Raw genomic sequence first — 53,562 nt, forward strand, 5'->3', positions numbered from 1 at the left:
CATGGCCTCCGCTGCGTTCCTGGTGTGACAATTCCTCACGAATTGAGAGGCGAGAAAATGACCATGGAACGAAACAGATTCCCTCGTGAAGATACCTTTTTTGCCGACATAGGCAATATTGCCGCAGGCGTTTTCATCGGTGCCCTGGCCGCAATGTTTGCCTATGAGGGTGTGTCGGCTCTTCGCGCTGAGTACGCGCTGAATCAGCTTGCGCAGCAGGCACAGCAGGCCATGCGTGCTGATCGTGAACGTGTGAGAGTCGAGCAGGAAAACAGGGCTGTGCAGCAGCAGCAACAGCAGGCCCGGGCCCAGGCATTGCAGGATGCCCGCGATTTTGCCCAGACCCTGCAACGGGACCGCGAACAGCGCCGCGTGAATGCTTGGGCCGACTACTACCATCCGTCGCCGCCTTGCTTGGTCGATTCGGCCACCATGGCCTGTGCGAACGCGTACATGGCCGCCCGTAAACGCTTTGATGCACAGTACAAAGATCGGTGACCATCTTCGGTTACGCGCGTGTCTCCACGACTGAACAGAACACTGCTGCGCAGCTTGCCGCGTTCAAGCGTGCGGGCGTTGAAATAATCGTTGAGGAAAAACGCTCGGCCATAAAAGACCGACCACAGCTTGACGCGTTGCTATTGAAAATGCAGCGCGGCGATACGCTGACGGTCTACAAACTAGACCGGCTTGCGCGCTCCGTTGCGCATTTCGTCAAGGTCTTTGATCTGCTGCGCTCCAAGGGCTGCGGCTTCCGCTCGCTCACTGAATCCATCGAAACTGAGACGCCCCAAGGCCGCATGTTCCTGCACATGCTCAGTGCCTTCGCTGAGTTTGAACGCGAGCTAATCCGCGAAAGGTGCCACGCCGGGCAAGTGGCTGCGCGGGCGGCTGGAAAAACATGGGGGAGAAAACGAGCGCTGGATGATGAAACTACAGCGCAAATCGTGGCTGCGTGGCGCTCGGGCTGGTATGACCAGCGAACGCTGGCCGAAATGGCGGGCTGCTCAGTATCCTGCCTGCGGGACCATATACACCGGCATGAGGGTCGGGGCCGATGGTCCAAGAAACTTACGCCAGTAAAATGATTGCATGCTGGATGCGCGCGCCAAGTTGTTGCTCAAAGCGCTGGTCGAGCGCTATATCGAGGATGGACAGCCTGTCGGCTCCAGGACGCTCTCGCGTGCCAGTGGCCTGGAACTCTCGCCCGCCACGATTCGCAACGTCATGGCAGATCTGGAAGAGTTGGGCCTGATCGCCAGCCCGCACACGTCGGCAGGGCGTATCCCGACCGCCAAAGGCTACCGTCTGTTCGTGGACACCATGCTCACCGTGCAGCGCGATCGCATCACCCCGCATTCGCTGGCGGCCGAGCAGCCTCAGAAGGTCATTGCCAACGCGGCCAATCTTCTCTCCAGCCTGTCGCAATTCGTTGGCGTGGTGATGGCTCCGCGCCGCGCGTCGGTATTCAGGCACATCGAGTTTCTTCGTTTGTCGGAGCGCCGCGTGCTGGTGATCCTCGTTTCGCCCGAGGGAGATGTGCAGAACCGGGTGATTTTTGTCCAGAGCGACCTGTCGCAAACGCAGCTCACCGAGGCGGCCAACTACCTCAACAGCCACTACAGCGGGCTGGCCATGGAGCAGGTCCGCGAGAGTCTCAAAACCGAGGTGGCAATGCTGCAAGGGGAAATCGCCGATCTCATGCAGGCGGCGGTGCAGGTTGGGGGAGGCGCTGATGCGCAAGACGAAGTCGTCATCTCCGGCGAACGCAACCTGCTGGCCGTCAGTGATTTTTCCAAGGACATGGGTAACTTGCGGCGCGCCTTTGACATGTTTGAACAAAAAACGCAATTGCTGCGTCTTCTTGATGTGTCCTCCCAGGCCGAGGGCGTGCGCATTTTTATTGGCGGGGAAAGCCAGGTGGTTCCGTTTGAAGAACTGTCGGTGGTGAGTGCACCCTACGAGGTGGATGGGCAAGTGGTGGGCACCCTGGGTGTTATTGGGCCGATGCGCATGCCCTACGACAAGATGATCCAGATTGTTGATATCACCTCACGCTTGGTCTCGAATGCGCTCAGCCATCGAACCGAGAACAAATTCTGAGCCCCTACAATCGCCGATTGGTTTCAGGCGGCTGATTGCCGCACGAACGGGGGCCGTTAGCTCAGTTGGTTAGAGCAGAGGACTCATAATCCTTTGGTCGTAGGTTCAAGTCCTACACGGCCTACCAATACAGATAAGGAAACCCCGCTATTTAAAAGATAGCGGGGTTTTGCTTTTTCCGGGTCATGTAGCCACCATGTAGCCAGCGGTACCGGTTTTTGTACCGTGTAGCCAGCATGTAGCCACCAGCACCAGCCTGAATTTCGGGGCTGTGTGCGTCAAATGGGATGACGGCCTGCCCATGCTGAAAAAAGGTTCCCATTTCGCGGGTGTGCGCGTGAAGGGAACCAGCGGTCCTGAGAAAAGGTCAGTCGTGGCTATGCAAGGGCCCCCGGTCCACTATCCTTTTTTCTGGACGTTTAGAAAAACAAAGGGTCCATGCGGTCCTGATTTCATTGAGCGCCAGGCATTTGATGCCCCTACCCCCGCAACTCGCAGGCGCGTGCGTGACTTGGAGCGCAAAGGGGGTCGCACTTTGGGGGGTACCTTCTTTCGCGCAGGCGCGTGCGTGATGTGGAGCCCGTCTGCGCAAAGTTGCTCTGACGGTCTACGCCTCGCAGGCGCGTACTGTGCGGCATGTCCCAAAGTGGGGTTCTCGACGATTACCGGCTGTAGTCGCTCAGGCGCTGGCAGCCTCGCCCCCAATTTTGGGGAGACGGCCTATCTGGCTGTAGTCGCTCAGGCCGTCAGTTTGGGCAGTTGGGGAAAAGCCGGAAAAGCCCCTGTCCAGGTGCGCGGAAATTGCGCCGGAATCGTTCGGCTATTGTTGCGACATGAGCCGGCCTAGTTCCCCTCTGTCACGGGGAGAATGTCGGTTTAGGTGTTGCGCTTTTCGTTCGGCTATTGCGTCGGAAACTGCGAACTTATCGGGCAACAAAAAGCCCCATTGAAGGGGTTTGCAAGGGGCTTGAGATGGCAATGGCCGGTCTGTTTAGGTGCTCATACGAAAAGCTCCACAGCATCGCGCCAGCGGTACACCTCACGGCCACCACGGCGCAGGCGTTCCAGTTCGTCGGCTGGCGTGTCGTCGGGCACTACCGTGGGCAGTGGCTTCGCATGGTTGTCTGTCGTGCCTTCCAGCGCCAGCAAGCGGCGTTCAAGCGTTGCCATGCTGCACCTCGCACAGTGCAGCCTGTTGCGCCTTAGCAGCGGCGGCCCATTCATCGGGTGGCATCGTTGCGCCGATATGCAGCCAGCCACCCCGCACCCCGGCGGCCTGGGCGGCCTCTACGCTGTCAAACGCGCATGGGCCATGGGTGCGGTGCTGGCGCTGTTCCAGTCGCGCCAGTCGGTCAATCAGTCGCATCATGGCGGCCCTCCAGTGCGGTAATGCGGCGCGCCAGTTCGTCAACTTCGGCCACACGCGCCAGCGTACCAATCGCGCCCAGCAGGGCAGCACCTTGCCCCGGCGCAAGCTCACCAGCGGCCACGGCAGCCAGCACAGCGCGGCCTTGGTCTGTCAGGGCCCCATCGGGCAGAGTTAGCGCCTGCGGCTGTTCTGCGGCCTTCAGCGGGGCAATGGCGCGCTCCAACAAAAGGCGGGCGGCGGCAGTGTCGCCTTCCAATGCCTGCGCCATAAGCTTTGACAGCAATTCAGGCACGCGGTCTGCAATGGCGGCGCGCAGCTTTGCCACTTCACCAGTGCCAGCCGGGCGGCCTTTTGGGTTTCCAGACTGTCCCGGCTTCCACGCAGCGGCGGGCGGTTTTCTTGTTGCCATCGGTGTTCCTTTTCTGCTCAATCAAAGCAATGAAGCCTGGGCGGCGGGTGCGCTGGTGCACTCTGCGGTGGCGGGCGTGGAGTCGGACTCCAATTCTTCAAACTCCGCACACCATTCGCCTGCCAGGTCTTGCAGCGCCTGTAACTGGGTCACTTCATAGCTCAGGTCGGCATGGGCGTGGTCGCTGTGCTTTGCCATCCAATCGGCCAGGGCGTCGATACGGTCGCGCAGGCCCACCATGCGTCGCTGCAAGGTGGCGATGGTCTTTGCGGCCTGGGTGTCGCTGGCAACGACTCTGAAGTGCTCGCACGCCGCGCGCAACTGCCACGGATGCACCAGCACGGTTTGCGGCTCCTCGATTCCGTCTTGCTGGGTCAACATGATGGCGGCGCCGTGTTCGTCTCGCACCCATTCCGCGCTCAGGTGGTGGTGCGTCAATTTGTTGGTCATGGTGCTGTCTTTCAGTGTGCGGTGACGTGCTGGCGATTCAGCAGGCCAGTGAAAAGGTGCGCGGGCTTTGCTGTCAGTCGCTTGTAGCTGCCTTGGTCCATACCCTGCCTGCAAACTGCAATAGATGGCATCTCTAGATGGTTTCCGTGAGACGGTGTAGGCAGGGTAGCGAAAACACGCCTGATAGCACCGTGAGACGGCGTAGGCGGCCTTGTCTCTACACCGTGAGACGGTGCAATAGGGGGGCTCTTTACACCGTGAGACGGTCTAAGGCTTGCGTTTTTGAGCGGCGAGTTTTGGCGGTACGCGCCGCGCTGGAATGATTCGGCTGCGCCCGCGTCGTAACCCGCCAGTCTGTCGAGTAGTTGCCATGTGACGGCGTACCAGCTCGCACGATTCGGTCGGTGCCCTTTGACGGTTTCATGAATGAAACCTGCCGCCAACAGCTCGCGCTTGGCTCGCGTAATCACGTCGGCGCTGCGCCATCCGCGTTCCAGTAGGTAGGCAGCAGAGAGCAGCAATCTCCCGTTGTTGTCTCGCACAAACTGCCGTGCCAGCTCGAAAAGCAAAGCACGCGCAGGATGGCTTAAACCGGCGTAGGCGGGGCAATCGAGCACTGACCAGGGCAAGGCCACAAACCCGCCTGCATCACGGCCTGAATTGCCTTTGTTGGCTCTGTTACGCCCGTTCGCCATTGCTGCCCCTCCGGCGCGTCCGATAGAGCAGGTCGCCTTTGATGATTGCGAGCAGGTCATGACGCTGGCGCGGTGCCATGGTCGGCAGTTCGGCCAGGAACTCGCGCTGCTCATCGTGCGGCAGTGCCTTAGCCAGCGTCTCGCAATGCTTCATTGCCAGCAGGCCCTCATGGGCGGCCATGACCAGTTCAGCACAGCCATAGCGATGCACAGCAACGGCTTGAAACAGCAGGCGGCGGGACACGCCCGTGCTGTCGGCCAGTTGCTGCATGGTGGGGTGCAATGGTGCACTCACGCCGCACCGCCATTCCCGCGCCTTGCCAGCCACGCGTAAACCATGCGGCGGCCTTTTTCGGTCAGGCTGTAAACACCAGGGCGGCATAGGCTGCCATCGCGGTCTGTGAACTTGATGCGCTCGCATGGCAGGTGGTCGTCACCCAAGCCACGGCGGCGCAGTTCGGCTATCAGTTCTGGCCCGTTGGAGCATCCGGCGATGCTGTCCAATTGCTCGCGCGGTAACGGGCGGCGCAGCAATGCGGCCAGGGCGCGCAAGTGACGCGGGTTGTCGGTGCCGGTAAACTCACACTTGTTCGGGGCGCTCGATACTGCTTTTGTGGTGCCGGGCGTTTTCATTTGGCAGCCCTCCCACGTCGAAACCAGCGGGACGGGGCAGCGCACCACAGCGCCAGCAGCAGGCGATTGATTGCGGCGGTCATGCTGCTACCCCCAGCACGCGGCGAATGCCAGCCACAGGCCAGGCAAGGCGGCCATTGATGCGCACCGGACGCAGGCCATCGGGGAACGATTCTGCGCAGGCCCAGCCCCTCAGAGTCTGCGGGCGGCGTAGCAGGTAATGCGCGGCCTGTTCGGTCGGCACCGTGGGGCGGTTGACCAGTTCCAGTGGTGGGAACTGTTGGGGCTCAGATACAGCGCGGCGGGTGTCTGCGCTGTGTTGGGTTGTTTGCATGTTTCGCCTTCCATTCCAGCGTCGCGGGCCTTGCGTTGTGCATGGCATCCGGGCTAGGAATGGGCGAATTGCAAATTTCCGGGGTTTGAATCCAGTCACCCCGGAATTACAAAAGCGTTATAAATCAATCGCTTACGCTCATTGCAATAGAAAAAAGCGGAATTAATTCCCGGGAATTCAATGCTTCTCAACGGCATCGTTGAACATCTCGTAATGCTCATTCCAATCGGTGCGCCAGGGCTGTAATACCGGGTTGTTTTTGAACTTTCTGTTCAGCGTTTCAAGCGTCTTTTGCTTCTCTGCGCCTTGTTTCCTGCTGTGTATCAGCCGCGCCAGCGTTGCCGGGCTCCATAGGCTTGTCGCGCCACCAACGGCCCCCAATGCAACCTGTGCTGGCTTTACCCATTTGGTGTCACTCAGTCGCTTCGGCCAATTTTCAGCGGTGAATGGCAGGCCATCAAAGATTGCTGCGACCTGTGCAGTTGTAATGCCCTCCACGGGTGCATTACTGGTGCTGTCCACCAAGGGCGCAGGCGTTGCGGTGTTCTGTTCTGGCGCGGTGTCAATCGGCAGCTTGGAGCCAAAATCCAGCAGCGCCAGCTCCCCGGCTTGTATCGCAGCGGCAAATAGCTTGCGCCACTGTGAATGTGCATCGGCTTGGACTAGCCACGCTGGGGACTCCTTAACGTAGTTGTCGAACTCTCCCCGCTCCACGCCTAACCCGGCAAACATGCGGGCTTGTAACGCTGGGTCGTTCGCCACGATGTCGCGGGCCTGTTCATGCGTCAGGCTCATTGCGTGCCGCTCGATAGCACACAGCAGGGTTTCAATGTGAACGAATTCATAACCATCTAACGGCGGCGTTGTTCGCAGGTGGAGCCGCTTGGACTTCGCCCATTCCAGTAGGTCGGGTACGTTCAATAGGTGGGTTTTGAATTCTCGGACTGATAGCCCGGAATCGAATAATGTTGTCGCTGGCGCTTGCTGTTGGGTCGTGCTCGTTACCAAATAAGGCATGAACCTATCAAGTTCGCTTACCAATACGCGCAGTTGGTCTCGTGTCCGTGTCACTTGCGGCGAATATCCTGTTTTCCCGTCCAGACTGATAGCACCGATTATTTTTGCTTGCCCATCGGTTTCTATTTCCAGTAGGTGTTTTGGCGGGACCACCAGCAGCCCTAGAACCTCATCGTTTTGGCCAGCGGTCAAATTTCGCATCAAGCTACTGAATGGTGCTGTAATCAATAGAACGCCATGCACCCCGGCGCGAAGCATGGCGGCAGGCTCAATCTGCAAGCCTGTTTTATGGCTCGCATATTCGGCGGCTTCGGATAGCGTCAGATAAGACATTGCACCCCTTCAAGTGCCTTTCATTGGGAGCCCCAGCCTGTCGGTGAAGGTTCCGACTTTTCGCCAGCGGTAATTAGTCGCAGGCTAGGCAGGGGCAAAAACGGTCAGGCAAGCGCTTGAATCACTGCCTGGGGATTGCGTTCAATGACGTTAAGCAGCACCAACGAAGGCCCGTGCGGCGTGCGGTCGCCGCGCTCCCAGTGGCGCAGCGTGGCAGTAGAAAAGCCAAAGCGGGCGGCGAATTGTTCTTGGGTCATGCCCACCTTGGCGCGCACGGCCTTCACATCCACTGCACGGGGGTAATGAATACGTACCTCGGTGGCCTCACCCTTGGCGTGGGCGATGGCTTCTTGCAGGCCCTGTTTGATGCTATCGAATGCGGTACTCATGATTTCCGTCCTTTCCAAATACCTACCAAGATGCCCACCAAGGAGGCCAGGTCGTTGCGTTCGGCCTTGGTCAGATTGGCCTTGTCCCCCTTGGCAAAGAGCGTCAGCAAATACAGCGGCATGCAAGCATCGTGGTAGTAATAAATGACGCGCACTCCGCCGCTTTTACCTTGGCTTCCTCGGCTCCAACGCATTTTGCGAACGCCACCTGTCCCTTCCATGATGTCCCCTGCCTCGGGGTGATTTGCCAAGTAAGCAATCAAGTCTTGGCGCTCCTGCGGGTCTAGCAGCTTGGTCGCTAAGCGGGCATAGCTGGGCAGTTCGGCAATGCCTTGCATGGGTTCGTACATGAGTGATTCTAATCCAACGGATTAGTTTTGTTTTTGAGCTTCGTCACGCCACTACGCGCAGGGCACCGGGCGCGGCCTGGGCGTCAAACGTCACCCCGGCCTGTCCCAGAATCCACGCCTCTATCTTTTCATGGTGCACGCGCAGCAGGTCCAACGGGCGAACGGTGTAGTGCTTCTCTGCCGTGGCACTGGGCTTGTGGCCCATGATTTGCGCCACCACACCGGCGGGTATTTCCAGCCACTCAGTCAGGCTCTTGAAGGAGCGGCGCAGGCCGTGCAAGGTCAGGCCGTCAACGGCGGCCACCTTGCACGCTTTGTCATGCGCATGGTTGGGCTCAGTAAGTGGCATGTTTTCGTTGCGACTACTGGCAAATACAAATTCATTGCGGCGGGGCAGGGCGGCAAGTAGGTTGTGAACGTAGGGCGTCAAGGGGATAACGCGCTCGCCCTCTACCTTGTCCCGGATGGTCAGGCCCCGCCATTGGGTGTTTAAGTCATACCAGCGCATCGCCAGCACTTCACCCGGCCTTGCACCAGTCAGCAGCAGCGTTTGCAGGTAAGCGGCCACGGTCGAATTGCCAATGCTGCGCACGGCGGCAAACCATGCGGGCAATTGCTCTTTCAGCAATGAATCGTCCTTTGCCTTAGCCTTGCCCAGCGCCTCGCGCGCCTTCTTTGTCTTGGCAGGGTTGGTGCTGCCCAGCACTGGGGCATATTCCGACTGTTCTGCGCACCAGCTTAAAAAGGCTTTCAGCAGTCGCCATGCCAGCCGGGCAGCGGTCGGGCGGGTCTGCGCCTCGCGTGCAGCCCATGCCTCGACAACGGGTGCCGTCAGGTCACGCAGGGGCAAAGCCAATAGCGGGTGCAATGGCCCGGCAATGGTCACGCCACGGCCACGGGTGCCACGGTTTGAAGTCTCGCCACCAGCACGGGCGAGGCGCTCATGGTCCTTGCGGTGCAACACTCCCCAGTGCGGCGCGCGCTCTGCAATGTACGCTGCCCACACCTCGCCCACGGTCACAGCGTGCGCGGCGGCGGCGGCCTTGTCGGCAGCTTGGGCGGCCTGTTGCTGGCGCTCTATCTCGCGTGGGTCTTGCCCGCCATCCAGCACCACTGCAAGGCGGCGCGCTTCGGTGCGGGCCTGTTCAATGCTCCACAGCTTCACGTCGCCAATGGTGCGGCGGATGGTTTGCCGGTTCAGCTTCGCTTCAAAGACAAACGACTTCGCACCAGCGGCAGTAACACGTACGCGCAGGCCAGGAGCTTCGCTGTCGCGCATGAATACCTGTTGCTTGCCATCGGGGCAGGCCAGACGCTCAATTGCCCCAGCGGTCAGGTTCACTCGTTCGGCAAGGTCTGGGGCTTCGCTTTTCTTCGGTCGTGCCATGCTGATTGCTCCGGTCGGCTTGGCTACACGGGGAAGTCATGTAGCCACCATGTAGCCACCATGTAGCCAAAAACCCCATATTTTGGTGAACATCAATCAACACTAAAGCTGTCCTTATATCCAGCTAATTTTGCTTAAAGTGTTGATTTATATGGATTCTACCAGCACCAATCAACACTGTGAAATATGGGCTTGGTGGGACTCATAATCCTTTGGTCGTAGGTTCAAGTCCTACACGGCCTACCAGTGTTCATGCGCCCCAGCGCCCGAAAGGGTCCTGGGGCGTTTCTACAATTGCGCCCAAGCTTCTACACGTCACTTTCAGCCTGCAACTGCAACCGATGGGCTGCGTCACACGGGTGCCGTACATCTCTTGATAGAGAAAGCCGCAGGTGTTCCTGCCGCAATCCGCTTACAGTTGGTCATGGAATACAAAAACCTCGGTAGCAGCAATCTCAAGGTATCCGCACTCTGCCTGGGTACGATGATGTTCGGTGACCAAACCGAGCAGGACGAGGCGCAGCGGATCGTCGCGCATGCACACGAGCATGGCGTCAACTTCCTCGATACCGCCGATGTGTACACCGCGGGCGCGTCAGAAGCGATGCTTGGGTCGCTGATCAAGGCCACCAGGCACGACTGGATATTGGCCACCAAGCTCGGCAACAAGATGTCAGAGCGGGTGAACGAGAGCCACTATTCCAGGGCCTGGATGCTGCGGGAGCTTGAGAGCAGCTTGCGGCGCCTGCAAACCGACCATATTGACATCTACTACCTGCACCGCGACTTTGCGGGCATGAACCTTGAAGAGCCCTTGCGGGCACTGGACGACATGATCCGCAGCGGCAAGGTGCGCTATTGGGGTATTTCCAATTTCCGTGGCTGGCGTATCGCCGAAATGGTGCATCTTGCGGCTCGCATCGGCATGCCTGGCCCGGTGGTCTGCCAGCCTTACTACAACTTGCTCAATCGGATGCCCGAGGTCGAAATTCTGGCTGCATGCGAGTACTACGGGATTGGCGTGGTGCCTTACAGCCCGATTGCCCGCGGCGTGTTGACGGGCAAATACGCACCAGGAGCAGCTCCTGAACAGGGCACACGCGCGGGTCGGGGCGACCGGCGCATGCGGGAAACCGAGTTTCGCGAGGAATCCCTCGCCATTGCACAGAAACTCAAGGCGCATGCGTCTGCCAAGGGGGTATCGCTGGCGCAATTTGCGACTGCCTGGGTGCTTGCCAACCGCAGTGTGAGCGCAGTGATTGCCGGGCCGCGCACCCTGGCGCAATGGACGGGTTACTTCCCCGCGCTCGACTACGTGGTCGATGCCGAGGATGAGGCGCTCGTGGATGCGCTGGTGGCGCCGGGGCACCCTTCGACGCCCGGATTTACCGACCCGGCTTATCCGCTGACGGGCCGCCGCGCGCCCGCCGCCTGACGCAAGCCATTCGGGTGGCGCCATGGCGCGCGCCCTCAGCCGCGCTGCCGGTACATCACGGCGTCGAGCTGCATGCTGCGGATTTGCGCGGCGGCCTTCTGTGCCTTGGCTGGGGTAGCGAAGGGGCCGACGCGCACGCGGGTGCGCTCGCCGTTCTGGGTGGCAAAGGTCTGGCGAAATGCCGGTAGATTGGCGTTGAGCAGCTTGGCCTGCGTGCGGCGTGCATTGGCTTCTTCGGCGAACAGACCCACGTTGAGGTAGTAACCCGGCGCACTGCCTACCGGGCTGGGGGTGCTGGCGGCCGGTTTTGGCGCGGCGGCAGATGGGCTGGTGGTGGCGGCCACCTTGGCTGCGGACGTGGAGGTTGCGGCGGCCGGGTGGGTGCTCCGTTTGCCTGATGCAGGGGAAGCCGGCAAACCTGTTGCCTTGGGGGCTGACGCAGCAGGAGCGGCGTGGGTGGGTGTCGGAAGCGCCTTTGGCGGGAGAATCGGCGCAGCCTGCGTGCTGGCGGGTGTTTGCGGTGGGGCAGCGGGTGCCTGCGAATGGGCATTGTGCTGCGCCAGGAGTGGTGGGGGCGACGGTGCCAAATCCTTGCCCGGAACCGCGGCTTCCGCCATTTCTGCTATTGGCCGTGCCTCGGAAGCGGGCGATGCGGCTGGCAATGCCGGGTTCGCCGTTGCCGAGGCCTTCAATGCGGACGGGAGGACGGGCGCCGTGGTCTGCACCGCGCCCGTTGCGACTTGCCTGGCCGCAGTGCCGGACGCGCTCCCGCTGCCGGCAGGCACCAGCGCCCAGGTCAAGGCAATGGCGGCAAACAGCAGGACGTTGGCGGTCGCGATCCAGGCCAGGCGCCGCCAGCTGCTGGCCTGGCGTGCCAACAGGGAATGGGCTTCGGGCATGGTGTGCGCCGCCACCAGTGCGTGCGCAATGCGCTTGCGAATCTCGTGGTGCAGCAGGGCGTCGCCAAACAGGCCGGGCAGCGCGATGGCAAACATGGCAAACGCGGCAAACAGGCCCCATTCGATCTGCTCGGGCCAGTGCAACAGTGGCCGCCCGACGCCAAAAACCAGCAGCGCCAAGCCTTCGACCAAGGCGACATACACCAGTGCGGCACTCCAGAGGTGGTGCAGCAGCATCCAATTGAGCGTAGCCAGGCTGGAGGCCAGATTCCAGCCGGCGGGTGCCCGGCCGGCTCGGTCGAAGCGCTCGAACAGTGCCAGATAGCGCGGTAGCTGCACCGGGCCAAGGGCGGCGCGGTAGAGCGCGTCCATGGCGCTGTCGCTGGCGGCCTGCGGCCTTACATCGGGAGTTGGCATGCGGCATTCTGGCATGGGGTGCCGCTTCTGTGAATGCCTGTTTTAACAATCAGATCGGCCTGTAGCGCTTGTTGTGTATGCGCATCGCGCTATTGATTAGAGAGTATGAAGGTAGATGCGCCCAGCGCGCGAGCAGAAAGAAAAACCCCGACGGACTGGGCCCGGCGGGGTTTGCTAGCGCGCACGTGGCGCGTCAAGGAAGCAGCTTAGCTGCGGTTGCCGGTGGCGATTTCGCCAGCGCGGGCCGCAGTCACAGCTTCGGCGCGCACATCAAGACGGCTGAGCTGCGAGGGCTGGCTCGCTTGCAGCACCACAAAATTCTTTTGGGCCGGGAGGGCGGCCGCGCCTTCGGCGCGGACTTCGGCGCTGGCACGGGTCGATTGCACGCTGGCGTCAAAGTTGGCGCCGTAGAGATCGCCGTAGGCGCTGCCGGCTTGGGCGGCAAAGGAGGCAAAGGCAGCGACAGCGGCAACGGAGAAGAGGCGGGTGGCATTCATGGTCAATATCCTTCAAGAGCAACAAATAGACCGGTTCCGCATGGGTGGCAAAGTGCCTGCGAGGCCGGGTTCGATGAGGTCCTTGCGGCGTCGTCTCATCGATGGGTTGAACTGTATTCCTTCATCGTCCAAAGAAAAACTATTCGGTATGAAACTGACTGTTCTGGTTTTTGATGTGAATCCAAAGGCCTGACGCGCATCCAAAACAGATTCGTTTCAGAATAGGCCGATGTTTTTTGGAGCCACCGATGCCAACCACCCTCAAAGTCGACTTTGTTTCTGATGTGTCCTGCCCCTGGTGCGTGATCGGCCTGCGCGCGCTGAAGCAGGCTGCCGAGCGCCTGGCCGGTGAGGTGCAGCTCGATCTGCACTTCCAGCCGTTTGAGCTCAATCCGCAGATGGGACCAGACGGCCAGGACATCGGCGAACACCTGCAGCAGAAATATGGCGCGTCCGACGCGCAGCGCGAAGCCACCCGCGCCGCCATTGCTGCACGCGGTGCCGAGCTGGGCTTCACCTTCACCCCCGGTGCGCGCGGCCGCATCTACAACACCTTCGACGCGCACCGCCTGCTGCACTGGGCTGAGCTGCAGGGGCACCAGGAGGCGCTCAAGAACGCGCTGTTCAAGGCCTATTTCACCGACGGAGAAGACCCGAGCAACCAGGCATTGCTGGTGCGCCTGGCTGGCGAGGTGGGGCTGGACGTGGCAGAGGCACGCGCCTTGCTGCAGTCGGACCGCTACGCGGCCGAGGTGCGTGAGCGCGAGCAGTTCTACCTGCAACAAGGCATCCACTCCGTGCCGGCCATCGTCATCAACGAGCGCCACCTGATTCAGGGCGGCCAGCCGGTGGAGGTGTTCGAGCAGGCGCTGCGGCAGATTGCAGCAGAAGCCTAGAACTATCGAATTAATAGCTGCTAACGCTTATAGGATAAGCGCTAGAGGCCTTTTTTCCCTAAAATTTCCGTGGGCAATCACTTGTCCAGCGGGATCGGCGTGGCGCGGTCCACCGGGACGGCGGTGACGCTGTTCTGTGGAGAGCCGTCAATGAGTTTGTCCGAGTAGCTCAGGTACACCAGGGTGTTGCGCGGTGCGTCCACCATGCGCACCACGCGCAGGCGCTTGAAGAGCAGCGACATGCGCTCGGAGAAAATCTCTTGCTGCTGGCGCAGCGGTTTGGCGAACGAAAGGGGTCCGGTCTGGCGGCAGGCAATGGATGCCTCGGCCCGGTCTTCGGCCAGGCCCAGCGTGCCCTTGATGCCGCCGATGCGGGCGCGCGAGACGTAGCAGGTCACGCCCGAGACGCCCGGGTCGTCGTAGGCCTCGACAATGATGTCGTGGTCGCGGCCAAGCAACTGGAAAGCCGTGTCTACCGTGCCGATCTTGTCGGCCGCCTGGCCTGCTGTGGCGCCCGCCAGGCACAGGGCCGCCATGGCTGCGCGCAGCAAGTGGGCGGGAACGGAGCGTTGCTTGGATGCCATGCTGCGTCTCATGCTTCAGCGCAGCGGCGGGCCAGATGCGCCAGCGCTTCTTCCACCTGGTCCACCAGCACCAGGCACAGGTCGCCGGGCGCCAGGCGCGCCAGTGCGGTGTCGATGGCGATGAATTCGCCGCGAATTTCCTCCACATGCTGGGTGCGCCCGGCGCCAGCCAGGCCTTCGCGCAGCAGGCGCATCACCTCGCCATCGGCGCGGCCGCGCTGGGCGGCGTCCTGGTACAGCAGCACGTCGTCAAAAGCGGCGCCGAGAATCACGGTCTGCGCGCGGATGTCTTCGTCGCGCCGGTCGCCCGCACCGCTGATGACAACGCTGCGGCGCTTGGCCGGCAGGGCATTCACGGCGCTCACCAGGGCGCGCATGGCGTCGGGGTTGTGGCCATAGTCGGCAATGACCGTGGCGCCTTTGAAATCCATCAGGTTGAAGCGCCCGGGCGCGTTGTCGCTGTCGTTGACGAAACCCGAGAGGCCGCGGCGGATCGTCTCCCACGACAGGCCCGCGCCCCAGGCGGCGGCCACCGAGGCCATGACGTTTTCCACCTGAAAACCAATCTTGCCGCCGCGCGTGATGGGCACATCGCGCAGATCAATGGCCTCGCGCCAGGAGCCTTCGGCCGCCACGACCGAATCGCCATCGACATAGACCGACCGGTTGCCCTGGGCACGGTGCGTGGCCATCACGGGATGGTGGCGATCGGCGGCAAAGAAGATGATCTTGCCCGGGCAGGCTGGCGCCATCGCCGCGACGATGGGGTCGGCGGCGTTGAGCACCGCATAGCCATCGGGTGCCACGTTCTGCACGATGACGCGCTTGAGCACCGCCAGGTCTTCCACCGTGGTGATGAAGTTCAGCCCCAGGTGGTCGCCCTCACCGATGTTGGTGACCACCGCCACGGTGCAGCGGTCAAAGCCGAGGCCTTCGCGCAGAATGCCGCCACGCGCCGTTTCGAATACTGCGGCATCCACCTCGGGGTGCAGCAGCACGTTGCGCGCGCTTTTCGGGCCGCTGCAGTCGCCACTGTCGATCTGGCGGCCGTTGACGTACACGCCATCGGTGTTGGTCATGCCGACCCGCAGGCCGTGGGCGGAAAAGAGGTGGGCAATCAGGCGTGCTGTCGTGGTCTTGCCATTGGTGCCGGTCACGGCAACCACCGGAATCCGTCCGTCGTTGCCTGGAGGGAACACCAGATCCACCATGGCCTGGCCAATCGCGCGCGGCTTGCCGTAGGACGGCGCCAGGTGCATGCGCAGGCCGGGCGCGGCGTTGACTTCGACAATGCCGCCGTTTTGTTCCTCGATCGGGTGCAGCACGCTCTCGCACACCAGATCGACGCCGCAGATGTGCAGCCCCACCATTTGCGCGGCCGCCACGGCGCGCGCTGCTACGTCGGGGTGCACGTCGTCGGTCACATCGGTGGCCGAGCCGCCGGTAGAGAGGTTGGCGTTGTTGCGCAGGATGATGCGTTGGCCTTTGGGCGGCACCGAGTCGGGCGTCATGCCCTGTGTGGTGAGGCGCGCTACGGCAATGTCGTCCAGGCGAATTTTTGTCAGTGGCGTGGAGTGGCCTTCGCCCCGCCGCGGATCAAGGTTCACCAGGTCGACCAGTTCGCGCACCGTGTGGATATCGTCGCCCAGCACCTGGGGCGGCTCGCGCCGCGCGGCGGCCACCAACTGGTTGCCGACCACCAGCAAGCGGAAGTCGTGGCCCGGCAGAAAGCGCTCGACCATGACCTCGCCGTATTCGGCGGCCACGCGAAAGGCTTCATCAAGCTGCGATCGTTCGGTGATATTGACCGTGACGCCCTTTCCCTGATTGCCGTCCTGGGGCTTGACCACCACCGGCAAGCCGACATCAAGCGCCACGGCCCAGGCGTCGTCCGTGGTGGCAGCGGGTCGCCCCATGGGCACCGGGACGCCGGCGGCGTGCAGCAGGCGTTTGGTCAGGTCTTTGTCCTGCGCGATGGACTCGGCCACGGCGCTGGTCACATCGACTTCAGCCGCCTGGATGCGCCGCTGGCGCGAACCCCAGCCAAACTGCACCAGGCTACCTTGCGTGAGCCGGCGCCATGGGATGCCGCGTGCCGCTGCGGCTTCCACAATGGCACCCGTGCTGGGCCCCAGGCGCTCGTCTTCATCGAGTTCGCGCAGACGGGCCACCACGGCTTCGCAGTCGAATGCGCCGCCTTGCTGCGCGGCGGCTACCAACGCCTGAGCGTCTTCGAACGCCTGGCGACCTACCGCTTCTTCGGTGTATTCGACGATGACCTGGAACACACCGCGCTCTGGCGTGTGCGCGGTGCGGCTGAACGTCACGGGGCAGCCGGCCTGCGCCTGCAGCGCCAGCACCGCCGATTGCAGCACGTGGGCGAGCGAAATATCGTTCTCGCTGCCCTCGGGCAGCAGGGTGCCTATGGCCGGGAACAGAGCACGCAAGCGGGCTTCGAAACCGGCCATCTGCGCCATCGCCAATTCGTCGTCGGTGCAACGCACCACGGCCTCAATGGCGGTGTTGCGGCTCCACAGGTTGGGGCCGCGCAGGGCCCGGGTACGGGATACATCCATGGAAATCTTTCGGGATTACAGCGGCAGTACGGGAATGCGCGGCGCATTGGCGCCTGCCAATACGGGTTCGAAGGTTTTGACGCCTGCAGCAATCAGGTCGGGGGCAATGTCCAGCGCCCAGGCGGCGCCAATTGCCGCCAGCAGGGCCGGTACGGGCACCGATGCAGCTGCCTGGCCCTGAGTCAGGCGCGCCAGCTCGCCCAAGGGCTTTTCGCTGGCTCCCTGCGCCAGCACTACCTGGCCGCCTTGCAGAAGCACCGCACGGCCATGGTCCTTGGCGCGGTGGGCCGCCACGGCAGCGTTGAGCGCGTCGGTGGAGGTCAGCACCACGGCGCCGTCGCACAAGCGGGCCAGTTCGGCCACTTCCGGCTCGTCGGCGTTCAGCACCGCCGCGCCGCTGGCAAGGACCACATCGACCTGGGTGCGCAGCACGCGCGGCATCTGCTCGGCGGATAGCACGTCAAATTCGGCCAGCGCTTCCCAGCCATCCATGTCGGTCACCACGCCGACGGTGCAGCGGTCGTAGGCCAGGCCGTCCTGCAGGATGGCGCGCGCGTCGTTTTCCATCACGGCGGCTTGCACCATCTGGCTGGTGAGCAAGCGGCGCGCGCCTTCCCAGTGGGCGCTGGGGCGAGTGTCCACGCAGCGCTCGTTCAGAAACAGACCTTCGCTGCAGGCCAGGCCTGTGTAGCGACCCCCCAGATGCAACAGCCACGCGACCAGGCGGGCAATGGTGGCGCTTGAGCGTGTGCCCGCGACCCCGACGACCGGAATGCGGCCGACAGTGTCGTCGACAGAGGCATCGTCGGCCAGCGGGAACAGGTGCTCGGCAATGGCCTGGCCCACCGGGCGCGGTGCACCGATGGCGGGCTTGAGGTGCATCAGCAAGCCGGGTCCGGCGTTGACTTCCACAATGGCACCCCCCTGCGCGTGCAGAGGCTTTGAAATGTCTTGCGCCACCATGTCGATGCCAGCGATGTCCAGACCTACGACCTTGGCGGCCAGTGCCGCGATGTAGGCCACCTCGGGGTGAACTTCGTCGGTGCAGTCCACCGCCACATTGCCGTTGCGCTGGATCACCACCTGGCGGCCGGCGGCGGGGACGGAATCGGCGCCCAGGTCCTGGCGCATGAGTTCAAGCTGCACCTTGGCGTCCTGCGTCAGGTCGATGATCTCCAGCGGGTATTCCTCCTCGTAGCCGCGGCGCGGGTCGGAGTTGAGCTGGCTGTCGATGAGTTCCTGGACGGTGGAGCGGCCGTTGCCGGTGATGCTGACCACCTCGCCGCGCGCGGCGGCCGCCACCTTGCCGCCGACCACCAGAATGCGGTGCTCGTCGCCGGGGATGAAGCGCTCGACCATGACCTCGCTGCCTTCGGGCTCGGCCACGTGCCACGCGGCTTCGATGTCTTCGCGCTTGCGCAGGTCGAGCGTGACGCCGCGCGCGTGGTTGCCGTTGGAGGGTTTGACCACCACCGGCAGGCCGATGTCCTGGGCGGCCTCCCAGGCGGCTTGCGGGCTAGCCACAACCTGGCCCTCGGGCACCGGCACGCCGCAGGCCTTGAGCAGGCTTTTGGTCAGATCCTTGTCGCTGGCAATGCCCTCGGCGATGGCGCTGGTGAATTCGGTCTCGGCTGTCCAGATGCGGCGCTGGGCGGCACCGTAACCCAGTTGCACCAAATTACCGTCGTTCAGGCGGATGTGCGGAATGCCGCGATCGGCGGCTGCGGTGACGATGCAGGCCGTGCTTGGGCCGAGGTAGCGGTCGTCCACCACCGTACGCACGTGGGCGACGGCGGCGTTCACGTCAAAAGGCTGGTCATTGAGTGCCGCCATGAGGAGCGCGTGGCCTTCGGCCAGCGCGCTGCGCGCGACCTGCTCCTCGCGGGCCCGGAACACCATGCGGTAGATGCCGTGCCGCGAGGTACTGCGCGTCTGGCCAAACCCCGTGGGCATGCCCGCCAGGTTGAGCAGTTCGATGACGATATGCTCCAGTACGTGGCCGCACCAAGTGCCCTCCTCCAGGCGCTGCAGGAAACCGCCGCGCTCGCCTACGCCGCAGTGGTGCTCGATCAGCGCCGGCAGCCAGGTGGTGAGCCGCTCGTTGAATCCCGGCAATTGGTGCGAAGGGTGATCCTCCAGCGGGCCAAGGTCCAGCCAGACCTCCAGCACCGGGCGGTAGGTCCAGATGTTTGGGCCACGAAGGTAGTGGATGCGCAGCAGGTCGATGTCTTTAAATGTGGTCATGGGTCAGCGCACCGGGTGCGTAGTCCGTTGAAGGCAGGCGCATCGGCCGGGCCGTTGCGTGCCAGATAGCATGGGCGCAAGCATACCGTTGACGGTCGCTCGCGTGTTTGGGGGAAAATTCGGCTGCTGCCACTGTGCTGGCTGTTCTGCGCAATTCGCGCGTATTCAATTCAAGATGCAACATCACCACCGTGCGGCCGAAACTGACGCCGCGTCCCGACCTTTCGAGGCAGAACTGGGTCGTCGGCTTGCGCCCAATGAAAACGTGCTCGCCACCCTGCAGGTTGACCTCAGTGACGCGCTGCAGTTCACGAGCAGCCTGCTTGCCTTGACCAGCGCCCGGTTGCTCGCCTGTACCCAGGGCGGCGAGTGGCGCGAGTGGGCGCTGGCGCCTGGCATAGGACTGCGGCTGCTGGACCATGGCGGCGTGGGCACGCTGGAGCTGCACGATGACCGCAACCGCCTGGCACTCTGGCACTTCACGCTGGCAATGAATCCAGCGGCACAGCGCTTGGCGCGGCAGTTCGAGCTGCGCATCGTCCAGATCGCGCATGGCGGCTTGGTGCAGGATGCGGCAGTGGAGGCAGACGCCCTGTGCCCGGTCTGCCACAGCGAGCTCTCGCCAGATACCGAAGAATGCCCGGTTTGCGCCCGTGCCCAGCCGCCCCAGCCCTCCACCTGGGTGCTGCTGCGGCTCTGGCGCTTTGCGCGCCCCTACCGCAAGCAACTGGCCACCGGTTTTGGCTTGACGCTGGCCTCTACCGCCGCCACGCTGGTGCCGCCGTACCTGACCATCCCGCTGATGGACGACATCCTGATTCCGTTCCAGAACGGCAAGCAGATCGAGCCAGGCCTGGTGCTGCTGTACCTCGGGGGGCTGCTCGCCTCCGCGCTGCTCGCCTGGGGCTTGGGCTGGGCGCGCACCTACATCCTGGCGTTGGTGTCTGAGCGCATTGGCGCCGATTTGCGCACCACGACCTATGAGCATTTGCTGCGCCTGTCGCTGGACTATTTTGGAGGCAAGCGCACGGGCGACCTGATGTCGCGCATCGGCGCCGAGACCGACCGCATCAACGTGTTCCTGTCGCTGCATGCGCTCGATTTCGTCACCGACGTGCTGATGATTCTCATGACGGCGGCGATCCTGTTTTCGATCAGCCCCTGGCTGGCGCTGGTCACGCTGGTGCCACTGCCGTTCATAGGCTGGATGATTCACACCGTGCGCGACCGGCTGCGCACCGGCTTCGAGAAGATCGACAGGGTCTGGAGCGAAGTGACCAACGTGTTGGCCGACACCATCCCCGGCATCCGCGTGGTCAAGGCCTTTGCTCAGGAAAAGCGTGAGGCCCGGCGGTTTTACGACGCCAACCAGCACAACTTGCAGGTCAACGACAAGCTCAACAAGACCTGGGCGCTGTTCACGCCCACAGTCTCGCTGCTGACGGAAATCGGTCTGTTGGTGGTATGGGGCTTTGGCATCTGGCTGGTATCGAAAAGCCAGATCACGGTGGGTGTGCTGACGGCGTTCATCGCCTACATCGGGCGCTTCTATGGCCGGCTGGACTCGATGAGCCGCATCGTGTCGGTCACGCAAAAGGCCGCTGCGGGCGCCAAGCGCATCTTTGACATCCTGGACCACGTCAGCAACGTGCCCGAACCGGCCCACCCGGTGCGCATGGAGCGGGTACAGGGCGCCATTGCGCTGCGCGGTGTGGGTTTCCGCTACGGCAGCCGTGCCGTCATCAAGGGACTCGATCTGGAGATCCGGCCCGGCGAAATGATTGGCCTGGTGGGCCACAGCGGCTCGGGCAAAAGCACGCTGGTGAATCTGATCTGCCGCTTTTACGATGTCACCGAAGGGGTGATTGCGCTCGACGGCACCGACATCCGGCGGTTTGCTGTGGCGGACTACCGGCGCCATATTGGCCTGGTGCTGCAGGAGCCGTTCCTGTTCTTCGGCACGATTGCCGAGAACATTGCCTATGGCAAGCCAGACGCGACGCGCGGCGAAATCATTGCGGCCGCGCGCGCCGCGCATGCGCACGAATTCATCCTGCGACTGCCGCATGGCTACGACTCACTGGTCGGTGAGCGTGGTCAAGGGCTCTCGGGCGGCGAGCGCCAGCGCATCAGCATTGCGCGCGCGCTGCTGATCGACCCGCGCATCCTCATCCTTGATGAAGCCACGTCGGCGGTGGATACCGAAACGGAAAAGGAAATCCAGCGCGCGCTCGACAACCTGGTGCAGGGCCGGACCACGATCGCTATTGCCCACCGCCTGTCCACTTTGCGCAAGGCCGACCGCCTGGTGGTCATGGACCGCGGCGAGATCGTCGAAGTCGGGCCGCACGACGCGCTCATGGAACGACAAGGCGCTTACTGGCGCCTGTACGAAGCCCAGGCGCGCCGCGCCGAGGAAGACGCCCAAGCAGCGGGCGTGCTGCCCGAAGCACTTTCCCATTCCGCACACCCTGCAGGCCAGTCATGAGCACCTCGAACATTTCGCTGCAGCGCGACAGCCATGGCCGACTGGTGCTCACGTTGGCTGACGGGAGCGAGCATGCGGGCGTGCAGCCCGTGCGCGCGTTTCCTATCGGCGCACCGGACGAAGGAATTTCGCTGCTGGGACAAGACGGGCATGAGCGGCTGTGGGTGGACCGTCTGACCGATTTGCCCGCTGGCGTGCGTGCGCTGGTTGAGGAAGAACTCGCGGTGCGCGAGTTTTCCCCCGAAATCACGCGCATCGTCTCGGTGTCGAGCTTCTCCACGCCCAGCACCTGGCAGGTCGTCACCGACCGAGGTGACACCCAGTTCACCTTGAAGGCCGAGGAAGACATCCGCCGCCTGGCCGGCCGCACCCGGTTGATGGTGGCGAGTGCCGAGGGCGTGCAGTACCGCATCGCCGATACGCGGGCGCTCGACCGGCATTCGCTGCGCTTGCTGGAGCGATTTTTGTAGCAGGAGTGGCACTTAATAGGTGTTTACCCTTAAATTTTGGCCAATTCGGAGAAAAGGGCTCAAGTTGCCCCTCTTTTCGCCGAAATAGAGTTACGAGACGGGGGGGAATCCGGCTCGCTCCGTCTAACTGAGGACTCTGCCATGCAACTGCCACCTGTTGACCGATCGACAAGCTGGCGTCCCCAGGGCGCCGACCTTTACTCCACCGGGGCATCGGGGGCGGTTCCGGTGCGACCCATCAATGCGGCCACGCCGGTCGAGTCGATGGACCGACTGGGAGAGGGGGCCATCGTCAAGACGCCCGAAAAATCATCCAGCCCCGATCAGGCCAATCGCGACTGGACCGAGGGGGCTGACAAAAAAGAGCTGAAGATTCCTCCCGAGCCGCCCAAGGAGCCGCCGCTCTATAAGGTGATGATTGAATTCATCCAGTCCATGTGGCGCGCCAGCGGTAGTGCCATTGAGATGGCCCAGGACGTGAACAAAACCACGCTGGCGGAACGCCTGGCCCAGCAGGCCAAGAATGAGCCGTTGACCTACTCGGACCCCACGGTCAAGCGCACTACGGGGCTTTAAGGCGCTGCTCCCGGGAGGCTGCGCACGTGGCCGGCCGGTACATGGCGCGCCGCCGAGCGGACGTGACCGGTCTGGTCGTCAAAAAAGAAATCCGGTTCGAACTCGCGCAGGAACGGGCCTTTTTCCAGCCCGCCCAAAAACATCGCCTCGTCCACCGCCAGGTTCCACTTCATGAGGGTGTTGATGGCGCGCTCATGCGCTGGCGCACTGCGGGCCGTGACGAGTGCGATGCGCAGCCGCATGCCCGAGACATCCGCCTGCTGCTGGAGCTGGTGCAGCGCGGCGAGCAATGGCTTGAAAGGCCCGCCAGACAGCGGAAGGGCGGCCTTGCTGGTTTCGTGCGAGACAAAGGCTTCCAGCCCACCTTCCTGGTAGACCCGCTCGGCTTCGTCCGAGAACAGCACGGCGTCGCCGTCAAAGGCAATGCGCAGTTCGTTGGGGTAGTTGATGCCGGCGGCAACCGATTCGGTCAATACCCTTGCGGCTGGAAAACCCAGGTGCAGCGCCTCGCTGACATCGCGTTCGTTGGCAGAGAGGAACAGGTGCGCGCCCAGTGGCCGCAAGTAGCGAAAGGGGTCGCGCCCCTGCGTGAACACGCCGCGCTCGAGCTGCAGCCCGGCGCTTTGCACCGAGCGGAAGATGCGCAGCGCCGTCACCGGGTCGTTGCGCGAGAGCATCACCACTTCCACGCGCTGCACCGCGTCGGTGTTGAAGGCCAGCAGCTTGTGCACCAGCGGAAATGCGACCCCCGGCTTTGCGGGCACCGCCAGGCGCTCCTGCTGCAAACGCATGTAGGCGAGCGGGTTCTGCGCGTCGAACACGCGGTTTTCTTCTTCGAAATCAAACAGCGCGCGCGAGGAAATCGCGACCACCAGTTTGTCTTGCAGGCTTACCGGCATCGCATGCCCCTTATTTGACGAACTGGTTGAGCTGAATGATGGGCAGCAGAACGGCCAGAACGATCAGCATCACCACCAGTCCCATCACGACGATCAGAAGGGGCTCCAGCACGGTTGCCAGTTGCACGGCACGGCGCTGCACCTCGGTGCTGAGCTGCACGGCAGCGCGCTGCAGCATGAGCGGCAGTTGCCCGGTTTGCTCGCCCAGGCGGGCGAACATGGACAGCAGGCTCGGAAAGCGCTTTCTTTGCGCCAGCGCCGAGGCCAGCGGCGCGCCTTCGCGCACCTGCACCAGCGCGTCCAGCGCATCGGCACGCATGGCGCGGTTGTTCAGGGTTTCGGCGGCCGCCTGCAAGGCCTTGAGGATGGGAACGCCCGCTCCCGCCAGCATGGCCAGCGTGCTGGCAAAGCGCGCTGCGTTGTAGCCGCGTGCCAGGCGGCCAAGGATGGGAAGGCGCAGAAAGGCAGCGTCAAATTTTGAACGAAAAGCGGCTCTAGCGTAAGCGTAGCGTGCGCTAATAGCTGCAATAACAATAGCAATCAGCAGCCAGATACCGTAGTGGCGCACGAAAGCGCTCACCGCCAGCATGGCCACCGTCAGGAAGGGCAATGCGCGGCGCGAGCCGGCAAACACGCCAGCGACCTGCGGCACGACGTAGCTGACGAGAAAAATCACAATGGCGATGGCCACCAGCGTGACGATGGCGGGGTAGAGCGCGGCGCCGACCAGCTTGGCCTTGAGCGCCTGGCGCTCCTCCAGGTCGTCGGCCAGACGTTCGAGCACCAGGCCGAGCTTGCCGCTGTGCTCGCCAGCGCCAATCACCGCACAGTAGATGTCGGAAAACTCGCGCGGGTGCTGGGCCAGTGCCTGGGCAAAGGGCGCGCCGGCGTTGACTTCGGCGCGCAGCACCGCGACCAGGTGGCGCTGGCGCTCGTCGTCGGCCTCGTCGGAAAGGGCGGTCAGCGCCCGCTCCAGCGTGAGCCCGGAGGAGACCAGTCCCGCCACCTGGCGCGTCCAGATGGCCAGCCCCGTGCTGCCAAACACCGGCCGCTGCAGCCAGCCGCCAGCGGTGCGCGAGCCGTCTGCCGCACCCGATTGCGCCGCGGGCGAGACCGCGAGCGGAACCAGCGCCTGCGCCCGCAGCTGGCTGCGTGCGGCCTTGGCGTTGTCGGCTTCCAGCATGCCGGTGCGCGTCTGGCCCTGGGCATCGAGCGCTTCAAAGGCAAAGGCGGGCATGGGCGGTGTAAGAAATCGGCATGGGCCGCAATAGTAGCCGCTGCACACTGGCCGGACGCGTTCGCCCAGTCCACAATGGCCTGCAAGCCTCGGCGCTTGGTCCGGGGCCGCAAGGAGTTCCCATGCTGAAAGACAAAGTCGCATTGATTACCGGCGGTTCTTCGGGCATTGGCCGCGCCGTTGCCCTGGCCTGGGCGCGCGAGGGTGCGCGCGTGGTGGTCTCCGACACCAACCGTGACGGCGGCGAGCAAACCGTGGCCCAGGTGCGTGGGCTTGGCGGCGAGGCGCTGTTTGTGGCCGCCGATGTGCGCCAGCCGCAGGACTGCGAAGCGCTGGTGCAGCGCGCCGTGGAGAAGTTCGGCCGGCTCGATATCGCCTGCAACAACGCCGGCATTGGTGGCCCGCAGGCGCCCACGGCCGACTACCCGCTGGACGGTTGGGCGCAGGTGATGGGCATCAACCTCTCGGGTGTGTTCTATGGCATGAAGTACCAGTTGCCGGCCATGCTCAAGAATGGCGGCGGCGCCATCGTCAACATGGCGTCCATTCTGGGGGCCGTGGGTTTTGCCGGAGCACCGGCGTACACAGCAGCCAAGCACGGAGTCGTAGGGCTGACGCAGGCGGCAGCGCTGGAATACAGCGCGCAGGGCGTGCGCATCAACGCCGTCGGGCCGGGCTTCATCCACACGCCCATGATCAGCGCGCTGGAAGAGAACCAGGCCGTCAACGGCATGCTGGTCGCCGCCCACCCCATCGGCCGGCTGGGCCGTGCTGAGGAAGTGGCCGAACTGGTGCTCTGGCTCGCGAGCAGCAAGGCCTCGTTTGTGACGGGTTCGTACTACCCGGTGGACGGCGGCTATCTGGCGCGCTAAATCTAGAGCCAAAATGGCCGCTAGCGCTTGCTAGTAAAGCGTATGCGGCTATTGAAATAATAGTTAAAAATTGCCCGTGGCTTGCAGCTGTGCCTGGGCGGCGGCGGCGATATCGAGCGAGCGCAGGCGCAAGGCCGGATCGAACACGTCGCATACCAGCATCAGCTCGTCGGCCTGCGTCGCCTTGAGCAGCGCCTCCATCCCGGAGCGCACGGTGTCTGGCCCGCCGATGACGGCTGCCGCAAGGAATTCACCAATGGCGGCGCGTTCCTGGGGCGACAGGTGTTCCACCAGCCCCGCTACCGGTGGCGCCAGCTTGCGCCGTTCGCCTTTGAGGATGCCCAGCACGCGCTGGTAGGTGCTGCCGGCGAGGAATTGCGCCTCCTCGTCGGTCGGTGCGGCGATGAGCGGTACGCCAATCACCACGTAGGGCTTGGGCCAGCGTGCCGAGGGTTTGTACAGGCGCCGGTACAGGTCTATCGCCTGCAGCAGCAAACGCGGTGCAAAGTGCGAGGCAAAGGCGTAAGGCAGGCCGCGCTCGGCCGCGAGCTGGGCGGAAAACAGACTGGAGCCGAGCAGCCAGATGGGAACGTTAGTGCCCGCTCCGGGCGTGGCCACCAGGCGCTGGCCTGGCTCGGGGGGTGCCAGCAGGCGCTGTAGTTCGGCCACGTCGCGCGGGAAGTCCTCCTGCGTCTCGGGCCGGTCGCGGCGCAGCGCGCGCATGGTGAGCGGGTCGGTCCCCGGCGCGCGCCCCAGCCCCAGGTCGATGCGGCCGGGGAACAGTTCGGCCAGCGTGCCAAAGGCCTCGGCCACCACCAGCGGCGCGTGGTTGGGCAGCATGACACCGCCCGAGCCGACGCGCATGCGCTCGGTGCCAGCGGCGATGTGGCCCACCAGTACCGCCGTTGCCGAGCTGGCAATGCCTTCCATGTTGTGGTGTTCGGCCAGCCAGTAGCGCTTGAAACCCAGAGATTCGGCATGCCGGGCCGTCGCCAGCGCTATGGCGAGCGCATCGCGCACACTGCCGCCCTCGCGCACGGCCACGAGGTCGAGCAGGGAGAGCGCGGTAGGAATGGAAGCCGTCATGCCGCCATTGTGGCGCGCCTTGCAGGAGCGTGCGGGTTAGGTGAGCCCTTGGACATGCTGCAAAATTTTCGCCCGCGTCTGGCACATGTCCGCTTGCAATGGTGCATCGGGCGCGCTGCCATTGGATCGGGCCAGGCGCTGAAACTTGCTAAAGTCGCCTAGGTGACTTGCCGGGCGCCAGTAGCCTTCGCTGTGGAGGGGTGCGTTCGGGTTTCCGTGGGCTGACGGCAGTTTGGCCGACCAATACCGCCGTACCTTTCACCCATGGGTGGCGTCAGAAATTTTTTAAAAGAGTGGACTCAATGAACAAGTATTTGCTCAAGGCGATTGGCCGGGTCGCCATGCCGCTGGCCCTCGGTTTGTCCTGCGCTGCACCGGTGTTTGCCGACAGTGGCGTGGCCTATGTATCGAATCAGGAAGCAGGGGTGAGCGTCATCGACCTGGCGACCATGACGGCCAGGGACAACATCGATGTTGGCGTCACCGGGCCGCGCGGCATTGGCATTACCGCCGATGGCGCCATGCTGGTAACGGCCAACAAGGGAGGCGCCAACATTGCCCTGATCGACACCAAAACAGGGCATGTGATCCGCTATGTGCCGATCGGCAAGAACCCCGAATTCGTTCGTGTCCAGGGCCGCTATGCCTATGTCACCTACGAACCCAGCGCCAAGTCGGGCCCGCCCTCCAAGAACGGCGCCAAGGACGACGATGGCGCCGTTCCGGGGCACATCGCCATCGTGGACCTGAAGCAGGGCAAGGTCGTTCACGACATCGTCGGCAAGCCGGAAACCGAGGGTCTGGAGTTCTCCAAGGATGGCAAGAAGCTGTTCATCACCAATGAATCGGACAACTCGCTGACGGTGCACGACGCCAAAAGCGGCAAACTGCTCAAGAGCATCCCGCTTGGCAAGTACGGCAACCGCCCGCGCGGCATCAAGCTGTCGCCCGACGGCAAGGCGCTGGTGACCACACTGGAGCTTTCGGACAAGATGCTGGTGCTCAACGACAAGTTCGATGTCGTCAAGGAGGTCGCCACCGCCAAGACGCCCTACGGTGTGGCCTTCGACCGCAGCGGTTCGCGCATCTTCGTGGCCTCCAACAAGGACAAGCTGCTCCAGGTCTTCGACGCCCAGACCTATGAAAAGGTCAAGGATATCCCGATCGGTGATCGCTGCTGGCATTTCAGCTTCACCCCTGAGGACAAGCAGATCCTGGTGGCCTGCGGCAAATCGAATGAACTGGTGGTGATCGATGCCGCTTCGCTGGAGGTGACCAAGCACCTCGGAGAGATGGGCATGCCCTGGGGCATCGTGACCTATCCGAAGGCGATGGGCAGTATCGACCGGCCCTGAGTGAGGCCGCCCCGAAGCAAGCGCCCGCCACCCTGGCGGGCGTTTTGCATTCCGCGTCGGCCCATTCACAGGGTCTTTTCGGCGGTGAGCGGCGCGGGTGTATCCAATTGCTGCAGGGTCTATATGATGGCTTCATGGGCCATGTTGGCGCGACGCATCGGGTACTTCCATGGGATTCTTCAGCAAAATGTTCAAACTGCGCGAGCAGGACCCTGAAAGCCAGGAGACCACCTGGGCTTTCGAGGACAACGCGAGCGAACTGGTGCTGGATGCCGAGTACGCCAACACGCTGGCGTTCGAATTCGATATCGACGCCGCCATCAGCGGGCATGAGGCATGGAAAAACCGGCTGCGCCAGCAACTGAGCGGCGAGATCGACACCCCGATCAATCTGGACGAATTGCGCAACCCCGAAGCCTGCCCGTTGGGCCAGTGGCTCGCCGGCCCCGGACGGCAAATGCTGGGCCAGTACCCGGCCTTTGACATCCTCGTAGCGCGCCATGCCTATTTTCATGCCCAGGCTGTCGAGGTCGTCGAGCTCAGCCGTGCCGGGGAGTACGAGCGTGCGCTGCGCGTGTTCCATGGCGGCTACCGCCACGCTTCGAATCAGGTGGTGCTGCTGCTCAAGCAGCTCAAGCGTGGTTTGGGGCGCTGAGTGGGTGCTCGCTTGACCTGGGGTCGCGTCCTGTCGGTCTGCACCGGGCAGGCGGCGCCCTACGCGCGCGGTTCGCGCAGCGGCATCGACAAGCAGGTTCGCACCGGCAAGGTGTATTGCCACACCCTCGGCCTGGTGGGCGATGAGCAAGGTGACCTTCGGGTCCATGGTGGGCCGGACAAGGCGGTGCACCATTACCCCAGCGAGCATTGCGCCGCCTGGCGTGCGGAACTGGGGCCACACCCGCTGCTCGACACACCGGCGGCTTTTGGCGAAAACCTGCACAGCAGCGGCCTGACCGAGGCCGACGTGTGTCTGGGGGACCGTTTTCGCGTGGGCGATGCCTTGCTGGAGGTCTCGCAAGCCCGCCAGCCGTGCTGGAAGCTCAACGAGCGCTTTGGACGCCCTGACATGGCTGCGCAGGTACAGCGCACCGGGCGCACCGGCTGGTACTACCGCGTGCTGGAAGAGGGCGCGCTCTGGGCCGGTGCGGACCTGCTGCTGCAAGCACGCCCGTATCCCGAATGGCCGCTGGCGCGCCTGCTCGACCTGCTTTACCGGCCCAGTCTGGACATTGCCGAACTGCGTGCTGCGCGGGTGCTGCCGCTGCCGGCCAATTGGCAGCGTTTGCTGGATCGGCGGCTGGGCAGCGGCGTGGTGGAAAGCTGGGTTTCGCGGCTGGAGGGGCCTGCGCAGACCTAGTCTTTTACCTTGGCATGCTCGCGCAGCCAGGCGGCAAAGGCCTCTTCGCCGAACTCGCCTGAGGCGACGGCGAGCATGGTGAGCACGCAGTCAGCATCGCTCGCGCCAAGGTGGTAGCCGTTCAAGCGCAGGAACAATTCAGCGGCGACAAAACCGGTGCGCTTGTTGCCGTCGATGAAAGGATGGTTGCGGGAGATGCCGTAACCGTAGGCTGCGGCCAGCGCGAATGCGTCGGGCGCGGCGTAGGCGAGCAGGTTGGCGGGGCGGGCCAGCGCCGAATCGAGCAAGCCTGCATCGCGCGTACCGGCACTGCCCCCATGTTCGGCAAGCTGTGCTTCGTGCACTGCAACAATGACGGCGCGATCCAACCACAGGAAGTGAGCCATGCGCGGGGCCTACTTGGCCAGTTCGTGCAATACCGCGCGCCGCTCACGCATGATGTCGCGGGCCAGTTTCATCTGGGCTTCGAAATCGGGGTTGTGCGTGGTGATGCGCAAGCCGTCAGGCGAATCGGTGACGTAGAGTTCGTCGCCCTTGGTCAGGTCAAGGCGTGCCAGCAATTCTTTGGGAAAAATGGCGCCGACTGAATTTCCGATTTGGGTGAGTTTGAGCGTGTGCATAGCAGCGGTTCGAAGTTATAACGTATGTTATGCCTTCGCGGGCGTCGCCGTCAACCACATGTTCAATCCCGCGTCACCCGCAGCACTTCCTCCCGGCTGATGACGCCCGCGGCAATCAGGCGCTCGCCGTCTTCGCGCATCAGTTGCATGCCGCCGGCCAGGGCCGCGGCGCGCACGTCGGCCTCCGACGCCCGGTTGTGGATCTGCGCGCGCAGCGCGTCGGTGGTCACGAGCAGCTCGAAGAGCCCGGTGCGGCCGCTGTAGCCCGTCTGGCCGCAGGCATCGCACCCCTGGCCGTGGCACGCGGTGCAGGTTTTGCGCACCAGGCGCTGCGCCAGTACACCAAGCAGCGAACTCGACAGCAGGAAGGGTTCCACCCCCATGTCGGTCAGGCGGTTGACGGCGCTGGCGGCGTCGTTGGTGTGCAGTGTTGCCAGCACCAAATGGCCGGTGAGGCTGGCCTGGATGGCGATCTGCGCGGTCTCGAAATCGCGAATCTCGCCGATCATGATCACGTCCGGGTCCTGGCGCAGGATGGCGCGCAGAGCCTTGGCGAAGGTGAGGTCGATCTTGGCGTTGACCTGCGTCTGGCCGACACCGGCCAGTTCGTACTCGATCGGGTCTTCCACCGTCATGATGTTGGCCTGCGCCGCGTCCAGCCGGCCCAGCGCCGCGTACAGGGTGGTGGTTTTGCCCGAGCCGGTCGGGCCGGTCACCAGCACGATGCCGTGCGGCTGCCGGATCAGGCCCTCGAAGCGCGCCAGTGTAGGGCCCTGCATGCCCACGGCTTCGAGCGTGAGGCGGCTCTCGCTTTTGTCGAGCAGGCGCAGCACGGCGCGCTCGCCATGGGCGCTGGGCAGGGTGGAGACGCGCACGTCGATGGCGCGTGTGCCCAGGCGCAGGCTGATGCGGCCGTCCTGCGGCAGGCGTTTTTCGGAAATATCGAGGTCCGCCATGATCTTCAGGCGGCTGATCAAGGCCGCATGCAGTGCGCGGTTGGGTTGCACCACCTCGCGCAGCGTGCCGTCCACGCGGAAGCGCACGCTCGAATGGCGCTCGTACGGCTCGATATGAATGTCACTCGCCCCATCGCGCGCCGCCTGCGTGAGCAGGGCGTTGAGCATGCGGATGATGGGCGCGTCGTCGGCGGCTTCGAGCAGGTCTTCGACGGCCGGAAGCTCCTGCATCATGCGCGAGAGGTCGGCGTCGCTTTCCACCTCGCTGACCACCGTGGCGGCGCTGGATTCGCGCTGCGAGTAGGCGGCGCTGATGCGTTGTGCGAGGGTGTGGGCGTCGAGCGGCTGCAGGCGCTGCACCGGGTATTTGCGCAGCACTTCGCTCAAGGGCCCGGCTTGCGGCGCCGGGCCGTGCCACAGCACGAGCTGCTCGCCGTCGGCTTCCAGCAGCAACTGGGCTCCGCGCGCAAACGCATAGGGCAAAGGGTAGGCCATCAGTTGCCTGCGGGGAAATCGGGCTGTGTGACGATGTTGGTCTGCGTCGCAGCGGGCCGTGCGGGCAGCGGCGGCAGGACCGGCGCGCCCGACACCGGGTGCAGCAGCGTGCTCGGCGTGGGCTGGGCCTGTTGCTGCAGCGCGCGAATCGCCTCGTAGCGGTCCACCGTCAGTGCATTGCTGGCGGCGCTGTCACGAATCACCGTGGGCCGCAGGAAGACCATCAGATTGGTCTTGTTGCGCGAGCGGTTTTCGCTGCGAAACAGGTTGCCGACGACCGGGATGTCGCCAAACAACGGCACCTTGTCTTCACCCGAGCTGTAGGAATCTTCCAGCAGGCCGCCAATGACGATGATGTTGCCGTCGTCCACCACCACGTTCGATTCGATGGAGCGCTTGCTGGTGGTAGGCCCGTTGGCATTCGTGAGGGTGCTGCTGTCGATCTTGGACACTTCCTGGTAGATGGACATTTTGACCGTGCCGTTTTCGCTGATCTGCGGGCGCACCCGCAGCACGAGGCCCACGTCCTTGCGCTCGACGGTGGTGAACGGGTTCACCGTGCTGGTTCCTGCGCTGGCGGCGTACGAGCCGGTGACGAAGGGCACGTTGTTGCCGATGATGATGCGGGCCTCCTCGTTGTCCAGCGTCATCAGGTTGGGGGTGGAGAGCACGTTGGCGTCGCCACTGTTTTGCAGGAAATTGGCCAGCGCCCCCAGGTAATACTGGCCATTGATGCGCGGCGCCAGGGCCAGGTTCAGGCCCTTGCCCAGTGTGCCCAGGGCAGTGGCCGCAGTGGTCGTGGAGCCGCTGGCCAGCGCTGCCGTGATGTTCACGATGTTGGCGCCCGATTGGGCCGAGTTGGTGCCGATCACGCCGATGGTGCCGTCGCCCTGCTTGCCCAGGATGCCCTGCCACTGGATGCCGAACTCGGCCAGCTTGCTGGCCGTGACCTCGACGATCAGGCTCTCCACCAGCACTTGCGCTCGCCGGCCGTCGAGTTGGTCGATCACGGCGCGCAGTTGCCGGTATTGCGGCTCGGGTGCCGTGATGATGAGCGAGTTGGTGGCCGGATCGGCCTGGATCTGCCCGCCGGTCGACGGCGCCGTGTTGCTGGCGCCGCTCAGATTGCCGCCCCCGGTGCTCAGGCCGCCGCCGCTGCTGCTCCCCATGCCCGTACTGCTGGCCGAGGCGGTATTGGTGCCCGCCGTGGCGCTGTTCAGGCCGCTCGTGCTGCTTGCCGCAGGTCCAGGGCTGCTGCTGCTACTGGAACCGGAACCTCCGCCCGCCGCCATGGCGGCGCGCAGCGTGGCGGCCAATTTGGTGGCGTCGGCATTCTTCAGATACACCACGTGAATGTTGCCGTTGGCTGCGCTGCTGCCCGGTGCAGGCGCCTGGTCGAGCTTTTGCACCAGCGCACGCACTTGGGCCAGGCGCGCCGGGTTGGCGGCGCGCAGGATCAGCGAGTTGCTGCTGGGGTCGGCCAACAGCGTGGTTTTGAAAGCGCTGTCCGTCTGGCTCTGCGCGGCGCCCGGTGTCGCCCCGGTGGCGGAGGAGGTTCCCCCCTCGATCAGCCGCGCCACCAGGGGCGCGAGGTCGGAGGCGATGGCGTTCTTCAGCGGAATCACTTCCACGTCGCTGGCGTTGGAGACGTCCATCGCGGCGACGATGCGGGCGAGCCGCTGCAGGTTGTCCGCGTAATCGGTGATCACCAGCGAGTTGTTGCCGGGGTTCACATTGATGGTGTTGTTCGGGCTGATGAGCGGGCGCAGCACCGGCACCAGGTTGGCGGCGTTCTCGAAATTGAGCTTGAAGATCTGCGTGACGATCTGCCCGCCCCCTGCCGCGGCTGGCGCGCCGCCCTGCCACACGCGCACGCTGCTGCCCTGGAGTTTGCCTTCCGCCTCGGGCACCACCTTGTAGAGTCCGCCCGCTTCGACCACCGTGTAGCCCTGCAGGCGCAGCGCCGCCAGGAACTGCTCGAAGGCGGCTGCTGGCGTGACCGCACGCTCGGTCGCCAGATTGAGCTGGCCCTTGACGCGCGGGTCCACCACCACGTTGCGCCCGGTGATGGTGGCCATGGTGCGCGCCACGGCTTCGATGTCGGCGTTGGCGAAGTTCAGCGTGACCGGCTCGCCTGGGCGCACGCTTTGCGGGTTGGGCGTCGCAGAAGTTTGGGCATGAATTTGGCCTCCAGCGCTTATCAATAAAGCGCAAGCAGCTATTGAAACAATAGTGGGATGCCAATGGCGCGGAATGTACTGAGCGGGGCTGGACATAAGTTTTGCGGTGTTAGCCGAGCGAAATGAGTGAGCGCGCGCCTACGCGGCGCCCGATGATGTTGAGCAGATTCGACAGCGCCGGCTCGCGCCCCGGCGCTGCCTGCGCCTCGCCGGCAAAGCGCAGGCGCTGGCCCACCCATTGCCCGCTGCCCGAGAGCTGCAGCGCACCCGCCAGGGTCGAGAGCTGCAGCGTGGGCGCCTCGCCTCCGGCCAGCGCCAGCCGGTAGCTGCCCATGGGCCGCAGCGTGGACAGGCGCGAGGACACGTCCAGGGCGTCGAGTTGGGCCGATCCGCGCAGCACCACGCGGCCGCGCACCGATTCGATCACCAGGCCTTGTGTTTGCAAGGCGAGTTGGCCCTGCAGTTGCAGTGTGTTCCAGGGCGTTCCCAGGCCCGTCAGCACGGCGGCTGGCCAGCGGCTTTGGCCGTCGGCCAAGGCCAGGCGCAGGCCGCCCCAGCGTGGCTGTACCTGCAGCCGCAGGGGCGCCTGCGTGCAGCAGTCGGCCGAAAATTCGGCTTGTAGCCCGCTCCAATTCGGACGCAAGCGCCAGTGCACACGCCCCGGCAAGGCAGTCGTGCTTTGGCTGTCGCTGCCGCCCGCCAGCACCAGTTGGGCCGAGCCGTTCCAGACGCTGCCGCGCGCTGCCGCCAGTTGCAGCTGCGCGCCGCTGGCGCGCTCCACGCCCACGGCCATCCAGTGCGCGGGCAGCGCCGCGAGCAACGCGCCGCCGCCGCCCAGCAGCGCACCGGCGAGCGCCCAGCCCCAGGGTGCGTGCGGCGCGGTGCCCGGCGCGCTGCGGCCCCGCAATGCGCTGCGCGTGCGCGGGCGTGAGCGGGAGAAGGGGGTGGTGGCCATGCAAAGACGTGTGCGGATCTACTGCGCGGGCAGGGCGAACACGATGGCACCATCCCAGCGCGCTTCGCCTGCAGGGGGGGCTTTAGGGGGCACTGCACCCGCTACCGGCTGGGTCGGCGGCTTGGCGCTGCTGCGCGTCAGGTGGGCCTCTACCGGCACGCTGCGCGCATTGCCACGCACCTGGGCCAGCCAGGGGGCGATGGCCGCAGCGGGCACGCCTTGCAGGCCAACGGTGGCGCGCTCGCCCATTAAGCTGACCCGCGCGCCGGACCCCAGTGCCGCCGTGGCGCTTTGCAGCGCACGCTGGGCCTCGGCCTGGCTGGGGCGGGTGCTGGCGTCGGCTTGCAGCAGGCGGGCCTCGGCGGCCAGCGTCTGCATATGTTCGAGTTGGGCGTCCAGCGCGGCATGGCGCGCGGGCGCCTCGCGCAGGGTGCGCAGGGCGGGTGCCAGCAGCCACCACCACGCCAGCGCCGCAGCCACCAGCAGCGCAGCGGCGAGCACCAGGCGGCGTTCGCGCGGGGCCATGGCGTCCCAGCGGGTGCGCCAGGCGGGGCGGGCGGCGGCGGTACTGGGCGTGCTCATTGGGACACCTCGGTGCAGCGCCGTGCGGTGCGCGCTGGGTGGGGGCGGTTCGGCATTGCGCTCATGGCCGGCCCGCCAGACGCAGCCACAGGCTGTCGTTCGCGCTGCTCAATTGGTAGGCCTGTGCCTGCAGCGCATTGCCTGCCGCGGCCTGGGCTTCGGCCGAGAGCGCCAGTCCCCGCAGTTGCAAAGCGCCTGGGCTGTAGTCGATGGCGCTGGCGCCGCCCTGTGTAGCCAGCGCGCTGCCCGCAGCCGCCAGCATGGGTTCCAGGTCGGCCGGCGCCAGGGCCCCGCTGGCCTGGCGCAGCAGCGCCAGCTCGCGCTCCATTTGCAGCGGCGCATCGACCACCACCTTGATTTTGGGGAAGGTCGCGGTCAGCGTGTTTCTCACCGCCGCTTCTTTGGTCGCCAACGCCGAGCGCTCTTGCCAAGCCCAGGCGTTCAAACCGACGATTTGCGCCAGGACCAGCAGCGCGCCCGCCCAACGCGCCGCGCGCCACTGGGGCGCCTGCAGCAGTGCGCCCAGCAAGCCCCCCGCTTTGCGCATGGCACGGGTGCGGCCCGAGCTGGCCAGGTCGAACTGCGCCAGATCCCAGCGGCCGCGCGCGGCCTGCAGGGCACGGTCGCCGGCGGAGACCAGCGCCACAGGCCGGCCCAGGGTCTGCTCGGCCAGGCCGGCCACGGCGCTTTCGCTGGTGGCGGTGATCGGTTCGTCGCCTTGCGCCTGCGCGGGCAGCAGCGCCAGCGCCGCGGGCGTGAGCGGCAGCACGGCCACCGCGCCCTCGGGTGGCAGGCCGGTGGCCAGCACCAGCGGCGCCTCGGTGGTGCCGGCGAAGTGCAGGGCGGGGGCGCTCGCACCGGGCGCGATCTCGGGCACCACGCGCGCCACCGGGTGGCCCGCCGCCTCCAGGGCCTGCAGCGCGCCGCGCAGCCAGGCGCGGTCGCAGACCGCCACCCAGGCGCTTGCACCAGCCGCCGCGCCGGGCGCAAGCGCAAAGTGCAGGCGTGCGGGCTCGTCAAGCACATGGTCTTCCAGCAGACCTTCGAGCACGGCGCGCATGCGCGGACTGTTCAAGGCCACGCCAGGGGGCAGTTGCACGCGCTGCCACGACAGCGCCTGCGCCGGCACCAGCGCCACCAACTCGCCCGCAGCCCGGCCAGTGGCGGGCAGCAGGGCGGCGGTGGCGCGGCCGTGGCGGGTGATCTGGTGGCCGTCCTGGCTCAGCGCGAAGCTGTATTCAGAGCTGAGCGTGCCGTTGGCCAGAGGAAGGGTGAGGACAAGAATGCTCATGGGCGAATTTCGCGGGCCATTGTAGGGGTGTGGCTCAGGGAGTCGCGGCGGGCGCCAGGTCTGCCACGCGGGTGCGCCAGAGGGTGCTGACCTGGGTGCCGATGCGGTGCACCAGCGAGCGCTCCTTCACCACCGCGTCGCCCAGGCGCAATTGGCCCTGCACTTCAAAGTAGCTGCTGCCCACGCTCAGTTCGGTGGTAGAGAGCGTGGGCCGCGTGGGCAGCAGGGCGCGCACGTCTTCGAGCGATCGGAAGGGCCGCGTCTCGCGGGCCGTGCCCAAGCTCTCGGTGCCGGCGCGGTCCAGCCCATCAATGGCCGCCTGCAGTACTTCGGGGCTGGCGGTGTTGAGGTTGACAGGGGTGCGCTCGGGCAGCACGGTGACGTAGGGTGCCAGCAGCGCCGCCGTCGCCGTGGGCAGCCCCAGCCATGGCAATTGCTCGACTTGCTGGGGCATCAGGGGCGCGTCGCCGCCTTCCGCCACTTGAGGGGCGGTGGCGCGCACCAGCGCCTGCTCCAGCGTCTCCAGCTGGGTTGCAGGCAGGCCGAGTTGTGAAAAGAGCCGGGCAAACTGGGCGTGCACCGCGGGCTGAACCACACCGCTCGCCACCAGGCTGCCCACGTTCAGGCGCGATTGCAGGTCGATGATGCGGCCCGACAAAAATGCGTCCTGCGTGTCGGTGCTGGCACCGTTCTGCGCGTTGCCATCCTGCGCGGCGAGAAAGGTGGACAAACGGGCTTCTTCCAGGGGTACGGCCCAGGGCTCGGCCAGGTTGTCACCGCCCCCGGCGACCGCATCCTCGTGCAGGATCAGGCGCGACCAATCCAGGGCGCCGATCAGAATCCAGGCCGACTGGATGCGCGCGCGCTCGGCCGTCTCGATCTCGATGCTGCGCCACTGCTGCCACATGGCGGCGGCGGCAAAGGTGGCCACCAGGGTCACGGTGAGCATGGCGGCGAGCAGCGCGGCGCCGCGCGTGCGTGCACGTCCAAGGCGGCGGTTCACGATTTCCCGCCCCCATTCAGCGGGTTGACCCAGTCGCGCGTCAGGCGCCCGGCCAGTGCGTCGTTTGGGCCGAGATCAAGCTGCAGGCGAATGCCGTCGGGCACCAGCGCCTGCGCCTTGGCGGCGGGGCTCGCCTGGCCAATGCTTTGGGCGGTGGGCGTGCCGCTGCTCGAGAGCGGATTGCTCCAGGCATTGCCGCGGAAATAGAAAATCTGCCAGCCGGCCAGCGGCAGCAGAGCCACTTCGCTGCGTCGCTCAGCGTCGCCTGGGCTGCGGGCCCACACGGCGGCCTGGTCCCAGGCGCGCTGCAAGTCGCCGCGCGTGGTCACTGGCGCCGACTGCCAGCGCAGCCACTGCGTGGTGCCCGCCACCTCGCGCTGGCTCCAGGCCACTACCAAAGCGCCTGCGTCGCCCCCCGCGCTGCTGCGCCGTGTGATGCGCAGCGCCTGGCCGTCCCAGTCAATCGGTGTGGTGTAGGGCAGCGCTACCAGCGCATCCAGATCGGCGCCCCATTGGCCCAGCGCGGCCTGCAGCGTGAGCAGGGCGTCGCCCCGCGCCTTGGTCTGCTGCTGGGTGCGCACCATGCCGTCGATGCCGCGCCAGCTCATCAGGGCCATCAAGCCCAGCAGGGCGATGGCGATCAGCAGCTCAATCAGCGTGAAGCCGCGCGCAGATCGTGGGCCGCGCCGGTTCAACTGCGCCCCACGATGGTCGAGAGCCGCAGCACCGGCCCGCTCCGGCTGCGCACCTGGGCGTCGACGCGGCGAAAACTGGGGTTGGGCGTGGGCCGCACCACCAGCGTCAGGTCAAAGCGTTCGCTGGCCTGCTCGCAGCCTTGCACGCTCTCGCCAATGGCGGGCATCTGGCGCGACAGGCGCACCGCCACCAGCGCGTTTTCAGCGCACAAGTGGGCCAGCATGACGTCGGACTGGCGCGCGCCATTGCGCACCAGCGCGCCCGTGGCCTGGCTGCCCGCGAGCAGCGCGATGGCCACGATGCCCAGCGCCACCAGCACCTCGATCAGCGTAAAGCCGTGCGCCGGGGGACGGCGGAATGTGAATTTCATCAAGGCGCAGCCTGCACGGCAAAGGGCCGCAGGCCATCGGTCGCCACTTGCAGGCGCCGCTCCGGGTGGCTGGCCTGGCTCAGTACCACGGTTTGCGGTGGAATCAGCGGCTCCGGCCCCAGCAGCAGCGGTGCGGGGACGAAAGCGCGCGTATTGGGGTCCAGCCACTGCGTGGGCAGGGTGCTGCTGGCCGGCAGACCGTCAAAGTGAAATCCATTGGGCGCCAGGCGCCAGCGCACCGGCACCCCGGCCGCCCGCGACTGCGCCCGCGCCCCTTCCAGCAGCGCTGCCAGGCGGTCGGCCTCGCGCTCCAGCTGGGTTTCGGACGGATCGCGCAGCACCAGCGACACCCCGGCCGTGGCCAGGGCCATGATGCTGATGACGAGCAGCAGCTCCAGCAGGGTAAAACCGTTGGGCTTTTTACTGCCAGCTGCCAATATCCGCATCCTTGCCTTCGCCTCCCGATTGGCCGTCGGCGCCAAAGGACATCACGTCCACCTCACCCTTGATGCCGGGGTTCAGGTACTGGTAGGGCCGGCCCCAGGGGTCGTTGGGGAGCTTTTCCAGGTACGGCTTCCAGTTGGCGGGCGGCGGGCCGGAGCTAGGCCGCGCCACCAGCGCCTGCAGGCCCTGCTCGGCGGTGGGGTAGCGCTGGTTGTCCAGGCGGTAGAGCTTGAGCGCCTGCATCAGATTGGTCACGTCGGTGCGCGCCGCCGTGGTGCGGGCATCGTCGGCGCGGTCGAGCACGTTGGGCACGATCAGCGCGGCCAGCACGCCGATGATCACCAGCACCACCATCAGCTCGATCAGGGTGAAACCGGCAGCGAGGCGCCGGCGGGCGGTTCGGGCAAGGTTGAGGGCGAGGGTCATGGAGGTTGGGGCGGGCGCAAGAGCGCCGGGTTGCGTGTGCGCTGAATGATAATCGTGCGATGAGCCGCCTTACCCCCAGCCCCTGGCCCGTGCGCCTGAGCACGCTTGCCCTGTGGGCGCTGGCGGCCGCCAGCGCGGTGTTCTGGGGCTTGCGCCTGAGCACGCCGGTGTCCCCACCGGCGGCACCCGCCAGCCCCGCTCCCGTCGCCGCGCCGGATGTGCAGGCGATCGCACGGCTGCTGGGCGCGGTGCCGTCCCCCCTGACGCCCGGCGCGGCCACCACGGCCGGCAGCCGCTATGCCCTGCTGGGCGTGCTCACCGACCGGGATGGCACCGGTGGCGCGGCGTTGATTGCCGTCGCCGGGCAACCCGCGAAACCGTTCCGTGTGGGCGCGCGCGTGGATGGTGATCTGGTGCTCCAGGCACTGGGGCCGCGCGAGGCGCGCCTCGGTCCCTCCGGCGCTGCAGCCACGCTGACGCTGGCCTTGCCCGCAGAGCGGTAGGCGCAAGCAGCCAGTTCTGGCAGGCGCCAGCGCAGTGCGGCGCAGACCGGCACAATGGCCCGTCATCCACTGCCGAGCCCTTGCACGACTGTTTCATGCACGACATTTCTTCCCTGAAGGTGATCGACCTGCTGCTCGATGCCGTATGCATCGTGCAGGCAGACAGCCGGATTGTTTTCGTTAGCGCCGCGTTCGAGCGCATCTTTGGCTACACGCCGCAGGAAGTCGTGGGCCGGCGCATGCTCGATATGCTGCACCCCGAGGACCTGGCCGCCACGCAGGGCCAGGTCGCCAGCATCATGGCGGGCGATTTGCAGTTGCAGTTTGAAAACCGCTACCTGCGCAAGGACGGGCGCATTGCCCACATCCTCTGGACCGCACGCTGGCTGCCCGACCGGCAGGTGCGTCTGGCGGTGGCGCACGACATCACCGAGCGCAAGCAGCACGAGACCCGGCAGGCAGCGCTTTATGCCATCTCGGAAGCCGCGCATGCCGCACAAAACCTGGAGTCGCTCTTTGAGCACATCCACGGAATCATCGGGCGGCTGGTGGTGGCAACCAACTTCTCGGTGGTGCTGCGCGATCCCACCAATGGCGAGCTGCGCTATGCCTACCATGCCAACGCGCATGCGGCAGCGCCCAGCGCACCACTGTGCAGCGATTCGCGCTGCGCCGAGGTGGTTCGCACCGCCAGCACCTTGCTGATCACGCCAGACGCTCGCCATGGGGTGTCCGCACGGGTACCGCCTGCCGATATGGCGTCCCAGGCACGGTACTGGCTTGGCGTGCCTTTGCGCTCCGAGAGCGGCGTGATCGGCGTGCTGGTGCTGCAGAGCTACGGCGAAGAGGGGGGCTACACGTCCACGGATCAGGAGCTTTTGCAGTTCGTCTCGACCCAGGTGGCTACCGCCATCGAGCGCAAGCAAACGCACGAGCGCCTGCAGCAGATGGCGCAGTTCGACGCGCTCACCCGCTTGCCCAATCGCATGGTGCTGATGGACCGCTTGCAGATTGCCCTGGCGCGTGCGCGCCGCGATGGCACGCTGGTGTCGCTGCTGTTTGTCGATCTGGACGATTTCAAGCGCGTGAACGACAGCCTGGGGCACGCCATGGGCGACCTTTTGCTGCAACGGGTCGCCGGGCGCCTGCAAGGCTGTGTGCGCGCCTCCGACACCGTGGCACGCCTGGGTGGCGATGAATTCGTGGTGCTGCTCGAGAGCGGGCGCCAGAAGGAACATGCCCGGACGGTGGCGCAGAAAGTATTGGCCGCTTTCGCCCATCCGTTCGATCTGGAGGGCAGCGTGCTGCACATGCATCCCAGCATTGGCACGGCGCTTTATCCCGACGATGGGGGTGACGCGGCGGCCTTGCTCGGCCATGCCGATCGCAGCATGTACCTCTCCAAGCAGGAGGGCGGTAACCAGGTGCGCGGTGATGCGCCGCTGGCATCCGAGCCAGCGCACGGGGGCACGCGCTTTTCGGCTTGATCCGCGGCCAGCGTCAGTAGCTGCGTCCGCCCTTGTACATCGCGTGCTGGCGGCGGTGGAGCGTAGCCGCTTCGCCCAGCCGCGCCATGGCGGCCCCGGCATGGGCATGGGTGATGGCCATACCAAGAGCATCCGCCGCATCGGTTCCGGGCAGGCCGGGCAGGTTGAGCAGGCGGCGCACCATCTCCTGCACCTGGCTTTTGGCAGCGCGGCCGTGGCCGACGACCGCTTTTTTCATTTGCAGGGCGGTGTATTCGGCCACCGGAAGGTCGCGCGCCACCAGTGCCGTGATGGCCGCCCCGCGCGCCTGGCCGAGCAGCAGGGTGGACTGCGGGTTGACGTTGACGAACACGATCTCCACGGTCGCCACGTCGGGCTGGTAGCGCGCCACCACCTCGCTGATGCCGTCGAACAAGACCTTCAGGCGCCCCGGCAGATCGCCCAGCGCGAGCTGCGTGGTGCGGATGGTTCCGCTGGCCACATAGGCGAGTTGGTGGCCGTCCACGTCGACGACGCCAAAGCCCGTGGTCTGCAGGCCAGGGTCGATGCCGAGTATGCGCATGTGCTATTGAATAGTGAGCTATTTGCGCTTATGAAATAAGCGCTACAGGCCGATTTAACCAAAAATTTTGGTGCATGGGAAACGCGGTGGGCGTGCGCCAGCCATGATACGGGCGCGATTGCAGCGCGGCCTGCGTCCCTGCAAAATGAAGCCATCCGATTCTTGAGGAGCCTGACATGGAGACCGGCACCGTCCGCCTGCAGCGCGTGCTGCGCGCCAGCCCCGAGCGCGTTTACCGCGCGTTTCTCGACCCAGCCGCCATGGCCAAATGGCTGCCGCCGCATGGTTTCACTTGCGCGGTTGAGCATATGGACGCCACCGTGGGCGGCCACTACCGCATGGCATTCACCAACTTCGGCAGTGGCGAGAAGCACAGCTTTGGCGGCACCTATCTGGAACTGGTGCCTGGCGAGCGCATCCGTTACACCGACCGGTTTGATGATCCGAATTTGCCTGGCGACATGCAGACCACGGTGCAATTGCGCGCCGTGGGCTGCGGCACGGAACTCAATGTGCTGCAAGAGGGGCTGCCGGCCGTGATCCCGGTGGACCAGTGTCTGCTGGGCTGGCAGGAATCGCTGGTGCAGCTGGCACTGCTGGTGGAGCCGCAGATCACCGGTTGAGCGCGGGCCCAAGTCTTTAGCCCCTTTGGACCCCTTGGCCTTTTGGGTGCTTCCTATTTTTCCTGCTGACAGAAGAAAGAGACCATGCAATTTCTCCGCCTTGGCCCCATGGGCCAGGAAATCCCCGTGGCCCTGTGGCAGGGACAGTATTTCGACCTCCGTCCTGTGACGGCGGACATCGACGGCGCGTTCTGGAGTGCGCAAGGTGCAGAGCGCGTTGCACGGGCGCTGCAGCGCGGCGAGCTTTCCCAGGTGCACGACGTCCAGGCCCTGCGCGTGGGCGCGCCGGTGGCGCGGCCGCAGGCGCTGCTGTGTATCGGGCTCAACTACGCGGCGCACGCGGCGGAGTCCGGCATGCCGGCGCCGCAGCAGCCAGTGCTGTTCTTCAAGCACCCCAACACCCTGGCTGGCCCGAACGACGCGGTGGCCGTGCCGCGCGGCGCCACGCGCATCGATTGGGAGGTGGAGCTGGCAGTGGTCATCGGCCAGCGCGCCAGCTACCTGCCCTCGGTGGCGGCAGCACGGGCGCACATTGCCGGCTACTGCGTCGCCAACGACCTCTCTGAGCGGGTGTTTCAGCTCGAGCGCAGCGGCTCGCAGTGGGGCAAAGGCAAGTCCCTGCCCGGCTTCTGCCCCCTCGGCCCCATGCTGGTCACGTCCGATGAAGTCTTGCCAGACGGTCTGCGCATCCGCTCCTGGGTGAATGGCGAGCCGCGCCAGGATTCCTCGACCCGCGACATGATTTTCAGCGTGGACCAGATCGTGCACGACCTCTCGCAGTACCTGGTGCTGGAGCCCGGTGACGTCATCCTCACCGGCACGCCCGAGGGCGTGGCGATGTCGGGGCGTTTCCCATACCTACAGGCGGGCGACGTGGTGGAGCTGGAAATCGAAGGCCTGGGCCGGCAGCGCCAGCAACTGATGTAACCCTAAGGAAGCTCCGCGCTGGCCATGCGTCCCAGGATGGTGCGCGTGCGCCCGGCGATGTAGGCCGAGCCGGGGTTCTTCTCGAAGCGCTTGGGCGCCGGCAGCATGACGGCCAGGCGCGCGGCTTCCTGGCTGTTCAGGCGGCTGGCGCTTTTCCTATAGTAGCGCTGCGCCGCCGCTTCGGCGCCAAAGACGCCGTCGCCCCATTCCACGCTGTTGAGGTACATCTCCAGGATGCGCTGCTTGGAGAGCAGTCGTTCAAGCAGCATGGTCAACACGAATTCCTGGCCTTTGCGCAGCAGCGTGCGCTCGCCCGAGAGCAGCAGGTTCTTGGCCAGTTGCTGCGTGATGGTGGAGCCGCCGCGGATCTTGGCGGCTCGCACCGGGCGGTCCGGCGCGCGGGCGCTGGCCTTGGCGGCCTGCTGCTCGGCGCGGTTGTTGCGCTCCCAGGCCTTTTCGATGGCGTTCCAGTCGACGCCGTCGTGGTTGACGAACCCGTCGTCCTCCGAGGCAATCACCGCGCGTTTCAGGGGCTCGGCAATCTGCGCGTACGGCAGCCACTGCTGGTGCCAGTGCAAGCCGCCACCGTGCAGTTGGGCCCAGATCTCGCTGCGCTGAAAGCTGGTCGATTGCGGGTCCACCACGGCCATGGCGGCAATGCGCAACACGAAGAAGAGCTGCAGCGCGACCAACGCCATGGCCACCAGTGCCACCCAGCGCCAAACGGCTTTCATGGCCGCGCTGCGCCGGTCGCTGCGGCGGCGCTTGCAGTGCGCATCTCCTGCAGCACCTGCGCGCTGGGCGGGCGCACGCCGCGCCAGAGGGCAAAGGCTTCTGCTGCCTGCTCCACCAGCATGCCCAGGCCGTCGCGCGCCTGCGCCCCGCCGGCAGTGGCCCAGTCGAGAAAGCCCTGGGCTGCTGGGCCGTACATCATGTCGTAGGCCAGGCTGCCGGGGCGCAGCACCCGCGCCGGCACCGGTACCACGTCGCCCGCCAGGCTGCTTGCCGTGGCGTTGATAATGAGATCAAAATCATGCTCCAGCGCTTGTGTGGATTGCGCTAATAGCTTTGTTTTGTGTAGCACGGCCAGCGGCATGTGGGTCTGCACCAGCGCCTCGGCGCGGGCCAGCGTGCGGTTGGCCACCACCACGCGGCGCGGGCCGGCTGCCAGCAGTGGGGCCAGCGCCCCGGCCGCGGCGCCGCCGGCACCGATCAGCAGCACGTCGCGCCCGGCCATGCCAAAACCGGCATTGCGCGCAATGTCGGCCACCAGGCCCAGTCCGTCGGTGTTGTCGGCCAGGATGGCGCCGTTCACAAAGCTCAGGGTGTTGGCGGCGCCCGCCAGTTGCACGCGTTCGCTGCGCCGGGTGGCGGCGGCCACGGCTTCGAGCTTGAAGGGCACGGTGACGTTGCAGCCGCGCGCGCCCTCGGCGGCGAGCCGGGCAATGGCGGACGCAAAGCCGTCCAGCGGCACCAGGCGCGCCTCGTAGCGCAGGCGCTCGCCCGTCAGTTCGGCAAAGCGGGTGTGAATCCAGGGCGAGCGGCTGTGGGCAATGGGGTTGCCGAGCACGCAGTACAGATCGAAGGATGGGGCGGATGACGTCATGGTGTTTCTTCCTGGCGCAGGCATCTTGGCTGGCATGCGCCAGGGACGCCGGGGAGCGCTATCGCACTTCGGTCGTCAGTGTCTGGTCGCGCGTGAACTTGAAGCGCGAGACGACCGCGATCTGATCGGCCTTGGCACGCATCTCGGCGGTGAAGGGGCCAAAGGGGCCGGCGGCGCGGGCAATCGCCTCGGCACGGTGGTCCAGCAGGCTGTTGCCCGAGCCCTGGACGATTTCGGTTTCCAGCACGCGGCCGTCGTGGTTGACGGTGACGATCATGGTCAGCTCGCCATAGAGCTTTTGCCCGCCCTTCTCCGGAAAGTTCAGCGTGCCCTTGTCTTCCACCTTGCGGCGCAGGGCGTCGTAGTACACGGCGTAGGCCGCTTCGCGCGTGGCGGGGCTGATGTAGCGCTTCTTGGGTCGGGCGTTTTCTTCGTTGATGCGCCGCTCGATCTCGGCCAGGATCTTGACGAGCTGGCGGCGGCGCTCTTCCTGGGCTTTCTCGCCCTCGCTCTGGGCGGGTTTGCGCGGGTCGGGGGGGGGCAGCGCGGCGACCTGGCGGCGCAGTTGGGCGAGCAGCTGGGTTTGCTGCTCCAGCAGGGCGTCGGCTTTTTTCTGCGCGTCTTCGAAATCGTCGCCCACACGGGTGAGGGCCGAGTAGGGCAGGGGGCTGGTGGCGCGGCCTTTGGCCGCTTCGCCGCCGCCGGCCAGCGTTTGCTGGGCAATGGCCTGGGCCTTCTCGGGTGGCGGCTCATGGGTGCGGGCGTTGACCAGGATCACCTCCAGCGGCGTGTCCTGGAACACCCGGTCGAACTGCTCGGGTGCGACGAAGCGCACCGACAGCAGCAGCGCATGCGCCAGCACCGAAAACGCCAGCGTGATTTGCAGCGTGCTGAAGGTGCGGAGCGAGGCGGGCAGTTTCACGGCGCAGCAGCGTCGGCCGGGGCCGCTTCGGGTTCGTTCATATCCACCGCGATGGCAATCGGGCCGGCGACGGCGCTGTCGCCGTCCTCGCCATCGTCGCCACCCTCGTCGTCCACCAGGCCGTCGTCGCTGGTGTCCAGCGGATCGTCCAGGCGTTCGAGCACCGTGCCGTGCAGGTCGAGCGTGATTTCGTCCACCTCACCGAGCTTCACAAGCAGGCGCGCGCCGCGCGGCAGGTTCTGCGCGCCCAGCACCGGGAAGACCAGGGGCAACGTATCGGCGCGCACCAGAAAACTGCCGCCGGGGCCTTCCTTGAAGACCGTGGCCTCCAATTCGGTGATGCCGTTCTGCTCCAGGTATTTCAGCGTCCAGAAGCGCTCCATGCCCGCCTGGTAGCCGTTGTAGGCGCTGTAGGTGGCGTCGAAGTTGCTGATGATGGAGAACAGTTCGGCGTCCTTGGGCTTGAACGGCGCGGCCAGCGCTGCCGTGGCGCCGTGGCGTGCGCAGGCAATGATCTGCCACTGGTTCACCAGATCGACATAGCGGCGCAGCGGGCTGGTGGCCCAGGTATAGCTTTTCACGCCCATGCCGGCGTGCGGCAAGGCCTTGGTGCCCATGCGCACCTTCACGCCCGGCGCCATGCTGGCCTGGCTGCGGTAGATGCCGGGAACGCCCAGGCTGGCGAGCCACTGGCCCCAGGTGCTGTTGGCGACGATGGCCGCCTCGGCGACGATGAGGTCCAGCGGGGCACCGCGCTGGCGGGTGGTGATCTGCACGGTTTCGCTGCCACTCGGCTCGCCGCCCTCTCCGCCCACGAGGCGGAAGTTGTAATCCGGCCGGTTGAAGTTCTCGGGCTTGCCGCGCACCACTTCGCGCCCGGCTTTGAGTTTCTGTGCCAAACGGTGCAAGAAAGATAGCTGAGGGCGTAGGCCGGATAAGCGCTCAGGCGTGTTTTCGACCTCAATACTCGGGTCGGCCAGCCAGGCCTCGGTCACGATGTGGTCGAGCTGGTCGTGGCGCAGGTTGGCCACCACGGGCACGCGCTCCAGACGCGTCTCGGTGGCGGTGATCTCCAGCGTGGCTTCGTCGATCGTGCAGTACAGCGACACGGCGGGGTTGGCGCGGCCCTCGTCCAGCGTGTAGATCTGCACCACGCTGTCCGGCAGCATGGTGAGCTTGTAGCCGGGCATGTAGACGGTGGACAGGCGCTGGCGGCCGAGCTGGTCGATGGCGCTGCCGGGCGCAATCGCCAGGCCCGGCGCCGCGATGTGGATGCCCAGTGTCACCGTGCCGGTGCCCAGCCCAGTGACAGAGAGCGCATCGTCGATTTCGGTGGTCTGCGAATCGTCGATCGAGAACGCCTGCACCTCGGCCAGCGGCAGATCGGCCGGCGGCTGCGGCGCATCGAGCGCAGGGAAGGCCGTGCCCTTGGGGAAGTTGTCGAACAAAAAGCGCTTCCAGTGGAACTGGTAGCTTGAATCAATGGCCCCCGCCTTTTGCAGCAGGTCGAGCGGCGCGGTGTGCGTGGCGCGGCTGGCTTCGACCACGGCCTTGTATTCGGGCGCGTTCTTGTCGGGTCGAAACAGGATCTTGTAGAGCTGTTCGCGGATCGGCGCCGGGCAAACGCCTTGCCCGAGTTGCTCGGCCCACTCGGCAATCTGTGCCAGAACGGCCTTTTTCTTCTCGATGGCGGCCAGCGCCTGCTGCAGGATGTCGGCCGGTGCTTTTTTGAAGCGCCCCTTGCCCGCGCGGCGGAAGTAGTGCGGTGCCTCGTACAGGCGAAACAGCGCGGCGGCCTGCTCGGTCAGTGTGGCGTGCTCGGAAAAATAGTCGCGTGCCAGGTCGGCAAAGCCAAATTCGCCTTCGGGTGCGAATTCCCAGGCGAGCGGCAGGTCGATGGACTCGGCCAGTGCCTGGGCCTGCGCGAGCAGTTCGGCCGGCGCGGGCTTCTCGAACTTGAGCAGCAGGTTGGCGGCCTTGACCTTGACTCGCTTGCCCGAGTCGAGCTCGACCTGGGCAGAGGATTCGGCTTCTGACAGGATGCGGCCGGCGAAGAACTTGCCGGAATCTTCAAAAAGTGCGTGCATTGGCCGAATTGTCCCATGGCCGCCCGGGCCGCCATCGTCGTCCTGGCTAGTGGGTTTTTAGACTTCAATCAGCAGGCCGGGCGCGAATTGCGCGTTTTCGACCACGCCTTTGGGCGCATAGCCGCGCGGGTTGGCCACGACGCGCGTGGCGCCCACCTGGTAGTCGCAACTGTGGTGCACGTGGCCGTGCAGCCACAGGCGGGGCTGCCAGCGCAGGATGTGCGCTTCCAGGTTGGAGACAAAGCAGGCGTTCAGCGGTGAGCCGACAAACTGCGGCGCGATGCTGCCGGGAGAGGGCGCAAAGTGCGTGACCACGACCGTGGGGCCATCGAAGGGCTCGGCAAAGCGTGCTTCGAGCCAGGCGACGGACTGGTCAAACAGCATTTGCGAGGCGGCGGGCGTAAAACGGTCCGGGAAATCCGGGGTCAGACCGATGCGGCTGAAGTCGCGCACGAAGGCCTGCGCCTTCTGCAGGCCTTCCTCGCGCTGCGCGGGCGAGTCGAACAGCCGGTAATCCGACCACAGCGTGCAGGCCAGAAAGCGCACGCCGCCATGGCGCCATTCCTCGCGTTCCAGCACGCGCACCGGGCTGCCCTGCGCCTCGGTGCGCAGGGCAGCCATGGTGCTCACCAGGTCGGAGCCATAGAACTCGTGGTTGCCAGCGACGTAGAGCGTGGGCTGGCTGAACCGCCGCGCCCAGGCCATGCCTTGCGCAGGGCGTTGCAGGTCGCCGGCCAGGACGACGACATCGGCGTCTGTGTGCGGCAGTTCCAGGGGCTGCACGGACAGGTGCAGGTCGGAGAGCAGAGCGATTTTCATGGGCGAATTCCGTGACAGCGAGACAGGGTCCATTCTGGCCCGGAGTCGGAAGCCGGCCTGGGCATGCGGCCATTGCGGATATCCGGACGGCTGTCACCTTTTTGGGATCCTCAGCGTCCAATGGTCACAAGCCCCCAAAAAAGCGAGTCCACCATGCAGTCCTTGTCCCTAGCCAACGCTCTGCCCACCGTTCCCACCCTTCGTTCCGACGAGCAGCTGGTGGCGAGTGCTCTGCAAGGAGAGCAGAGTGCCTTCGAAGCCATCATGCGGCGCCACAACCGGGTGCTGTTCCGCGCAGCGCGCGGAGTGGTCTCCGACGACGCCGAGGCGCAGGACGTGGTGCAGGAAACCTATTTGCGCGCCTTTACCCGGCTGCGGGATTTCCAGGGGGGCGCATCGCTGGCGACCTGGATGGCGCGCATTGCCATCAACGTCGCGCTGGACGTGCTGCGCAAGCGCAACCGGTCGGTGCCGCTCGACTCCCACGATCTGGACCACGAGCCTTCTCCGGAGCACATGATGTCCTTTAGCGCTCCCGCGGGCGTATCGCCCGAATCCGTGCTGGCGCGCACCGAGCTGCGTGCCCTGCTGCAGTCCGCCATCGAGGGGCTGCCGCCCATCTACCGCAGCGTGTTCATCCTGCGCGCCGTGCAGGAAATGAGCGTGGACGAGGCGGCGTATTGCCTGCAGGTGAGCGACGCCGTCGTCAAGACCCGCTACCTGCGCGCCCGCGCCCTGCTGCGCGATGCGCTGGGCGCGCAGATTGAGGCGCATGCCGAGAGCGTCTTTGCCTTTGCCGGCGAGCGCTGCGACCAAGTGGTGCGCCATGTGGTGGCCGAGCTGCAGCAGCGCCATCTCATTGCGCGGCACTGAGCGCGGCCAAAACACCCCTCTGGCGACCCCGTCCTGTCTGGCCGTACCGCGCGTACGGCCTGCAGCGCTGCGCCTGACCAGAGCCACCTTGTTCAAATTTGCCGGCCGTTCCAGATGCCGGCGCAACGGTTCATCAACCCACGGAGAAAACCATGAAGAACCCTTCCATTTACGTCCCCTCGCAGGCCTTGTTTCTCTCGCGCCGCCGCGCCATGTCGGCATCCGGCGCCGCCGTGCTGTCGGCCAGCGCCGTGGCCTTGCTGGGCGGGCGCGACGCGCTGGCCGCTGGTGCCAAGGTGAGCGCCCAGGAGCTGGAGGCCGATGTGCGCATCCTCAATACCGCCCTTGGCGCGGAGCTGGAGGCGGTGGCGGCCTACCAGGTGGGCGCGGAGAGCGGCCTGCTGAGCAAGGCGGTGCTGCCGGTGGCCGTCGCGTTCCAGGGGCACCACAAGGAGCATGCGGCGGCCATTGCCGGCACGGTGCAAAAACTCGGCGGCAAGCCCGTGGTGGCCAAGGAGAAATACCACTTTCCCGTGGAAAAACTCAAGGTGGAAGCCGACGTGCTGCGCTTCGCGGCGGGTCTGGAGCGCGGCGCCATCTCGGCCTACCTGGGCGCCGTGCCCCTGTTCGCCGACCGTGCGCTGGCGCAGGTTGCCGCGAGCATCCTGGGCGACGAGGCCATGCACTGGGCCGTGCTGCGCCAGGTCCTGGGCGAGGCTCCCGTGCCTTCGGCCTTCATGTCATGAAGCCGCGCCAGCTTGTCGTGGCGCTGGGGCTGGCGGGCGGCTTGCTCGCCGCTGGTGCCCATGCGGCGCCGGATGCCGCAGCGCTGGCGCGCGGTGAGCAGGTGTACGCGCGCTGCGCCGCCTGCCATGCGATCGAGGGCAACCGCACGGGCCCCCAGCACTGCGGGCTGTTTGGGCGCCATGCTGGCACCGCTCCCGGCTACGACGCCTATTCCAAGGCCATGCGGGAGAGCCCATGGGTGTGGGATGAGAAGACGCTCAACGTCTTCCTGAAAGATCCCATGAAAGCGTTGCCCGGAACCACCATGGGCTATGCCGGGGTGAAGGACGCCGCCGAGCGGTCGGACCTGATCGCCTGGCTGAAGGAGGCCACGCAGCCCGGCGCGGCGTGCAAGCCCGTTCCTTAGTGCTGCCGCAAGCGCAAGGCTTGATCCGGCATGCAGCCGCGCCGCTGGGATGCTGGAATCCATGAACAATGAGGAGAAGAGACATGAAACATGCAGGTGGTTGGGCACGCCGCTCGTCGGTGTGGCGTCTTGCAGGAGCGATCGGGGTGACCGCAGCGGCTGTCGTCGCCTGCGGTGGGGGAGCTGCGGTCGATGGCCCGGATGCCGCCCAGGCGGCGTTGGCTGCGCAGGGGCGGGACATCTTCCGCTACGACACGTTCGGCGATGAGGCCCAATGGACCGACGCGCTCGGGCTGCACGAGGTCATTGCGGCGGCGGTCGATCCCGTCACCGCCTTGTCCGTCGGACTCAAGGTGGATGCCGAGGCGCTGCCCGCTGCCGTGGTGGCAGGCATCCAGGACGGCAGCGTGGACCTGAAGGATCCGGCCACCACGGTGGCGCTGCTCAAGCTCAATGCAGTGGTCGGCGTCCGAGGGACCGTGGAGACGGTCAACGGGGTGGACAAGCTCGTTCGTGTCGGCATCACCTGCGCCCTGTGCCACTCGACGGTGGACAACTCCTTCGCCAAGGGCATTGGCAGGCGCCTGGACGGCTGGCCCAACCGCGACCTCAATCCGGGGGCGATCATCGCCTTGTCTCCGGCCGTGGATGCGGCGACGAAGGCCGCACTCAACAGCTGGGGGCCGGGCAAGTTCGACCCGCGCCACAACATCGATGGCCTGAGCAAGCCGGTCGTCATTCCGCCCGCCTATGGCTTGGCGGGTATCCACCGGATCACGTTCACCGGCGATGGCGAGGACATCGCCTATTGGAACCGCTATGTGGCCGTGGCCGAAATGGGCGGGCTCGGCACGGTCTCGGAGCCGCGCCTGAACCTGAGCGTGACCCATGGCAGCGAGGACCTGGTGAGCTCCAAACTGCCTGCGCTGCAGGCCTACCAGCTCACGCTCCAGGCGCCGCCGGCACCCGTGGGAAGTTTTGACCCCGCCGCCGCCACGCGGGGCCGGGCCGTCTTCGAGGGGGCCGGAAAATGCGTGACCTGCCACAGCGGCAGCACTTTTACGGACGCAAACACCCGGCTGCATCCGCCGGCGGATTCCATGGCCGAACCCGAGAGTCCCAGCTATGCCGCTCGCTCCGCCACGCGCCAGTACCGCACCGCGCCCTTGAAGGGCGTTTGGCAGCACGCACCCTATTTCCACGACGGCTCGGCCGCCACGCTGGACGAGGTGGCGCAGACCTACAACACCCGGCTGGGCCTGGGGCTGAACGCGCAGGACGTGTCGGACCTGGCCCAGTACCTGAAATCGCTGTGACAGCGTGGAGAACCATTGAATGAATGCACCGGAAAAAAATAGGCTCCTGCCCGACATTCAGAGCAGTGCGGACGTCCGAGGCATCGAGATTGGTGCTGTGGGCATCCAGGGGCTGCGCTATCCCATCAAGGTGCGCAGCGGCGGCCGGGTCGCCGCAACCGTTGCGCAGTGGGCCATGACGGTGACCGTGCCGGCCACGGTCAAGGGTACGCACATGTCGCGGTTTGTCGAACTGCTGCAGGCGCAGTCGGATGCGCTGGATGCGGCGGGTTTCCGTGCCTTGCTTCGAGACATGCTGGGCCGGCTGAATGCGCAGGCCGGCACCATCGAAATGCGCTTTCCATGGTTCGTGGAAAAAACAGCGCCGGTCTCGGGCGTGCCCAGTCTGCTCGACCACGATGTCCAGTGGCGCGCGAGCGTCTCCGCACAGGGACAGCAGTCCCTGTGGCTGAAGGTGGTGGTTCCCGTGACGAGCCTGTGCCCGTGCTCCCGGGAAATATCGGTCTATGGGGCGCACAACCAACGCTCGCATGTCGCCATCGAGGTCGAGGTCCTGGAGCCGATCGAGGTGGAGGATCTGATAGCCATTGCAGAACGCAGCAGTTCCTGCGAGGTGTATGGGCTGCTCAAGCGCGCAGATGAAAAATATGTCACCGAGCGCGCCTATGAGAACCCGAAATTCGTGGAAGACATGGTGCGCGACGTGGCGGCGGCGCTCAACCAGGAGCGACGTGTAGGTGCCTACACGGTGGAAGTGGAGAATTTCGAGTCGATCCACAACCACAGCGCCTTTGCACGCATCGCCCGCCCTGCGGGGGCTGCTGTGGGTGTGCAGGTTCGGCATGGGGCTGGCAGCTGAACGTGCGCAGTGCCTGGCATGGTCAATCGGTGCCTGACGCGAGCTGCAGGAATCGTGCAATGGTCGCCAGGTGCGCGGGGAAATCACTCAGCGCATGGTCGCCACCTTCCAGCAGCGTCACCTGGGCTTGCGGGTAGCGCGCCAGCATTTCGTGCCAGTCCAGCACTTCGTCGCCCTTGGCGATGATGGCCAGTTGGCGCGCCGCTGGGGGCTGGCTTTGCACGTCGAGTGCGCGCAACTCATCGACAAATTCCGGTGCGAAATAGAAATGCTCGGTCGGGTCGTGCCAGCTGGTCTGGTCGCCGATGTGGCGTGCCAGGTCGCGCGCCGGGTCTACCGCCGGGTTCAGCAGCACGCTGGGGCAACGGCACTGCTGCGCCACCCAACTGGCGTAGTAGCCGCCCAGCGAGGAGCCGATCACCGCCATGCTGGCGCGGGGCCAGGCGGCGA

The 53,562-nt window shown here is 65.4% G+C and carries 59 protein-coding genes and 1 tRNA gene (1 of these 60 only partly in view); 22 read left to right on the forward strand and 38 right to left on the reverse strand.

Translation table 11 applies throughout. The features are described 5' to 3' along the window. Window positions 1-57 precede the first annotated feature (57 nt). The 4 genes from AC07ZH_RS03230 to AC07ZH_RS03245 all read left to right on the forward strand — a co-directional run bounded on the left by AC07ZH_RS03230 (window position 58) and on the right by AC07ZH_RS03245 (window position 2,230). Window positions 58-498 (forward strand): hypothetical protein, encoded by a 441-nt coding sequence (locus tag AC07ZH_RS03230; RefSeq protein ID WP_495198530.1) that lies wholly within the window; start codon window positions 58-60, stop codon window positions 496-498. Next, window positions 495-1,088 carry a recombinase family protein gene (locus AC07ZH_RS03235; protein ID WP_495198532.1) on the forward strand — a complete coding sequence of 198 codons (594 nt, stop codon included), beginning with the start codon at window positions 495-497 and terminating at the stop codon, window positions 1,086-1,088. The genes AC07ZH_RS03230 and AC07ZH_RS03235 overlap by 4 nt, the downstream gene beginning before the upstream one ends. A gap of 4 nt (window positions 1,089-1,092) precedes the next feature. Continuing rightward, window positions 1,093-2,103: a heat-inducible transcriptional repressor HrcA gene (gene hrcA / locus AC07ZH_RS03240; RefSeq protein WP_119109063.1), complete on the forward strand. Its 1,011-nt coding sequence runs from the start codon at window positions 1,093-1,095 to the stop codon at window positions 2,101-2,103. 50 nt (window positions 2,104-2,153) lie between these two features. Then, window positions 2,154-2,230 (forward strand) — tRNA-Ile (locus AC07ZH_RS03245). 872 nt (window positions 2,231-3,102) lie between these two features. Here the strand turns inward: AC07ZH_RS03245 and AC07ZH_RS03250 are convergent. The 11 genes from AC07ZH_RS03250 to AC07ZH_RS03300 all read right to left on the reverse strand — a co-directional run bounded on the left by AC07ZH_RS03250 (window position 3,103) and on the right by AC07ZH_RS03300 (window position 9,469). Further along, window positions 3,103-3,273 carry a hypothetical protein gene (locus AC07ZH_RS03250; RefSeq protein ID WP_495198533.1) on the reverse strand — a complete coding sequence of 57 codons (171 nt, stop codon included), beginning with the start codon at window positions 3,271-3,273 and terminating at the stop codon, window positions 3,103-3,105. Further along, window positions 3,260-3,472, reverse strand: a complete 213-nt coding sequence (locus AC07ZH_RS03255; protein WP_495198534.1) for a hypothetical protein — start codon at window positions 3,470-3,472, stop codon at window positions 3,260-3,262. The genes AC07ZH_RS03250 and AC07ZH_RS03255 overlap by 14 nt, the downstream gene beginning before the upstream one ends. Further along, a complete protein-coding gene (locus AC07ZH_RS03260; RefSeq protein ID WP_495198535.1) occupies window positions 3,456-3,881 on the reverse strand; it encodes a DUF5681 domain-containing protein in 426 nt (141 codons plus the stop codon). Before AC07ZH_RS03260 ends, AC07ZH_RS03255 begins: the two co-directional genes overlap by 17 nt. A 21-nt stretch (window positions 3,882-3,902) precedes the next feature. After that, complete coding sequence (locus tag AC07ZH_RS03265) at window positions 3,903-4,331, reverse strand: hypothetical protein (protein ID WP_495198536.1); 429 nt, start codon at window positions 4,329-4,331, stop codon at window positions 3,903-3,905. 678 nt (window positions 4,332-5,009) lie between these two features. Then, on the reverse strand, window positions 5,010-5,297 hold the full coding sequence (locus AC07ZH_RS03270) for a hypothetical protein (protein WP_495198537.1): 288 nt from the start codon (window positions 5,295-5,297) through the stop codon (window positions 5,010-5,012). A gap of 20 nt (window positions 5,298-5,317) precedes the next feature. Beyond that, window positions 5,318-5,659 (reverse strand): hypothetical protein, encoded by a 342-nt coding sequence (locus AC07ZH_RS03275; RefSeq protein WP_495198538.1) that lies wholly within the window; start codon window positions 5,657-5,659, stop codon window positions 5,318-5,320. Window positions 5,660-5,738: 79 nt separating this feature from the next. Continuing rightward, window positions 5,739-5,993, reverse strand: a complete 255-nt coding sequence (locus AC07ZH_RS03280) for a hypothetical protein (protein ID WP_495198539.1) — start codon at window positions 5,991-5,993, stop codon at window positions 5,739-5,741. A gap of 177 nt (window positions 5,994-6,170) precedes the next feature. Further along, window positions 6,171-7,343 (reverse strand): hypothetical protein, encoded by a 1,173-nt coding sequence (locus AC07ZH_RS03285; RefSeq protein WP_495198540.1) that lies wholly within the window; start codon window positions 7,341-7,343, stop codon window positions 6,171-6,173. A gap of 104 nt (window positions 7,344-7,447) precedes the next feature. Then, complete coding sequence (locus AC07ZH_RS03290) at window positions 7,448-7,732, reverse strand: helix-turn-helix domain-containing protein (protein ID WP_495198541.1); 285 nt, start codon at window positions 7,730-7,732, stop codon at window positions 7,448-7,450. Next, window positions 7,729-8,082: a type II toxin-antitoxin system RelE/ParE family toxin gene (locus AC07ZH_RS03295; RefSeq protein WP_495198542.1), complete on the reverse strand. Its 354-nt coding sequence runs from the start codon at window positions 8,080-8,082 to the stop codon at window positions 7,729-7,731. The genes AC07ZH_RS03290 and AC07ZH_RS03295 overlap by 4 nt, the downstream gene beginning before the upstream one ends. A 43-nt stretch (window positions 8,083-8,125) precedes the next feature. Continuing rightward, window positions 8,126-9,469, reverse strand: coding sequence for a tyrosine-type recombinase/integrase (locus AC07ZH_RS03300; protein ID WP_495198543.1), 1,344 nt, complete (start codon window positions 9,467-9,469; stop codon window positions 8,126-8,128). A 424-nt stretch (window positions 9,470-9,893) separates the two neighbouring features. Here AC07ZH_RS03300 and AC07ZH_RS03305 point away from each other — a divergent pair, with 424 nt between their 5' ends. After that, window positions 9,894-10,904 (forward strand): aldo/keto reductase, encoded by a 1,011-nt coding sequence (locus tag AC07ZH_RS03305; protein WP_495198544.1) that lies wholly within the window; start codon window positions 9,894-9,896, stop codon window positions 10,902-10,904. A gap of 35 nt (window positions 10,905-10,939) precedes the next feature. Here AC07ZH_RS03305 and AC07ZH_RS03310 read toward each other — a convergent pair whose 3' ends face one another. Then, window positions 10,940-12,220 (reverse strand): SPOR domain-containing protein, encoded by a 1,281-nt coding sequence (locus AC07ZH_RS03310; protein WP_495198545.1) that lies wholly within the window; start codon window positions 12,218-12,220, stop codon window positions 10,940-10,942. Between the two features lie 206 nt (window positions 12,221-12,426). Continuing rightward, window positions 12,427-12,717 carry a DUF4148 domain-containing protein gene (locus AC07ZH_RS03315; protein WP_119109060.1) on the reverse strand — a complete coding sequence of 97 codons (291 nt, stop codon included), beginning with the start codon at window positions 12,715-12,717 and terminating at the stop codon, window positions 12,427-12,429. Between the two features lie 248 nt (window positions 12,718-12,965). On the opposite strand from AC07ZH_RS03315, the gene AC07ZH_RS03320 reads away from it, so the two are divergent. Next, the gene (locus AC07ZH_RS03320; RefSeq protein ID WP_495198546.1) at window positions 12,966-13,613 is read left to right on the forward strand and encodes a DsbA family oxidoreductase; all 648 of its coding nucleotides are present in this window, start codon (window positions 12,966-12,968) and stop codon (window positions 13,611-13,613) included. Window positions 13,614-13,690: 77 nt separating this feature from the next. Here AC07ZH_RS03320 and AC07ZH_RS03325 read toward each other — a convergent pair whose 3' ends face one another. The 3 genes from AC07ZH_RS03325 to AC07ZH_RS03335 are packed head-to-tail and all read right to left on the reverse strand — an operon-like array spanning window position 13,691 to window position 19,017. Then, a complete protein-coding gene (locus AC07ZH_RS03325) occupies window positions 13,691-14,197 on the reverse strand; it encodes a CreA family protein (RefSeq protein WP_495198547.1) in 507 nt (168 codons plus the stop codon). A gap of 8 nt (window positions 14,198-14,205) precedes the next feature. Further along, a complete protein-coding gene (gene cphA, locus AC07ZH_RS03330; protein WP_119109057.1) occupies window positions 14,206-16,773 on the reverse strand; it encodes a cyanophycin synthetase in 2,568 nt (855 codons plus the stop codon). A 15-nt stretch (window positions 16,774-16,788) separates the two neighbouring features. Continuing rightward, a complete protein-coding gene (locus AC07ZH_RS03335) occupies window positions 16,789-19,017 on the reverse strand; it encodes a cyanophycin synthetase (RefSeq protein WP_495198548.1) in 2,229 nt (742 codons plus the stop codon). A gap of 175 nt (window positions 19,018-19,192) precedes the next feature. On the opposite strand from AC07ZH_RS03335, the gene AC07ZH_RS03340 reads away from it, so the two are divergent. The 3 genes from AC07ZH_RS03340 (at window position 19,193) to AC07ZH_RS03350 (ending at window position 22,551) form a co-directional block, all read left to right on the forward strand. Further along, the gene (locus AC07ZH_RS03340; protein WP_495198549.1) at window positions 19,193-21,505 is read left to right on the forward strand and encodes a cyanophycin metabolism-associated ABC transporter; all 2,313 of its coding nucleotides are present in this window, start codon (window positions 19,193-19,195) and stop codon (window positions 21,503-21,505) included. After that, on the forward strand, window positions 21,502-21,975 hold the full coding sequence (locus AC07ZH_RS03345; RefSeq protein WP_495198550.1) for a cyanophycin metabolism-associated DUF1854 family protein: 474 nt from the start codon (window positions 21,502-21,504) through the stop codon (window positions 21,973-21,975). Before AC07ZH_RS03340 ends, AC07ZH_RS03345 begins: the two co-directional genes overlap by 4 nt. A 141-nt stretch (window positions 21,976-22,116) precedes the next feature. Next, the gene (locus AC07ZH_RS03350; RefSeq protein WP_119109477.1) at window positions 22,117-22,551 is read left to right on the forward strand and encodes a hypothetical protein; all 435 of its coding nucleotides are present in this window, start codon (window positions 22,117-22,119) and stop codon (window positions 22,549-22,551) included. Here the strand turns inward: AC07ZH_RS03350 and AC07ZH_RS03355 are convergent. Then, window positions 22,548-23,450, reverse strand: coding sequence for a 5'-nucleotidase (locus AC07ZH_RS03355; RefSeq protein ID WP_119109053.1), 903 nt, complete (start codon window positions 23,448-23,450; stop codon window positions 22,548-22,550). The two genes, AC07ZH_RS03350 and AC07ZH_RS03355, sit on opposite strands and share 4 nt — an antisense overlap. A gap of 10 nt (window positions 23,451-23,460) precedes the next feature. Further along, on the reverse strand, window positions 23,461-24,687 hold the full coding sequence (gene gspF / locus AC07ZH_RS03360; protein WP_495198551.1) for a type II secretion system inner membrane protein GspF: 1,227 nt from the start codon (window positions 24,685-24,687) through the stop codon (window positions 23,461-23,463). A gap of 122 nt (window positions 24,688-24,809) precedes the next feature. Here gspF and AC07ZH_RS03365 point away from each other — a divergent pair, with 122 nt between their 5' ends. Beyond that, window positions 24,810-25,559, forward strand: coding sequence for an SDR family NAD(P)-dependent oxidoreductase (locus AC07ZH_RS03365; protein ID WP_495198552.1), 750 nt, complete (start codon window positions 24,810-24,812; stop codon window positions 25,557-25,559). Window positions 25,560-25,622: 63 nt separating this feature from the next. Here AC07ZH_RS03365 and AC07ZH_RS03370 read toward each other — a convergent pair whose 3' ends face one another. Next, window positions 25,623-26,645 carry an LLM class flavin-dependent oxidoreductase gene (locus AC07ZH_RS03370; protein WP_495198553.1) on the reverse strand — a complete coding sequence of 341 codons (1,023 nt, stop codon included), beginning with the start codon at window positions 26,643-26,645 and terminating at the stop codon, window positions 25,623-25,625. 302 nt (window positions 26,646-26,947) lie between these two features. Here AC07ZH_RS03370 and AC07ZH_RS03375 point away from each other — a divergent pair, with 302 nt between their 5' ends. The 3 genes from AC07ZH_RS03375 (at window position 26,948) to AC07ZH_RS03385 (ending at window position 29,357) form a co-directional block, all read left to right on the forward strand. After that, a complete protein-coding gene (locus AC07ZH_RS03375; RefSeq protein ID WP_495198554.1) occupies window positions 26,948-28,000 on the forward strand; it encodes a beta-propeller fold lactonase family protein in 1,053 nt (350 codons plus the stop codon). 169 nt (window positions 28,001-28,169) lie between these two features. Beyond that, window positions 28,170-28,655: a CZB domain-containing protein gene (locus AC07ZH_RS03380; RefSeq protein ID WP_495198555.1), complete on the forward strand. Its 486-nt coding sequence runs from the start codon at window positions 28,170-28,172 to the stop codon at window positions 28,653-28,655. Window positions 28,656-28,667: 12 nt separating this feature from the next. Beyond that, complete coding sequence (locus AC07ZH_RS03385) at window positions 28,668-29,357, forward strand: MOSC domain-containing protein (RefSeq protein ID WP_495198556.1); 690 nt, start codon at window positions 28,668-28,670, stop codon at window positions 29,355-29,357. Here the strand turns inward: AC07ZH_RS03385 and AC07ZH_RS03390 are convergent. The 12 genes from AC07ZH_RS03390 to gspG all read right to left on the reverse strand — a co-directional run bounded on the left by AC07ZH_RS03390 (window position 29,354) and on the right by gspG (window position 39,375). After that, window positions 29,354-29,743, reverse strand: coding sequence for a type II toxin-antitoxin system death-on-curing family toxin (locus tag AC07ZH_RS03390; RefSeq protein ID WP_495198557.1), 390 nt, complete (start codon window positions 29,741-29,743; stop codon window positions 29,354-29,356). The genes AC07ZH_RS03385 and AC07ZH_RS03390 overlap by 4 nt on opposite strands. 9 nt (window positions 29,744-29,752) lie before the next feature. Then, complete coding sequence (locus AC07ZH_RS03395) at window positions 29,753-29,977, reverse strand: AbrB/MazE/SpoVT family DNA-binding domain-containing protein (protein WP_119109045.1); 225 nt, start codon at window positions 29,975-29,977, stop codon at window positions 29,753-29,755. Between the two features lie 62 nt (window positions 29,978-30,039). Next, on the reverse strand, window positions 30,040-31,428 hold the full coding sequence (locus AC07ZH_RS03400) for a GspE/PulE family protein (RefSeq protein ID WP_495198558.1): 1,389 nt from the start codon (window positions 31,426-31,428) through the stop codon (window positions 30,040-30,042). Further along, window positions 31,428-33,704 carry a type II secretion system secretin GspD gene (gene gspD, locus AC07ZH_RS03405; RefSeq protein ID WP_495198559.1) on the reverse strand — a complete coding sequence of 759 codons (2,277 nt, stop codon included), beginning with the start codon at window positions 33,702-33,704 and terminating at the stop codon, window positions 31,428-31,430. Before gspD ends, AC07ZH_RS03400 begins: the two co-directional genes overlap by 1 nt. A gap of 13 nt (window positions 33,705-33,717) precedes the next feature. Beyond that, on the reverse strand, window positions 33,718-34,563 hold the full coding sequence (gspN, locus tag AC07ZH_RS03410; protein ID WP_495198560.1) for a type II secretion system protein N: 846 nt from the start codon (window positions 34,561-34,563) through the stop codon (window positions 33,718-33,720). A gap of 18 nt (window positions 34,564-34,581) precedes the next feature. After that, window positions 34,582-35,145, reverse strand: coding sequence for a type II secretion system protein M (locus AC07ZH_RS03415; RefSeq protein ID WP_495198561.1), 564 nt, complete (start codon window positions 35,143-35,145; stop codon window positions 34,582-34,584). 61 nt (window positions 35,146-35,206) lie between these two features. Then, on the reverse strand, window positions 35,207-36,436 hold the full coding sequence (gene gspL / locus AC07ZH_RS03420; protein WP_495198562.1) for a type II secretion system protein GspL: 1,230 nt from the start codon (window positions 36,434-36,436) through the stop codon (window positions 35,207-35,209). A gap of 34 nt (window positions 36,437-36,470) precedes the next feature. Next, window positions 36,471-37,439 (reverse strand): type II secretion system minor pseudopilin GspK, encoded by a 969-nt coding sequence (gene gspK / locus AC07ZH_RS03425; RefSeq protein WP_495198563.1) that lies wholly within the window; start codon window positions 37,437-37,439, stop codon window positions 36,471-36,473. Next, window positions 37,436-38,134, reverse strand: a complete 699-nt coding sequence (locus tag AC07ZH_RS03430; RefSeq protein WP_495198564.1) for a PulJ/GspJ family protein — start codon at window positions 38,132-38,134, stop codon at window positions 37,436-37,438. Before AC07ZH_RS03430 ends, gspK begins: the two co-directional genes overlap by 4 nt. Next, window positions 38,131-38,505: a type II secretion system minor pseudopilin GspI gene (gene gspI / locus AC07ZH_RS03435; RefSeq protein WP_495198565.1), complete on the reverse strand. Its 375-nt coding sequence runs from the start codon at window positions 38,503-38,505 to the stop codon at window positions 38,131-38,133. The genes AC07ZH_RS03430 and gspI overlap by 4 nt, the downstream gene beginning before the upstream one ends. Further along, on the reverse strand, window positions 38,505-38,951 hold the full coding sequence (locus AC07ZH_RS03440; protein WP_119109037.1) for a prepilin-type N-terminal cleavage/methylation domain-containing protein: 447 nt from the start codon (window positions 38,949-38,951) through the stop codon (window positions 38,505-38,507). Before AC07ZH_RS03440 ends, gspI begins: the two co-directional genes overlap by 1 nt. After that, window positions 38,926-39,375 (reverse strand): type II secretion system major pseudopilin GspG, encoded by a 450-nt coding sequence (gene gspG / locus AC07ZH_RS03445; protein WP_119109036.1) that lies wholly within the window; start codon window positions 39,373-39,375, stop codon window positions 38,926-38,928. The genes AC07ZH_RS03440 and gspG overlap by 26 nt, the downstream gene beginning before the upstream one ends. Window positions 39,376-39,434: 59 nt before the next feature. On the opposite strand from gspG, the gene AC07ZH_RS03450 reads away from it, so the two are divergent. Together AC07ZH_RS03450 and AC07ZH_RS03455 are read left to right on the forward strand one after the other, a co-directional pair. Continuing rightward, entirely contained in the window at window positions 39,435-39,878 is a 444-nt protein-coding gene (locus AC07ZH_RS03450; protein ID WP_495198566.1) for a type II secretion system protein N, read from the forward strand. Between the two features lie 95 nt (window positions 39,879-39,973). After that, a complete protein-coding gene (locus tag AC07ZH_RS03455; protein WP_495198567.1) occupies window positions 39,974-41,365 on the forward strand; it encodes a sensor domain-containing protein in 1,392 nt (463 codons plus the stop codon). Window positions 41,366-41,378: 13 nt separating this feature from the next. On the opposite strand, the gene ruvC is transcribed toward AC07ZH_RS03455, so the two are convergent. After that, window positions 41,379-41,927, reverse strand: coding sequence for a crossover junction endodeoxyribonuclease RuvC (gene ruvC, locus AC07ZH_RS03460; RefSeq protein ID WP_495198568.1), 549 nt, complete (start codon window positions 41,925-41,927; stop codon window positions 41,379-41,381). 176 nt (window positions 41,928-42,103) lie between these two features. Here ruvC and AC07ZH_RS03465 point away from each other — a divergent pair, with 176 nt between their 5' ends. Together AC07ZH_RS03465 and AC07ZH_RS03470 are read left to right on the forward strand one after the other, a co-directional pair. Further along, window positions 42,104-42,550 carry an SRPBCC family protein gene (locus AC07ZH_RS03465; protein ID WP_495198569.1) on the forward strand — a complete coding sequence of 149 codons (447 nt, stop codon included), beginning with the start codon at window positions 42,104-42,106 and terminating at the stop codon, window positions 42,548-42,550. 84 nt (window positions 42,551-42,634) lie between these two features. Further along, window positions 42,635-43,477: a fumarylacetoacetate hydrolase family protein gene (locus tag AC07ZH_RS03470; protein ID WP_495198570.1), complete on the forward strand. Its 843-nt coding sequence runs from the start codon at window positions 42,635-42,637 to the stop codon at window positions 43,475-43,477. Window positions 43,478-43,479: 2 nt separating this feature from the next. Here AC07ZH_RS03470 and AC07ZH_RS03475 read toward each other — a convergent pair whose 3' ends face one another. The 5 genes from AC07ZH_RS03475 to AC07ZH_RS03495 are packed head-to-tail and all read right to left on the reverse strand — an operon-like array spanning window position 43,480 to window position 48,911. Continuing rightward, complete coding sequence (locus tag AC07ZH_RS03475; RefSeq protein ID WP_119109030.1) at window positions 43,480-44,211, reverse strand: transglycosylase domain-containing protein; 732 nt, start codon at window positions 44,209-44,211, stop codon at window positions 43,480-43,482. Continuing rightward, window positions 44,208-45,083, reverse strand: coding sequence for a shikimate dehydrogenase (gene aroE / locus AC07ZH_RS03480; RefSeq protein ID WP_495198571.1), 876 nt, complete (start codon window positions 45,081-45,083; stop codon window positions 44,208-44,210). The genes AC07ZH_RS03475 and aroE overlap by 4 nt, the downstream gene beginning before the upstream one ends. A 58-nt stretch (window positions 45,084-45,141) precedes the next feature. Then, a complete protein-coding gene (locus tag AC07ZH_RS03485) occupies window positions 45,142-46,005 on the reverse strand; it encodes an energy transducer TonB (protein ID WP_495198572.1) in 864 nt (287 codons plus the stop codon). Beyond that, window positions 46,002-48,092, reverse strand: a complete 2,091-nt coding sequence (locus tag AC07ZH_RS03490) for a ribonuclease catalytic domain-containing protein (protein ID WP_495198573.1) — start codon at window positions 48,090-48,092, stop codon at window positions 46,002-46,004. Before AC07ZH_RS03490 ends, AC07ZH_RS03485 begins: the two co-directional genes overlap by 4 nt. A 57-nt stretch (window positions 48,093-48,149) precedes the next feature. Beyond that, entirely contained in the window at window positions 48,150-48,911 is a 762-nt protein-coding gene (locus AC07ZH_RS03495) for a metallophosphoesterase (RefSeq protein ID WP_495198574.1), read from the reverse strand. 153 nt (window positions 48,912-49,064) lie between these two features. Between AC07ZH_RS03495 and AC07ZH_RS03500 the strand changes: the two genes are divergently transcribed. The 5 genes from AC07ZH_RS03500 (at window position 49,065) to folE2 (ending at window position 53,112) form a co-directional block, all read left to right on the forward strand. Beyond that, entirely contained in the window at window positions 49,065-49,784 is a 720-nt protein-coding gene (locus AC07ZH_RS03500; protein WP_119109475.1) for an RNA polymerase sigma factor, read from the forward strand. 152 nt (window positions 49,785-49,936) lie between these two features. After that, window positions 49,937-50,530 carry a ferritin-like domain-containing protein gene (locus AC07ZH_RS03505; RefSeq protein ID WP_495198575.1) on the forward strand — a complete coding sequence of 198 codons (594 nt, stop codon included), beginning with the start codon at window positions 49,937-49,939 and terminating at the stop codon, window positions 50,528-50,530. Then, entirely contained in the window at window positions 50,527-50,937 is a 411-nt protein-coding gene (locus AC07ZH_RS03510) for a c-type cytochrome (RefSeq protein WP_495198576.1), read from the forward strand. Before AC07ZH_RS03505 ends, AC07ZH_RS03510 begins: the two co-directional genes overlap by 4 nt. An 83-nt stretch (window positions 50,938-51,020) precedes the next feature. Then, a complete protein-coding gene (locus AC07ZH_RS03515) occupies window positions 51,021-52,253 on the forward strand; it encodes a c-type cytochrome (RefSeq protein WP_495198577.1) in 1,233 nt (410 codons plus the stop codon). A 19-nt stretch (window positions 52,254-52,272) separates the two neighbouring features. Next, on the forward strand, window positions 52,273-53,112 hold the full coding sequence (gene folE2 / locus AC07ZH_RS03520) for a GTP cyclohydrolase FolE2 (protein ID WP_495198578.1): 840 nt from the start codon (window positions 52,273-52,275) through the stop codon (window positions 53,110-53,112). Window positions 53,113-53,134: 22 nt separating this feature from the next. Here the strand turns inward: folE2 and AC07ZH_RS03525 are convergent, their stop codons facing one another. After that, window positions 53,135-53,562, reverse strand: the 3' portion of a protein-coding gene (locus AC07ZH_RS03525; RefSeq protein WP_495198579.1) for a YqiA/YcfP family alpha/beta fold hydrolase. It continues 187 nt past the right edge of the window; the window shows 428 of its 615 coding nt (coding positions 188-615); its start codon lies off the right edge, out of view; it ends in the stop codon at window positions 53,135-53,137.

The sequence above is a fragment of the Simplicispira sp. GW247-4R2A genome (assembly GCF_059424465.1).

Coding starts and splice junctions, on each gene's coding strand:
- AC07ZH_RS03300 (WP_495198543.1), bottom strand. CDS start 9,469: ATGGCACGACCGAAGAAAAGCGAAGCCCCAGACCTTGCCGAACGAGTG.
- AC07ZH_RS03285 (WP_495198540.1), bottom strand. CDS start 7,343: ATGTCTTATCTGACGCTATCCGAAGCCGCCGAATATGCGAGCCATAAA.
- AC07ZH_RS03465 (WP_495198569.1), top strand. CDS start 42,104: ATGGAGACCGGCACCGTCCGCCTGCAGCGCGTGCTGCGCGCCAGCCCC.
- AC07ZH_RS03475 (WP_119109030.1), bottom strand. CDS start 44,211: ATGAAAGCCGTTTGGCGCTGGGTGGCACTGGTGGCCATGGCGTTGGTC.
- AC07ZH_RS03370 (WP_495198553.1), bottom strand. CDS start 26,645: ATGACGGCTTCCATTCCTACCGCGCTCTCCCTGCTCGACCTCGTGGCC.
- folE2 (WP_495198578.1), top strand. CDS start 52,273: ATGAATGCACCGGAAAAAAATAGGCTCCTGCCCGACATTCAGAGCAGT.
- AC07ZH_RS03260 (WP_495198535.1), bottom strand. CDS start 3,881: ATGGCAACAAGAAAACCGCCCGCCGCTGCGTGGAAGCCGGGACAGTCT.
- AC07ZH_RS03335 (WP_495198548.1), bottom strand. CDS start 19,017: ATGACCACATTTAAAGACATCGACCTGCTGCGCATCCACTACCTTCGT.
- AC07ZH_RS03290 (WP_495198541.1), bottom strand. CDS start 7,732: ATGAGTACCGCATTCGATAGCATCAAACAGGGCCTGCAAGAAGCCATC.
- AC07ZH_RS03365 (WP_495198552.1), top strand. CDS start 24,810: ATGCTGAAAGACAAAGTCGCATTGATTACCGGCGGTTCTTCGGGCATT.
- gspN (WP_495198560.1), bottom strand. CDS start 34,563: ATGGCCACCACCCCCTTCTCCCGCTCACGCCCGCGCACGCGCAGCGCA.
- AC07ZH_RS03515 (WP_495198577.1), top strand. CDS start 51,021: ATGAAACATGCAGGTGGTTGGGCACGCCGCTCGTCGGTGTGGCGTCTT.
- AC07ZH_RS03450 (WP_495198566.1), top strand. CDS start 39,435: ATGAGCCGCCTTACCCCCAGCCCCTGGCCCGTGCGCCTGAGCACGCTT.
- AC07ZH_RS03255 (WP_495198534.1), bottom strand. CDS start 3,472: ATGATGCGACTGATTGACCGACTGGCGCGACTGGAACAGCGCCAGCAC.
- AC07ZH_RS03375 (WP_495198554.1), top strand. CDS start 26,948: ATGAACAAGTATTTGCTCAAGGCGATTGGCCGGGTCGCCATGCCGCTG.
- AC07ZH_RS03230 (WP_495198530.1), top strand. CDS start 58: ATGACCATGGAACGAAACAGATTCCCTCGTGAAGATACCTTTTTTGCC.
- AC07ZH_RS03350 (WP_119109477.1), top strand. CDS start 22,117: ATGCAACTGCCACCTGTTGACCGATCGACAAGCTGGCGTCCCCAGGGC.
- AC07ZH_RS03500 (WP_119109475.1), top strand. CDS start 49,065: ATGCAGTCCTTGTCCCTAGCCAACGCTCTGCCCACCGTTCCCACCCTT.
- AC07ZH_RS03310 (WP_495198545.1), bottom strand. CDS start 12,220: ATGCCAACTCCCGATGTAAGGCCGCAGGCCGCCAGCGACAGCGCCATG.
- hrcA (WP_119109063.1), top strand. CDS start 1,093: ATGCTGGATGCGCGCGCCAAGTTGTTGCTCAAAGCGCTGGTCGAGCGC.
- AC07ZH_RS03320 (WP_495198546.1), top strand. CDS start 12,966: ATGCCAACCACCCTCAAAGTCGACTTTGTTTCTGATGTGTCCTGCCCC.
- AC07ZH_RS03470 (WP_495198570.1), top strand. CDS start 42,635: ATGCAATTTCTCCGCCTTGGCCCCATGGGCCAGGAAATCCCCGTGGCC.
- gspL (WP_495198562.1), bottom strand. CDS start 36,436: ATGAGCATTCTTGTCCTCACCCTTCCTCTGGCCAACGGCACGCTCAGC.
- ruvC (WP_495198568.1), bottom strand. CDS start 41,927: ATGCGCATACTCGGCATCGACCCTGGCCTGCAGACCACGGGCTTTGGC.
- gspG (WP_119109036.1), bottom strand. CDS start 39,375: ATGACCCTCGCCCTCAACCTTGCCCGAACCGCCCGCCGGCGCCTCGCT.
- AC07ZH_RS03380 (WP_495198555.1), top strand. CDS start 28,170: ATGGGATTCTTCAGCAAAATGTTCAAACTGCGCGAGCAGGACCCTGAA.
- AC07ZH_RS03400 (WP_495198558.1), bottom strand. CDS start 31,428: ATGGCCTACCCTTTGCCCTATGCGTTTGCGCGCGGAGCCCAGTTGCTG.
- aroE (WP_495198571.1), bottom strand. CDS start 45,083: ATGACGTCATCCGCCCCATCCTTCGATCTGTACTGCGTGCTCGGCAAC.
- AC07ZH_RS03270 (WP_495198537.1), bottom strand. CDS start 5,297: ATGCAGCAACTGGCCGACAGCACGGGCGTGTCCCGCCGCCTGCTGTTT.
- AC07ZH_RS03495 (WP_495198574.1), bottom strand. CDS start 48,911: ATGAAAATCGCTCTGCTCTCCGACCTGCACCTGTCCGTGCAGCCCCTG.
- gspF (WP_495198551.1), bottom strand. CDS start 24,687: ATGCCCGCCTTTGCCTTTGAAGCGCTCGATGCCCAGGGCCAGACGCGC.
- AC07ZH_RS03415 (WP_495198561.1), bottom strand. CDS start 35,145: ATGAGCACGCCCAGTACCGCCGCCGCCCGCCCCGCCTGGCGCACCCGC.
- AC07ZH_RS03490 (WP_495198573.1), bottom strand. CDS start 48,092: ATGCACGCACTTTTTGAAGATTCCGGCAAGTTCTTCGCCGGCCGCATC.
- AC07ZH_RS03275 (WP_495198538.1), bottom strand. CDS start 5,659: ATGAAAACGCCCGGCACCACAAAAGCAGTATCGAGCGCCCCGAACAAG.
- AC07ZH_RS03325 (WP_495198547.1), bottom strand. CDS start 14,197: ATGGCATCCAAGCAACGCTCCGTTCCCGCCCACTTGCTGCGCGCAGCC.
- AC07ZH_RS03265 (WP_495198536.1), bottom strand. CDS start 4,331: ATGACCAACAAATTGACGCACCACCACCTGAGCGCGGAATGGGTGCGA.
- AC07ZH_RS03395 (WP_119109045.1), bottom strand. CDS start 29,977: ATGCACACGCTCAAACTCACCCAAATCGGAAATTCAGTCGGCGCCATT.
- AC07ZH_RS03315 (WP_119109060.1), bottom strand. CDS start 12,717: ATGAATGCCACCCGCCTCTTCTCCGTTGCCGCTGTCGCTGCCTTTGCC.
- AC07ZH_RS03440 (WP_119109037.1), bottom strand. CDS start 38,951: ATGCGGATATTGGCAGCTGGCAGTAAAAAGCCCAACGGTTTTACCCTG.
- AC07ZH_RS03355 (WP_119109053.1), bottom strand. CDS start 23,450: ATGCCGGTAAGCCTGCAAGACAAACTGGTGGTCGCGATTTCCTCGCGC.
- AC07ZH_RS03295 (WP_495198542.1), bottom strand. CDS start 8,082: ATGTACGAACCCATGCAAGGCATTGCCGAACTGCCCAGCTATGCCCGC.
- AC07ZH_RS03340 (WP_495198549.1), top strand. CDS start 19,193: ATGCAACATCACCACCGTGCGGCCGAAACTGACGCCGCGTCCCGACCT.
- AC07ZH_RS03390 (WP_495198557.1), bottom strand. CDS start 29,743: ATGGCTCACTTCCTGTGGTTGGATCGCGCCGTCATTGTTGCAGTGCAC.
- AC07ZH_RS03250 (WP_495198533.1), bottom strand. CDS start 3,273: ATGGCAACGCTTGAACGCCGCTTGCTGGCGCTGGAAGGCACGACAGAC.
- AC07ZH_RS03305 (WP_495198544.1), top strand. CDS start 9,894: ATGGAATACAAAAACCTCGGTAGCAGCAATCTCAAGGTATCCGCACTC.
- gspI (WP_495198565.1), bottom strand. CDS start 38,505: ATGAAATTCACATTCCGCCGTCCCCCGGCGCACGGCTTTACGCTGATC.
- gspD (WP_495198559.1), bottom strand. CDS start 33,704: ATGTCCAGCCCCGCTCAGTACATTCCGCGCCATTGGCATCCCACTATT.
- cphA (WP_119109057.1), bottom strand. CDS start 16,773: ATGGATGTATCCCGTACCCGGGCCCTGCGCGGCCCCAACCTGTGGAGC.
- AC07ZH_RS03345 (WP_495198550.1), top strand. CDS start 21,502: ATGAGCACCTCGAACATTTCGCTGCAGCGCGACAGCCATGGCCGACTG.
- AC07ZH_RS03505 (WP_495198575.1), top strand. CDS start 49,937: ATGAAGAACCCTTCCATTTACGTCCCCTCGCAGGCCTTGTTTCTCTCG.
- AC07ZH_RS03510 (WP_495198576.1), top strand. CDS start 50,527: ATGAAGCCGCGCCAGCTTGTCGTGGCGCTGGGGCTGGCGGGCGGCTTG.
- AC07ZH_RS03455 (WP_495198567.1), top strand. CDS start 39,974: ATGCACGACATTTCTTCCCTGAAGGTGATCGACCTGCTGCTCGATGCC.
- AC07ZH_RS03280 (WP_495198539.1), bottom strand. CDS start 5,993: ATGCAAACAACCCAACACAGCGCAGACACCCGCCGCGCTGTATCTGAG.